General features: G+C 57.5%; 53 protein-coding genes (2 of these 53 cut by a window edge). 22 read left to right on the forward strand and 31 right to left on the reverse strand.

The window, feature by feature from the left end:
• The 3 genes in view from fliE to AC2FJB_RS15685 are tightly spaced (at most 12 nt apart) and all read right to left on the reverse strand, a layout consistent with a single transcriptional unit that may run on beyond the window.
• Nucleotides 1-40: the beginning of a flagellar hook-basal body complex protein FliE gene (fliE, locus tag AC2FJB_RS15675; RefSeq protein ID WP_117871007.1), read on the reverse strand. Its footprint begins 251 nt before the window's first position; 40 of the gene's 291 nt are visible here — the first part of the coding sequence; it begins with the start codon at nt 38-40; its stop codon lies off the left edge, out of view.
• Between the two features lie 12 nt (nt 41-52).
• Nucleotides 53-439, reverse strand: a complete 387-nt coding sequence (gene flgC, locus AC2FJB_RS15680; RefSeq protein ID WP_496719451.1) for a flagellar basal body rod protein FlgC — start codon at nt 437-439, stop codon at nt 53-55.
• Between the two features lie 11 nt (nt 440-450).
• Nucleotides 451-837 carry a FlgB family protein gene (locus tag AC2FJB_RS15685; RefSeq protein ID WP_117871011.1) on the reverse strand — a complete coding sequence of 129 codons (387 nt, stop codon included), beginning with the start codon at nt 835-837 and terminating at the stop codon, nt 451-453.
• Nucleotides 838-942: 105 nt separating this feature from the next.
• On the opposite strand from AC2FJB_RS15685, the gene AC2FJB_RS15690 reads away from it, so the two are divergent.
• From AC2FJB_RS15690 to AC2FJB_RS15715, 6 genes are all read left to right on the forward strand, one after another.
• Nucleotides 943-2,262, forward strand: coding sequence for a FliI/YscN family ATPase (locus tag AC2FJB_RS15690; RefSeq protein WP_496719490.1), 1,320 nt, complete (start codon nt 943-945; stop codon nt 2,260-2,262).
• Nucleotides 2,263-2,347: 85 nt separating this feature from the next.
• A complete protein-coding gene (locus AC2FJB_RS15695; protein ID WP_496719452.1) occupies nt 2,348-3,187 on the forward strand; it encodes a flagellar motor protein MotB in 840 nt (279 codons plus the stop codon).
• 91 nt (nt 3,188-3,278) lie between these two features.
• Entirely contained in the window at nt 3,279-4,574 is a 1,296-nt protein-coding gene (locus AC2FJB_RS15700) for a flagellar hook protein FlgE (protein ID WP_496719453.1), read from the forward strand.
• Between the two features lie 32 nt (nt 4,575-4,606).
• Entirely contained in the window at nt 4,607-6,058 is a 1,452-nt protein-coding gene (flgK, locus tag AC2FJB_RS15705; RefSeq protein ID WP_496719454.1) for a flagellar hook-associated protein FlgK, read from the forward strand.
• A gap of 2 nt (nt 6,059-6,060) precedes the next feature.
• On the forward strand, nt 6,061-7,068 hold the full coding sequence (locus tag AC2FJB_RS15710; protein ID WP_496719455.1) for a flagellin: 1,008 nt from the start codon (nt 6,061-6,063) through the stop codon (nt 7,066-7,068).
• Nucleotides 7,065-8,159 (forward strand): flagellar basal body P-ring protein FlgI, encoded by a 1,095-nt coding sequence (locus tag AC2FJB_RS15715; RefSeq protein ID WP_117871024.1) that lies wholly within the window; start codon nt 7,065-7,067, stop codon nt 8,157-8,159. Before AC2FJB_RS15710 ends, AC2FJB_RS15715 begins: the two co-directional genes overlap by 4 nt.
• A 54-nt stretch (nt 8,160-8,213) precedes the next feature.
• Here the strand turns inward: AC2FJB_RS15715 and AC2FJB_RS15720 are convergent, their stop codons facing one another.
• The 7 genes from AC2FJB_RS15720 to AC2FJB_RS15750 all read right to left on the reverse strand — a co-directional run bounded on the left by AC2FJB_RS15720 (nt 8,214) and on the right by AC2FJB_RS15750 (nt 15,359).
• The gene (locus AC2FJB_RS15720; RefSeq protein ID WP_117871026.1) at nt 8,214-8,858 is read right to left on the reverse strand and encodes a DUF1523 family protein; all 645 of its coding nucleotides are present in this window, start codon (nt 8,856-8,858) and stop codon (nt 8,214-8,216) included.
• Between the two features lie 10 nt (nt 8,859-8,868).
• Nucleotides 8,869-9,135 (reverse strand): hypothetical protein, encoded by a 267-nt coding sequence (locus AC2FJB_RS15725; protein WP_117871028.1) that lies wholly within the window; start codon nt 9,133-9,135, stop codon nt 8,869-8,871.
• A gap of 1 nt (nt 9,136) precedes the next feature.
• Entirely contained in the window at nt 9,137-10,474 is a 1,338-nt protein-coding gene (locus AC2FJB_RS15730; RefSeq protein ID WP_496719456.1) for a DUF6638 family protein, read from the reverse strand.
• The gene (locus AC2FJB_RS15735; protein ID WP_496719457.1) at nt 10,471-10,899 is read right to left on the reverse strand and encodes a hypothetical protein; all 429 of its coding nucleotides are present in this window, start codon (nt 10,897-10,899) and stop codon (nt 10,471-10,473) included. Before AC2FJB_RS15735 ends, AC2FJB_RS15730 begins: the two co-directional genes overlap by 4 nt.
• Nucleotides 10,899-12,830: an AAA family ATPase gene (locus AC2FJB_RS15740; protein ID WP_496719458.1), complete on the reverse strand. Its 1,932-nt coding sequence runs from the start codon at nt 12,828-12,830 to the stop codon at nt 10,899-10,901. Before AC2FJB_RS15740 ends, AC2FJB_RS15735 begins: the two co-directional genes overlap by 1 nt.
• A gap of 53 nt (nt 12,831-12,883) precedes the next feature.
• The gene (locus AC2FJB_RS15745; RefSeq protein WP_496719459.1) at nt 12,884-14,002 is read right to left on the reverse strand and encodes a hypothetical protein; all 1,119 of its coding nucleotides are present in this window, start codon (nt 14,000-14,002) and stop codon (nt 12,884-12,886) included.
• A 277-nt stretch (nt 14,003-14,279) separates the two neighbouring features.
• Nucleotides 14,280-15,359: a coiled-coil domain-containing protein gene (locus tag AC2FJB_RS15750; protein ID WP_117871040.1), complete on the reverse strand. Its 1,080-nt coding sequence runs from the start codon at nt 15,357-15,359 to the stop codon at nt 14,280-14,282.
• Nucleotides 15,360-15,643: 284 nt separating this feature from the next.
• On the opposite strand from AC2FJB_RS15750, the gene AC2FJB_RS15755 reads away from it, so the two are divergent.
• Entirely contained in the window at nt 15,644-17,119 is a 1,476-nt protein-coding gene (locus AC2FJB_RS15755; RefSeq protein ID WP_496719461.1) for an NAD-dependent succinate-semialdehyde dehydrogenase, read from the forward strand.
• A gap of 109 nt (nt 17,120-17,228) precedes the next feature.
• On the opposite strand, the gene AC2FJB_RS15760 is transcribed toward AC2FJB_RS15755, so the two are convergent.
• The 7 genes from AC2FJB_RS15760 to AC2FJB_RS15790 form a co-directional block, all read right to left on the reverse strand.
• Nucleotides 17,229-19,454: a HEAT repeat domain-containing protein gene (locus AC2FJB_RS15760; protein ID WP_496719462.1), complete on the reverse strand. Its 2,226-nt coding sequence runs from the start codon at nt 19,452-19,454 to the stop codon at nt 17,229-17,231.
• A gap of 144 nt (nt 19,455-19,598) precedes the next feature.
• A complete protein-coding gene (locus AC2FJB_RS15765; RefSeq protein ID WP_496719463.1) occupies nt 19,599-20,066 on the reverse strand; it encodes an Hsp20 family protein in 468 nt (155 codons plus the stop codon).
• Nucleotides 20,067-20,189: 123 nt separating this feature from the next.
• Complete coding sequence (locus AC2FJB_RS15770) at nt 20,190-21,005, reverse strand: trypsin-like serine peptidase (protein WP_496719464.1); 816 nt, start codon at nt 21,003-21,005, stop codon at nt 20,190-20,192.
• Complete coding sequence (locus AC2FJB_RS15775) at nt 21,002-21,793, reverse strand: trypsin-like serine peptidase (protein WP_496719465.1); 792 nt, start codon at nt 21,791-21,793, stop codon at nt 21,002-21,004. The genes AC2FJB_RS15770 and AC2FJB_RS15775 overlap by 4 nt, the downstream gene beginning before the upstream one ends.
• A gap of 119 nt (nt 21,794-21,912) precedes the next feature.
• Nucleotides 21,913-23,226, reverse strand: coding sequence for a glycolate oxidase subunit GlcF (gene glcF / locus AC2FJB_RS15780; RefSeq protein WP_496719466.1), 1,314 nt, complete (start codon nt 23,224-23,226; stop codon nt 21,913-21,915).
• 4 nt (nt 23,227-23,230) lie between these two features.
• Nucleotides 23,231-24,331 carry an FAD-binding protein gene (locus AC2FJB_RS15785; protein ID WP_496719467.1) on the reverse strand — a complete coding sequence of 367 codons (1,101 nt, stop codon included), beginning with the start codon at nt 24,329-24,331 and terminating at the stop codon, nt 23,231-23,233.
• 29 nt (nt 24,332-24,360) lie between these two features.
• The gene (locus tag AC2FJB_RS15790) at nt 24,361-25,803 is read right to left on the reverse strand and encodes an FAD-linked oxidase C-terminal domain-containing protein (protein ID WP_299900229.1); all 1,443 of its coding nucleotides are present in this window, start codon (nt 25,801-25,803) and stop codon (nt 24,361-24,363) included.
• 80 nt (nt 25,804-25,883) lie between these two features.
• Between AC2FJB_RS15790 and AC2FJB_RS15795 the strand changes: the two genes are divergently transcribed.
• Together AC2FJB_RS15795 and AC2FJB_RS15800 are read left to right on the forward strand one after the other, a co-directional pair.
• Nucleotides 25,884-26,594 carry a DUF599 domain-containing protein gene (locus AC2FJB_RS15795; RefSeq protein ID WP_496675245.1) on the forward strand — a complete coding sequence of 237 codons (711 nt, stop codon included), beginning with the start codon at nt 25,884-25,886 and terminating at the stop codon, nt 26,592-26,594.
• Nucleotides 26,595-26,629: 35 nt separating this feature from the next.
• A complete protein-coding gene (locus tag AC2FJB_RS15800) occupies nt 26,630-26,977 on the forward strand; it encodes a hypothetical protein (RefSeq protein ID WP_496719491.1) in 348 nt (115 codons plus the stop codon).
• A 3-nt stretch (nt 26,978-26,980) separates the two neighbouring features.
• On the opposite strand, the gene AC2FJB_RS15805 is transcribed toward AC2FJB_RS15800, so the two are convergent.
• The 4 genes from AC2FJB_RS15805 to AC2FJB_RS15820 form a co-directional block, all read right to left on the reverse strand.
• The gene (locus tag AC2FJB_RS15805; protein WP_496719468.1) at nt 26,981-27,466 is read right to left on the reverse strand and encodes a flavodoxin family protein; all 486 of its coding nucleotides are present in this window, start codon (nt 27,464-27,466) and stop codon (nt 26,981-26,983) included.
• A 1-nt stretch (nt 27,467) separates the two neighbouring features.
• Nucleotides 27,468-27,938, reverse strand: a complete 471-nt coding sequence (gene rlmH, locus AC2FJB_RS15810) for a 23S rRNA (pseudouridine(1915)-N(3))-methyltransferase RlmH (protein WP_117871058.1) — start codon at nt 27,936-27,938, stop codon at nt 27,468-27,470.
• Between the two features lie 44 nt (nt 27,939-27,982).
• Nucleotides 27,983-28,342 (reverse strand): ribosome silencing factor, encoded by a 360-nt coding sequence (gene rsfS / locus AC2FJB_RS15815; RefSeq protein ID WP_496719492.1) that lies wholly within the window; start codon nt 28,340-28,342, stop codon nt 27,983-27,985.
• A gap of 164 nt (nt 28,343-28,506) precedes the next feature.
• Complete coding sequence (locus tag AC2FJB_RS15820; RefSeq protein ID WP_496719469.1) at nt 28,507-29,859, reverse strand: mechanosensitive ion channel family protein; 1,353 nt, start codon at nt 29,857-29,859, stop codon at nt 28,507-28,509.
• 254 nt (nt 29,860-30,113) lie between these two features.
• On the opposite strand from AC2FJB_RS15820, the gene leuC reads away from it, so the two are divergent.
• From leuC to AC2FJB_RS15845, 5 genes are all read left to right on the forward strand, one after another.
• Nucleotides 30,114-31,517 carry a 3-isopropylmalate dehydratase large subunit gene (gene leuC, locus AC2FJB_RS15825; protein ID WP_496719470.1) on the forward strand — a complete coding sequence of 468 codons (1,404 nt, stop codon included), beginning with the start codon at nt 30,114-30,116 and terminating at the stop codon, nt 31,515-31,517.
• A gap of 37 nt (nt 31,518-31,554) precedes the next feature.
• The gene (locus AC2FJB_RS15830; protein WP_496675254.1) at nt 31,555-32,109 is read left to right on the forward strand and encodes an HdeD family acid-resistance protein; all 555 of its coding nucleotides are present in this window, start codon (nt 31,555-31,557) and stop codon (nt 32,107-32,109) included.
• Between the two features lie 42 nt (nt 32,110-32,151).
• Entirely contained in the window at nt 32,152-32,757 is a 606-nt protein-coding gene (leuD, locus tag AC2FJB_RS15835) for a 3-isopropylmalate dehydratase small subunit (RefSeq protein WP_117871067.1), read from the forward strand.
• Between the two features lie 332 nt (nt 32,758-33,089).
• Nucleotides 33,090-33,920: a hypothetical protein gene (locus tag AC2FJB_RS15840; protein WP_117871069.1), complete on the forward strand. Its 831-nt coding sequence runs from the start codon at nt 33,090-33,092 to the stop codon at nt 33,918-33,920.
• The gene (locus AC2FJB_RS15845) at nt 33,917-34,945 is read left to right on the forward strand and encodes an endonuclease/exonuclease/phosphatase family protein (protein ID WP_496719471.1); all 1,029 of its coding nucleotides are present in this window, start codon (nt 33,917-33,919) and stop codon (nt 34,943-34,945) included. Before AC2FJB_RS15840 ends, AC2FJB_RS15845 begins: the two co-directional genes overlap by 4 nt.
• Here AC2FJB_RS15845 and AC2FJB_RS15850 read toward each other — a convergent pair.
• Complete coding sequence (locus AC2FJB_RS15850) at nt 34,937-35,845, reverse strand: Rossmann-fold NAD(P)-binding domain-containing protein (RefSeq protein ID WP_496719472.1); 909 nt, start codon at nt 35,843-35,845, stop codon at nt 34,937-34,939. The genes AC2FJB_RS15845 and AC2FJB_RS15850 overlap by 9 nt on opposite strands.
• Before the next feature lie 84 nt (nt 35,846-35,929).
• Between AC2FJB_RS15850 and AC2FJB_RS15855 the strand changes: the two genes are divergently transcribed.
• Entirely contained in the window at nt 35,930-36,823 is an 894-nt protein-coding gene (locus tag AC2FJB_RS15855; protein ID WP_496719473.1) for a LysR family transcriptional regulator, read from the forward strand.
• Nucleotides 36,824-36,826: 3 nt separating this feature from the next.
• Here the strand turns inward: AC2FJB_RS15855 and AC2FJB_RS15860 are convergent, their stop codons facing one another.
• A complete protein-coding gene (locus tag AC2FJB_RS15860) occupies nt 36,827-37,354 on the reverse strand; it encodes a redoxin domain-containing protein (RefSeq protein ID WP_496675262.1) in 528 nt (175 codons plus the stop codon).
• Nucleotides 37,355-37,445: 91 nt separating this feature from the next.
• Between AC2FJB_RS15860 and leuB the strand changes: the two genes are divergently transcribed.
• The gene (gene leuB / locus AC2FJB_RS15865) at nt 37,446-38,549 is read left to right on the forward strand and encodes a 3-isopropylmalate dehydrogenase (RefSeq protein ID WP_117871079.1); all 1,104 of its coding nucleotides are present in this window, start codon (nt 37,446-37,448) and stop codon (nt 38,547-38,549) included.
• 74 nt (nt 38,550-38,623) lie between these two features.
• Here leuB and AC2FJB_RS15870 read toward each other — a convergent pair whose 3' ends face one another.
• The gene (locus AC2FJB_RS15870; RefSeq protein WP_496719474.1) at nt 38,624-40,798 is read right to left on the reverse strand and encodes a transglycosylase domain-containing protein; all 2,175 of its coding nucleotides are present in this window, start codon (nt 40,796-40,798) and stop codon (nt 38,624-38,626) included.
• A gap of 257 nt (nt 40,799-41,055) precedes the next feature.
• Between AC2FJB_RS15870 and AC2FJB_RS15875 the strand changes: the two genes are divergently transcribed.
• The 3 genes from AC2FJB_RS15875 (at nt 41,056) to AC2FJB_RS15885 (ending at nt 43,224) form a co-directional block, all read left to right on the forward strand.
• The gene (locus AC2FJB_RS15875) at nt 41,056-41,394 is read left to right on the forward strand and encodes a P-II family nitrogen regulator (protein ID WP_117871083.1); all 339 of its coding nucleotides are present in this window, start codon (nt 41,056-41,058) and stop codon (nt 41,392-41,394) included.
• A gap of 34 nt (nt 41,395-41,428) precedes the next feature.
• The gene (locus AC2FJB_RS15880) at nt 41,429-42,751 is read left to right on the forward strand and encodes an ammonium transporter (RefSeq protein ID WP_117871085.1); all 1,323 of its coding nucleotides are present in this window, start codon (nt 41,429-41,431) and stop codon (nt 42,749-42,751) included.
• Between the two features lie 104 nt (nt 42,752-42,855).
• Nucleotides 42,856-43,224: a hypothetical protein gene (locus AC2FJB_RS15885; protein ID WP_205511852.1), complete on the forward strand. Its 369-nt coding sequence runs from the start codon at nt 42,856-42,858 to the stop codon at nt 43,222-43,224.
• Nucleotides 43,225-43,246: 22 nt separating this feature from the next.
• On the opposite strand, the gene AC2FJB_RS15890 is transcribed toward AC2FJB_RS15885, so the two are convergent.
• The 4 genes from AC2FJB_RS15890 to AC2FJB_RS15905 all read right to left on the reverse strand — a co-directional run bounded on the left by AC2FJB_RS15890 (nt 43,247) and on the right by AC2FJB_RS15905 (nt 46,208).
• Nucleotides 43,247-44,431, reverse strand: a complete 1,185-nt coding sequence (locus AC2FJB_RS15890) for an amino acid aminotransferase (protein WP_496719475.1) — start codon at nt 44,429-44,431, stop codon at nt 43,247-43,249.
• The gene (gene sseA, locus AC2FJB_RS15895) at nt 44,431-45,285 is read right to left on the reverse strand and encodes a 3-mercaptopyruvate sulfurtransferase (protein ID WP_496719476.1); all 855 of its coding nucleotides are present in this window, start codon (nt 45,283-45,285) and stop codon (nt 44,431-44,433) included. Before sseA ends, AC2FJB_RS15890 begins: the two co-directional genes overlap by 1 nt.
• 93 nt (nt 45,286-45,378) lie before the next feature.
• Nucleotides 45,379-45,648, reverse strand: coding sequence for a CBU_0592 family membrane protein (locus tag AC2FJB_RS15900; protein ID WP_117871091.1), 270 nt, complete (start codon nt 45,646-45,648; stop codon nt 45,379-45,381).
• Nucleotides 45,645-46,208 (reverse strand): helix-turn-helix domain-containing protein, encoded by a 564-nt coding sequence (locus AC2FJB_RS15905; RefSeq protein WP_117871093.1) that lies wholly within the window; start codon nt 46,206-46,208, stop codon nt 45,645-45,647. The genes AC2FJB_RS15900 and AC2FJB_RS15905 overlap by 4 nt, the downstream gene beginning before the upstream one ends.
• Nucleotides 46,209-46,315: 107 nt before the next feature.
• Here AC2FJB_RS15905 and ilvD point away from each other — a divergent pair, with 107 nt between their 5' ends.
• Nucleotides 46,316-48,148, forward strand: coding sequence for a dihydroxy-acid dehydratase (ilvD, locus tag AC2FJB_RS15910; protein ID WP_496719477.1), 1,833 nt, complete (start codon nt 46,316-46,318; stop codon nt 48,146-48,148).
• Nucleotides 48,149-48,331: 183 nt separating this feature from the next.
• Here the strand turns inward: ilvD and AC2FJB_RS15915 are convergent, their stop codons facing one another.
• The gene (locus AC2FJB_RS15915) at nt 48,332-49,150 is read right to left on the reverse strand and encodes a sulfotransferase family protein (protein WP_496719478.1); all 819 of its coding nucleotides are present in this window, start codon (nt 49,148-49,150) and stop codon (nt 48,332-48,334) included.
• A gap of 143 nt (nt 49,151-49,293) precedes the next feature.
• Here AC2FJB_RS15915 and AC2FJB_RS15920 point away from each other — a divergent pair, with 143 nt between their 5' ends.
• Entirely contained in the window at nt 49,294-50,871 is a 1,578-nt protein-coding gene (locus tag AC2FJB_RS15920) for a DUF5928 domain-containing protein (protein ID WP_496719479.1), read from the forward strand.
• 391 nt (nt 50,872-51,262) lie between these two features.
• Nucleotides 51,263-54,787: a flavoprotein gene (locus tag AC2FJB_RS15925; protein WP_496719480.1), complete on the forward strand. Its 3,525-nt coding sequence runs from the start codon at nt 51,263-51,265 to the stop codon at nt 54,785-54,787.
• Here AC2FJB_RS15925 and AC2FJB_RS15930 read toward each other — a convergent pair.
• Nucleotides 54,784-55,947 carry a hypothetical protein gene (locus tag AC2FJB_RS15930; RefSeq protein ID WP_496685692.1) on the reverse strand — a complete coding sequence of 388 codons (1,164 nt, stop codon included), beginning with the start codon at nt 55,945-55,947 and terminating at the stop codon, nt 54,784-54,786. The genes AC2FJB_RS15925 and AC2FJB_RS15930 overlap by 4 nt on opposite strands.
• A 20-nt stretch (nt 55,948-55,967) precedes the next feature.
• Nucleotides 55,968-57,671, reverse strand: the 3' portion of a protein-coding gene (locus AC2FJB_RS15935) for an adenylate/guanylate cyclase domain-containing protein (protein WP_299900286.1). 1,572 nt of this gene lie beyond the right edge of the window; only the last 1,704 of its 3,276 coding nucleotides appear in the window; its start codon lies beyond the right edge, outside the window; its stop codon occupies nt 55,968-55,970.

Genomic DNA, 57,671 nt, shown 5'->3' on the forward strand with positions numbered 1-57,671 from the left:
CGGCATAATTCTGCGCGGCGGTTAAGGATCGGATGTCCATTCTGGCTGTCCTTTATTTTCTGAGCAATTCCATCAACGACGACGACATTTGCCGTGTTTGATCGAACATCTTGAGGTTGGCTTCATAACTCCGCTGCGCCTCGCGCGCGTCAGCGATTTCGATCATCAGATCGACATTCGATCCCTGATAGTGACCACTGGCATCTGCCATCGGGTGGCCGGGGTCGAAAATGCGTGTCAGGTCGCGTCGATCAAGCTTTACACGGCCGGCTTGCACCACGTTCTGACCATCTTTTTCGATGGTCTCAAACGGCACTGTCTTGCGTCGATACCCGGGCGTATCCGCATTCGATATGTTTTCGGACACGTGGCGCAGCCGGGCTGCCTGCGCACGCAGGGCGCTGGCGGATGCAGCCAATGAGTGGGAAAAATCGCTCATCCTCGGCCTCCTTATCCACGTCCCAGACTGGTGCGAAGGATGTTCATCGAGGATTTGTAGATCGCCAACGCGCGGTCGTGCTGTCGTTTTACCTCGACCGATTTCAGCATCTCTTCTTCAAGCGATACGCCGTTGCCATTTGGATCACCCGACGGAGCGGCCTGGTGCTCTGCCCAGGGCTGCGCACCCGTGCCGCCGTGCAGATGACCACGCCGCGTGGCCACCATGGTCACTTCGCGTCCTGAGGTTTCAAGTGCTTTATGGAAGGGCTCAATATCGCGCGGCTGGTAGCCCGGCGTATCCGCATTGGCCATGTTGCGCGCAATCACCGCCTGCCGTTGCCCGGCATGGGTTGCCATTGCGTACGCGGTCTTAAGGACGTTCAAGTCATAGAACATCGGGGCTTCTCCCTCGATCAATTTCAACCAAGGCTTAACCCCGATTCCTTTAGAAACCGTTTTCAGAACCCAATTGGAGAACCTAAGATGTCCGATCTCGACCCGATGCTTCTGAAACATGAATTCGATCGGATGACTTCGATCCGCCACGCGGGCCTGGTCAGCGGCGTCGCACAAGGGTTGATCGAGATCAATGGCCTCAACGAACATGCGCGAATCGGAGACTTGCTTACATTGCGGCGGCGCGCGGGGCCCGATCTGGCCGGTGAAGTGCTGCATGTTAGTGCAGACCATATCCATATGATACCGGGTGCCGCCCTGGATGGTGTCAGCCTCGGGGATCGCGTGTATCTCGATCCCTCGCCGGGATTCGCGCCCGCATTGCACTGGCTTGGGCGCGTCATTGATCCGTTTGGCAAACCGCTGGACGGAAAACCCCTGCTGAACGGGCCACAGGATCGCGATATCATGCAGGCACCCCCGCCTGCGGTGGCGCGCAAGCCATTGGGAAAGCGGATGGCCACCGGACTATCCGTTCTCAACACCATGCTGCCGATTGTGCGCGGTCAACGCGTTGGGCTGTTTGCGGGATCGGGTGTGGGGAAATCAACGTTGCTGTCGACGCTGGCGCGCTTCATGCAGGCTGACGTGGTTGTGGTGGCTCTCGTCGGCGAACGTGGGCGTGAAGTGAACGAGTTTGTTGCCCGCGCTATCGGTCCGGAAGCCATGAAGCGCACTATCGTAGTCGCCGCAACGTCCGACCAGTCTGCATTGGCGCGCAGACGGTGCGCGTGGTCGGCCATGTCAGCGGCAGAGTTTCTGCGGGATCTGGGGCTGAACGTTCTGTTTCTGGCCGATTCGGTAACCCGTTTCGCGGAAGCGCACCGTGAAATCGCCGTTGCCATGGGCGAATCTCCTTCGCTCCGAGGATATCCACCCTCTGTCACCCCGCTGATTGCCAATCTGTGTGAACGCGCAGGCCCCGGCACGCAGGAGCACGGTGATATCACCGCCGTGTTCAGCGTCCTGGTCGCGGGTTCCGACATGGATGAACCCATCGCCGACATTCTGCGCGGTGTATTGGACGGGCATATCGTGCTCAGCCGCGAGATTGCCGAACGCGGGCGCTTCCCGGCCATCGACCTCAGCAAATCCGTATCCCGCAGCCTTCCAGAGGCCGCGTCCGAGGCCGAGAACCAGATGATCAACGAAACCCGCAAACTTGTCGGCAGCTACGAACAATCCGAAGTCATGATAAAGGCCGGGCTGTATTCAGAAGGATCAGACCCGCTCTTGGATCAGGCCGTGCGCGTTCATGAGGAGTTGGACTCGTTTTTTAGCAAACCCGACTCCGAAGGGATTGAAAACAGCTTTAACCGCTTATCGCTGACTCTGCGCCGGGCTTCCGCCGGCCTGCCGCGTTAGCGAACTCTGAGCAGTTTTAAGTATTAAGGCCGCCTTAAGACCTGCACAGCTATTCAGATAGTCGGGTGATAAAAAGGTGGTGGAGATGGGTGCGCAAACCAATGCGGCGCCAATCATCATCAAGAAGAAGCGTGTATCGGGTGGCGATGGCCATCACGGTGGCGCGTGGAAAGTCGCTTATGCAGACTTTGTTACGGCCATGATGGCCTTCTTCATGTTGATGTGGCTGCTGAACGCAACAACGGAACAGCAACGAAAAGGGTTGGCAGATTATTTTGCGCCAACAATCCCGCTGAGCCCGGAATCCGGCGGCGGCGACGGAGCCTTTGGCGGCGACAGCATGTTGTCTGTAGACACGCTGTTGCGAGACGGTCAGGGTGCCACGACCAGGCACCCGACCGAATCGCATCAAGCCCGTGGTTCAATCGGAGTGAATGCCGAAGGCGGCGGCAAAGGAAACAACGAAGACTTCACTACGTTGGAGGCGCAACTGCTGGGGCGTACCGGTGAAAGCGAGGTCTCGGACAAACTGCTCAAGCATATCGTCACACGGGTCACCGATGAAGGTTTGGTGGTGGAACTGTTCGACACCGACGATCAGGCATTGTTCGAAACAGACTCTGACAAACCAACCAGCTTTCTGCGGGCCCTGGCCCTGATCATCGCCCGGGCCTCGGATCTTGTTGTCAATTCGATGGCTGTCGAAGGGCATGTCAGTGCGTCTCCGGTTGTGCAGGCGCGCAACACAGCCTGGAATCTGTCCACCGCCAGGGCACAAACATTGCGTCAGCTACTGCAGGACAAGGGCGTTGAGGCACAAAGGATGGATCGTGTTACGGGCCATGCAGACAGAGAATTGTTCTCCGACAATCCCATGGCTGCGCGAAACAACAGGATAGAAGTGATCTTCCTGCGCCAACCCTGAACTATAGAGCGCATTTTACATGTTAGCGCGCTGTTAAGGGGCTGTGCGTTACCTGTTGCACCAAAGACGGACGCAACAGAAGGGCGCACCCATGACCATTTCCTCTTCGCTCAATGCCGGTGTGGCGGCGCTGAAAGCCAATGCCAACAGGCTGGCGACGATATCCGACAACATCGCGAATTCTTCGACATTTGGGTACAAACGGGTCGAGACGGATTTTCATTCAATGGTCACGTCCGGTCAGGGTGGCAGCTATTCGGCAGGCGGCGTGCGGACGACAAGCCAGCGCATGGTTGATCAGCGCGGGCCTCTGGTCACAACCAGCAACTCAACTGATCTGGCAGTACGGGGGCGCGGCATGTTGCCTGTGCGCCCCAGCTCTCAGGTCGGGAATAAATCCAACGAGATGTTGCTGACAACAACAGGGTCATTCCGTACCAATGAAGAAGGATATTTGGTCACCGAATCTGGTCTTGATCTTCTGGGATGGCCCGCTGCACCAGATGGCACTATTCCACCGGTTTCGCGCGACACGCCTGCTGCGCTTGAACCCATTCAGCTGAGTGTCAACCAGTTATCGGGCGCGCCCACCACGCAAATGAACCTGCGTATGAACTTGCCGGCCACGGCGACAGATGCGGGTGCTCCGGGGGACGTTCAACCTTTGTCGGTTGAATATTTCGACAATCTCGGCAAATCCGAGAGCATCGATATTGAGCTGATCCCAACTGTTCCCGCATCCGGCAGCAGCAACGAATGGACCATGGTCTTGCGTGACTCGGCCTCGGGCAGCGCGATCATTGGGGAATACACGCTGACCTTCACCGACAACCGAACGGCTGGCGGCACCTTGGCTAGCGTCACACCTGTTTCTGGCGGTGCTTATGACCCAGCAACGGGCAGTGTCATGGTCAATGTTGCCGGCGGACCGGTTGAGGTCAATATTGGCCTGATTGGGGATGCAGATGGCATAACCCAATTGTCCGACACGTTTGCACCTGTTTCGATCACACGTGATGGTTCTGCCGTTGGTACAATGACCAGCGTTCAGGTCGATGAGAACGGATATGTCTACGCGTTGTACGACACCGGCGTCAGCCGCCGAATGTACCAGATTCCGCTGGCAGATGTCCCCAATCCCAACGGCCTGACCGCGTTGGACAGCCAGACCTACGCGCCATCCCGTGAAAGCGGCACATTCTTTCTTTGGAACGCAGGCGAAGGTCCTACCGGAAATCTCGTCTCGTTCGCGCGTGAAGAATCCACCACGGATGTGGCCACCGAGCTGACATCCTTGATCCAAACGCAACGCGCCTATTCTTCCAACGCCACATTGATCCAGACGGTGGACGAGATGCTGCAGGAAACGACAAACCTGAAGCGTTGATCAAGCTCTGACCTAAAGAAAGGAGCGGCCTCATGAACATGTCGACAGCACTGAATAATGCATTGGGCGGGCTGACTGCGGCCAGTCGCGGGGCCGCTGTGGTGTCCGGAAACATCGCGAATGCGCTGACCCCCGGTTATGCGCGTCGGTCTCTCGAACTTACGACAAGTTCAATACCCGGAAATGGCGCCCGCACCGTTGGCGTGGTCCGGCATCAGGATCCGGTTTTGACCGCCAACAGACGTTCGTCTGACGCCGAACTCACCTTTCGATCGGCCATTTCGGACTTTCACTCGCAGGTCGAACAACTGGTGGGTTCTCCTGCCGACGGCCCTTCGCTATCTACCCGTCTATCCTCGTTAGAAAACGCCTTTATCACGGCGGCCAGTCTGCCTGACTCTATCGAACGGCTGGATCAGGTTGCGCGTTCGGCCCGCGATCTGACCAATGAACTGAATGCAGCATCAGAGGGCGTGCACCAGGCGCGCTCGGACGCAGATCGAAAAATCGGCGCTCAGATCGACAGCCTGAATCAGACTCTGAAAGATATCGAAGACCTGAATGCCAAGCTTCCCGCCATACAGAACTCTGGCGGTGACATCGGTGCCCTGTTGGATCAGCGACACGTCCTGATCGATCAGGTCAATGCCCTGATCCCGGTCAATGTCGTACCTCGCGCCAATGATCAGGTGTCGCTGTACTCAGAAGGTGGGTTGATCCTACTGGAAGGCAAAGCCTCGGAATTCACGTTTTCTACGACCGGTGAAACAAAGCCCCACATGACAGTGGCAAATGGTCTGTTGTCCGGTCTGGAAATGAACGGCAACCCGGTACGGACAAGCGGAGACAACGCTCAAATCCGCGGCGGGGCGCTGATGGCGCAGTTCACCATCCGTGACGAATTATCGGTTGAGGCGCAGGTTCAGCTGGACACGGTTGCGCAAGACTTGATTGAGCGATTTGAAACGCCGGGTTTGGATAAGTCGGTTCTTGCGACAGATCCCGGTCTGTTTACCGATAACGGCAACCGCTTTGATCCAGCATCTGTTGTCGGACTTGCATCACGGATCTCACTCAATTCGACGGTCGACCCTGACAATGGCGGGGACAGTTGGAAACTGCGCGCGGGTCTGGGTGCCGCAACATTGGGTGACCCCGGGCAGGCCGCACAACTGCGCGCGTTCGGGGACATATTAACCGACGCGCGTCCGATACCCGGCGGGCTGTTCGGTACGGGAAACATGCGCGCTGCCGAGTTGACCGAGGCCCTGTTGTCGAAAGCAGGCGCATACGCCCATGCCGCAGATCAGCGCAAGACTTTTGCAAACAGCTTCCAGCAGCAAATGGCGCAGATCGAGGCCGCCCAGGGCGTGGATTCCGATCAGGAACTGCAACGGCTCATGCAGATCGAACAGACATATGCCGCAAACGCCCGTGTCATCTCGGTTGTTGACGAGCTTCTGGAAACTCTTCTGAGGTTGTGACCATGAACATCACTTCTATCGGCGATTTGGCGCGAGGAATGACCTTGCGAACCCGCGCAACAAATATCAAAACCCAGATCGAAACCCTCTCTTACGAGATGTCCACCGGGCAGGTAAAGGACATCTCGGGTCGGCTTGGCGGGGATTATTCAAAAATTCTGGATCTCGACCGCAGCCTCGCCAGACTCGACGCCTTTGGCATCGCAACGTCCGAAGCGGCCCTGTTCACCGATGCCATGCAACTGAGCCTAAAAACCTTCGGAGATTCGGTTGGAGACATGACCGCGTCTTTACTGGCTTACGGAACCGCCAATCAGCCCGTTAATCATGAACAAGCGTCACAACAGGCCAAAAATGAGCTGGACACGATGATCTCGGCGCTGAACACACGTGTGGGTGGACGCAGCCTGTTTTCCGGCACTGCCACTGATGTGTCGCCGCTGCCCTCTTCGGACGATCTTTTGGCAGCGCTGAAGCCGCAGGTAACCGGGTTTGTCACCGTCTCCGATATCCGGCTGGCGGCGGGCACCTGGTTCAACGACCCGGCAGGGTTTAACGCCATGTTTTATCAGGGGTCAAGCAACACCCTGTCTCCGATGCAGATATCGGAAAACGAAAGCGTCACGTTGCCGATCACGGCAACGGACCCGGCGTTCAAGGCCGCTCTCAGGGATGTTGCAGTAGCCGCACTGGCCACTGACAGCACATTGGCGCTTTCTCCCGATCAACGCACCACTTTGTTCACGCAGTTGGGTGTCGATCTGGCCAATGCACAGGATGCAACCGTGAAGCTCCGGGCAAAAGTCGGAGCGACCGAAGCCCGCATTGAAGAGGCCGCAACACGCAATTCCGCAGCCCGAACCAGTCTGGAATTCAGCCGGAACGAACTGATCGCGGCCGATCCTTATGAGACGGCAGCGAAACTACAAACGGTGCAATTTCAGTTGGAAAGCCTGTATTCCGTAACCGTTCGCAATGCGAATTTGTCTCTTGTAAATTTTCTGAGATGAGGGCGCTGATACTTCTCCTGATCCTCCTTCCCGGCATGGCCTGGGCAGGGGCAATCCGTCTCAAGGACCTCGTGGATTTTGATGGTGTCCGGGGCAACGATCTTGTGGGTTACGGTCTGGTTGTCGGTTTGAACGGAACCGGCGATGGGTTACGGAACGCGCCTTTCACCGAAGAAATCATGTCCAACATCCTGGAACGTCTTGGTGTTAACGTCACCGGTGAGGATTTCCGACCCAAAAACGTGGCGGCGGTATTGGTCACAGCCAGCCTGCCACCTTTTGCAAGGGTGGGTGGTCAAATCGATGTAACGGTTTCAGCCATAGGCGATTCCAACAGCCTGCTGGGCGGCACTCTGATCATGACCCCGCTGAACGCGGCCGACGGACAAATCTATGCGGTTGCACAGGGCACAATCCTTGCGGGCGGCGTTTCGGCTGAAGGAGAGGCAGCTTCAGTCGTGCGCGGGGTACCAACCTCGGGCGTTATTCCGTCCGGCGCAAGGGTCGAGCGTGAAATTGACTTCGACTTGTCAACCCTCACTCAAATGCGCCTTGCACTCAGAGAGCCCGATTTCACCACAGCCGCACGTATCGAAACCGCGATAAACACCGAGTTCAACAGAGCCGTGGCGATCATGCGGGATTCCGGCACGGTTGAGCTCAACGTCGCGGCGACGCAGGCAGTTTCAACAGCCCACGCCATAGGGCGCATTGAGAACATACTGGTTGAACCGGAATCAAAAGCGCGTGTTGTTGTCGATCAACGCTCTGGTACCATTGTCATGGGACAGGAGGTCCGTATTTCGCGTGTGGCAGTCTCTCAAGGCAATCTGACGCTGACGGTTCAGGAGGCACCGATTGCGGTTCAGCCCAACCCGTTTGCCAGAGGTGAAACTGTAGTCGTGCCACGTACAATCGCAGGGATCGAGGAAGAAGAAGGGACCGGCCTCGCCGAAATCCCCGAGGCCACCACGTTGTCCGAGGTTGTCGCCGGTCTGAACGCGCTTGGGGTCTCGCCTCAGGATATGATCGACATTCTGAAAACGATCAAGGCAGCAGGCGCGCTGCATGCGGAATTCATCGTCAGGTGAATGGCACAGCCAGTTGGATGGGAGCGCTGCTGGCACGCCCGCCAAAGCTGCGGTCTATTTCGATTTCCAGCTGTCCAGCCAGCGGCGAAACCTGTTGCGCCGCTCTTCAATGGCATCACCGGCTGCATATAGCCCGTCTTCCACGTTTTCGATCATCGGATCGATCCGAGCCTGCCGGAACCTGCGCCAACGCACCCATATCGCCCAGACCAACGCGGCAAAGATCGTCAGGAAGATGATATTGAACCAGGGAATGATCCGAACATCCGGCCCTTCTACATCTTCGATGAAAATGGCGTTGGGAAAGATCGACATAAATTCGTTTCGCCAACCATAATGGGTCACGACCACCCATTTCGGGTTTTCCTTGGTCGACTTAGCATCATTGGCCTCGGTATAGAGGTTCGCTGTGTCGAACTTGAAATACGGCGGCCAGCCCCAACCGGTATCCTCGTTTCGGTATACGATGGGTTTTCCGTTGGCCCGCACCGCCTGAATGAACTGCACATCCCGGTTGGACAGGCTGGTGGACTGATCCTCGGGTTCGGACCAGAAAATCCGAGTCCAATCGTTCAGATCCTGCCGTTCTTCATAGGTATTCACGATGCGCACAATGTCATGCTGCGGCAGCGAATACTGCAGGATCACGGCAATCGTACCCCAGAAAATGATAATGAACGCCCATTTCACATAGGCCATGCCTAAACCCTCACATGTAATTCACGATGTAGATCATCGCGCCAATCGCCACCCACGGCACGATATAGACACCCAGGATCAGTTTACGCCGAAACGAGTTGTCATACACATGCAATCCGCGTTCGACAAAGGCTTCTTTGTTGCCCGTCTTACCCTTTTCGTCCCACCAGGTTTCCAGTTTGCGACGGCGCATCCCGCGCGAGTAGAAAGACAGTGCGAAATAGGTAACCGTCTGGATCACCAACAAGATCAGCAAAAGGCGCAACAATCCGAACATATCAGCCTTTCCTCACCGAACCCCACGGACCGACCCGTGCGATTATGTCATCGCTGACCCGATCGTCGCCGTTCATATCCGGTTCATGCCCGAACAGCGCGGCACGGGCGCCTTGCTTGTCCACCTGATACTCGCGTGCAAGGAAATCGGCAACATAGGCTTTCTTGCTCTCGGGCCATCTGGAATACGTGCTGTAGAACAACTCCTTGTGGCAGATGAACATCTGGCGCGGGTCCAGCGGGGCCAGTTCGGCTAGCAACATGTTTACCAGATCACGGTTCGGCGTATTCGCGGCGCGTAACGTATAGAAATAGGCCGGATGGTCCGAAGTGATACGCGGCCACGGCCCCCCGTCACTCGCCCAGCGCAGCAGTTGCGCCAGACCGTGATAGGCATCAGGCAGGCGATCCGAGTGGTTTCGCGCCAGCCGCCGCATGTCGCTGCGGTCCGACCCGGTCAGGTCGACATCCGCATCCGCCGCTGCGTCAACGGTCAGGAAATCCATCTTCTGTTGCAGGATCGCGGCGGCATCCACGCCGCGCGCCTTGACGATCGGTTCGACCAGATCGTTGTAATCCAGAAACTTGGCGATTTGGTTTCGCTGTGACGGATCAAACGTGTACTTGATCGGCAGGTCGTCGGGCTTTTCACCCATGCAAATCGCGGCCGGGTGGTCCAGATCGGGAAACAGGTACAGCCCGCCGAAATGTGCCGTCCAAAAATTGCGCTGCTCAAAATCTGTGTGGCGCAGACGAACCGGGTTGCGGGTGACGTCTCCGGTTTCCTTGGCCGTTTCGATCATCTTGGCGATCAGCACATCGTCGAACCAGGCGTCCTCTTCGGTTTTGAACCGCTCGACCATGCCCGCCAGTTGCTGGGCCTTGCGCAGGGTGCCGCCTGCGGTGTCGGCCTCGATCTCGATCTTTTGCAGGTTGAACAGGTCGCGCGGCGTGGTGAGTTTGATGACGGAATTCACCAGCTCACCGGCCACCGCGTCTGTGGCGGTCAGGGCAAACAGCTGCGCCTCGTTCATCTCGATGAATTCGCGCAGAATATCGCGCGAGGTCGAGAATTTGACGTTCAGCAGAGGCGCGCGTTTCTGTTCGGTCGTCAGCAGGATGAACTGCCTGTTGACCCCGTTGGGGTTGAGATAGAGCTCATCCTCCAGCTCAATCCCCACCTCTGGCGAAAAGCCCGAGATATCGACATGGAAATCCGTCAGCGCCGTAGTCTTACCCGCCAGATGCTGCAGCGCGCGGTTATACCGCTCGACCAGAGCCGGGCTGGAGATGTGGACAAGGTTGCCGAACATCAGGCCTTTTTCGATGAGGCGAATCAACTTTTTCTGTTCCTTCGAATAGAGCCTGTTTTATTCAAATTAGCCATTTGCCTGCGTTGACGGCGTATGCGCTTTGCGGTTTCCCTTGCTTCTGTATCCATCGGAAAAAGATCGTGACGGGTATAATAGCCTAGACAACAGATTGACGCCGATATCATCGGGCCAATCACAAGAACCCATGGAAAGGCCAAGACTACAATCACAGTTCCTGTAAGAAGGAATATGGCTCCAGCGCCAAATCTACCAACTGATAGCAGTCCATAGACCTCAATAGCGACGCTAGGCACGAGCGCCATACCTACAAGCGGCGCACAAAGAAGCGCTACAATAAAAGGCACTCTTCCTTCAACTGCGAACCAACCTGTTAGAAAGCTGGCTATCGTGGCAATGGGAAAATAACCCACTTCTAAGAGCACATCGTCCACTACCCCTTCCCCTCCAAATACCGCCGCTTGGCCTCTTCCATCCGCCCCATCTCGCGGACCGCGTTCTCGATGGCGACCTCGTCGCTCTTGTCGGCATAGCGGAACTCGCTGTCGGCGTAGCGGTTGATCTCTTGTATCACCATCTCGACCGTGATCGGCTGTCGCAGATCCTCGATCATCGCTTTCTTGGTGTCGTAGTCGCGGAACAGGAACAGGTCGGGGTTTTCCATCCACTCGTCGGGCAGTTCGAAATCCATCGCGCGGACCTTGACCGCGTCTGTGATGTTCTTGATCGCGCGGCCGGTAAAGCGCTCATCCGCCTGTTGGATCGCCTTGAGGTAAGTGCCCAGCTTGGCGATGGTGTCCATCTGGCCGATATCGCCGGACACCCGGTCATAGACCTGCAGCAAAGCGTCCTCATGCGGGCGCGCATGGCTTTCAAAACTGGCGGCGACGGCCTTTTTGATCTCTTGCGCAGCATAGGCTTCGTGTTCGCCCAGCGGGATGTCGTGGTTGCGGCCCATCAGCAGGTGCAGGATGTCGATGTAATCCTCACGCGTTTGCGGCCCGTCCACCAGGAACCGCGCACCTGCCCGCTGGCGCAGGGCGTCGTCCACATTCTCGGGGTAGTTCGAGAACATGCCAAAGGTGCAATTGCCGCGCACGACGGTGTTGGCGCCCGCAAAGCTCTCCATCAGCACGGCGGTGATTTCCAGTTGCCCGGCTGACGACTGCCGGTCGCCGCGTTTGCCTGCCAGTTGGTCGATATCGTCGATGGTGCCGAAACCGATGACCGAGGGGTCGATGATCGTGTTGATAAAGGCCTTGGCGTTCTGGCCGGACTTGCCCTGATAGCTGTCGATGTTATCAGTGCTCAGGTTCTGATAGCGGAACGGGTAGCCCGCGTTCTGGCAATAGTCGTTGATCAGCCCCGCCATCATCTGGATCAGGGTGGTCTTGCCGGTACCCGGTTTGCCGTCGCCCATGAAGGTGAATATGAACCCGCCAAGCTCGGCAAACGGGTTCAGGCGGCGGTCGAAGTCATAGGCCATCACCATCTTGGCCAGCTTCATCGCCTGATATTTGGCGATATGGTTGCCGACCACCTCATTCGGTTTTTTGAACGTCATGGTCAGGGTGGTGGATTTGGCCTTGGAGGCCGGTTCAAACCCCCGGATCGTCAGATCATCAGCCTCGATATGCCAGGCGGCGTTCTGGAACGGGGCCAGATGGCCTGCGGACTGGGCGCGCAGAGCGGCCTTGTCCATCAGCTGTTCAGCATAGGCACTGGTGGCCGCGATCAGGTGCGCGTCGTCAGGCGCGTGTTTGGCCAGCGTCTGGTCCAGCTCCCACAACGCTCCGTGCAGGGCCAATTGACCATTGTCAGTCAAAACCTCTTCGATTTCGCCAACATCAACAGTGGTTTCGCCCAGATGCGAAGACATCAGATAGGCCAGCGCATTGCCAAACACATGCGAGGTGACCAGAGCCTCAGCCGTCAGCAACTCCGAAAACTCAGTCTTGCGCGCCGCAGGCAGGTCCCCGGCCAGATTTGCGCGTTTAAGGTCGGACAGCGGGGTTTGTTCCGCATAAGCCTCGGCCACGGCCAGAGCGATGGCAATGGCCCGGCGAATGGCCTGCTGTGTGGTGGCCTGTGGCGGCGAGACCAGCGCATCGCCATCATCCGACGCCTCAATCCGTTCGACCAGATGTACACCATCCGCGCGTGCCGTACGCCGCGTCACCAAACCCGGAGTCGTCGAGCGAAACCGCCGCCCGGTCGACACGCCCGGAGACCGTTCGACGGTGGCCGCAACGGGTTTGGCGATCCGCGGCGCGTGTTCAAAACCGTTCAGCAAGGCGGTCGCTGCCGGGTAATGCTTGCGAATATCGTCTTCGCGCAATTCCATCTGATCTGACGTCAAACTCATTTCAAAACCGCCCTTGCTTCATCTTTTCAAAAATACTCCCGCCGGAGGTCAAACTAATAGCGCAACACCTGCCCGCTCTTGCTGACTACGAATTTGCGCACATCACCAAATCCCGGCGGGTTGCGTTCAGCTAGCACCTGAAACGGGCGCTGGGGCAGAATGATTGATCGCTGAGTACGGGTCGCCCCGGTCTCGGCCCCCTGCCCGCCGAACGGGTCCAGTGCAAAAACCTCACGCTCGACGGTAGAAAACCACCCGGCGCGCTCTTCGATCACTTCTTCGCTTTGCAGCTCTTCAGTGGTCCAGGCCAGCGCCCAGTCTTCCCCCTGCGGAGATTGCGCGTCCTCCAGCACTTGCCGCAGGGGGCCGGACTGCTCGGTGTAGGCTGAGGAATACATCGGTCCCACATGAATGCGGCGCAAATGCTTGGGATGGAGGTCGTCGAAATCCTGATCGAACCCTTTGGCGATCGTCACCAGTTTCAAACCGCCCAGCGCTTGCGCCATCAGATGCGCCTGTACTTCGGGCCAGCGGCGTTGGTCCTTGGGCAGGGCGGTTTTGCCGCTGTCCTCCAACTGCATCAGGTAGATGACCGGAAGGTTGATCTGGCTGTCATAAACCGCCCAGTGGATCATGAACTTGCGCCGCTCGCCCTCATTTCCGATCCAGTGACATTCCGGATCATTGCGGGCCCAGAACAGCTGACCTTTCAGCAATTCCTCGTAATAGAGCCTTTGGGACAGAGCGAATTGCAGCTTGGTGGGGATTTCCTGATCGCCAATGATCGTTCGCACCATGTCGGTTTTCAGATCATCTTCCGAGGGCATATTCGCCAGATGCACTTGCGCCTGCTGCGCGTCATTGGCCATGGTCAGCAATTCGGCCGCCACCGGAAACCCACTGTCGCGCTTGTCCATTGCAAGACTGCCAAAGAACCGCCCGGTATCGCGCCCGACCAGCAGGTATTTCATGCTGAGCGCGCGGAAGGTGTAAAGCAGCCCCGAGAGGTAGCGCGACACGATCCGCACTTCTTGTTTCGAGATCGCGCCCTCCGCCTCCATCGTCGCGGCCACGCGCAGGAGGTGAACAGTGATCACCTCAAATTTGCGGAAATACCGTCGCGAGGCGAAAGTGTCGGTCAGGCCGACATGGTCTTGGGTGGGGTTAGTCATTATCCACGCGCTCTTTTCTTTGTCGGTGGCCGAATAACTTCTCATCAAGCTGTTCAAGCTTGATCAGACCGTTGGCGAACAAAACGCAGAGGCAGAATGTCGCCAAGAGAACACCCACTATCAGCACAAGTTTGATCACCAAGTGGTCTGGCGTCCAATCGGCTGTCAGAAGAAGCAAAGTCAGGAACCCGCCGAAGACAACAAAGAGAATCCCTATCCTGAACCTGTAGCGTATTCCTTTTGGCTTGCCTTTGGAATGGAACGTCACTGAAGCGCATCACCCCCCGTACAAATTCTTATCATGCTTCTCGACAATCGAAGCAAACCGGCGGGCAAAGCGTTCATCTGCCTTGGCCTTTTTCTCCAGCACGTCGCGGGCAAAGACCATGTGGTCCTCATGCGCCTCAAGCATGTCGGCCATCTTCTGGTTGGTCGCGGTGCCGATTGAGGCCATGGCGGTTTGCGCCTCTTGATCGGTCTGCACACCGATCTCGTTGATGCGGTGGGCCACGTCCTGCTGCTGTGCAGTTTTCAGCGATTTGGTCAGGGCGTCATACAGCACCACGCGCTGTTGCGTGTCTGTCTGCAGCTTGTTGATCAGCACCATCTGTGTCGCCGCCTGGTTTTGCAGTGAATCGACCCAGGTCTTGCCCTTTTCGATATAGCGTTCCAGCGTTTGCGATTTGGCCAGCTTGACCTGCTCTTCCTGAACCTTGGCGTTGTATTGTTTGTTCAGCTCGGCCAGTTCGGTTTCCAACTGCGTGCGCGCGGCGGCGTCCTGTTCGACGCTGATCTTGTTTTCCAGCGTAATAATCGCCGGGTCCATGCCCTGAATCTCAGCGCGTAAGGCTTCCAGCTCGGCCACGGTCGCCTCGCGATCGTCCAGCGTGCCGGTCAGGTTGTCCTCGACCTTGACGCGTTGTTCTTCCAGCACGGCCAACTGCCCTTCCAGTAGTTTGACGATCACGTCGGATTTGGCGATCAGGTCCTGCAGCTTGTCGTCGATATTGGCCGTGCGCATGCGTTCCTGCCGCATCGACTCGGATTTGCCTTTCGAGAAGATGCCGACAAAGGTCTCCCACCCGGATTTCGAGCGCATCTCGTCAAAATCCTTGGAAAAGGCGCTGGTGACGTCGTCCAGACCCATGATCAGCTCGGCGATATTGGCGTTCATCACCTCGGTATGGGCATGCACATCCTCGAGCGTGGCGTTTTCTATGTCGATATCGGCCTCGGCGGTGCCTATCTTGGCGCGGGCGGCTTCAATACGCGAGGTCAGCCCTTCGATCTGAGACTGGCTTTCGCGCACTTTGGTTTGCGTTTCCTGAATAAGCGCTTCGAATTGCTGGTTCGACATCTCTGCTGTCCTCTTTTTCTTTAATTACCCAATAAGATAGGGAATGTTACGATGATTTACATCCCCTGGGCCTCAAAATTCACCCAGACTTTGACAAACTCCTTTGCAAAAGGAAAGGCGAGACCGCCGAATGAAAGAAACAGATATCGAGTGACTTCATTAGATTAACTTGTTAAGTAAATTTTTGATCAAATCTGGATTGATTCCACATCCAGAGTGGCCATAGACAATTGAGACATCACCTGATTGGGTGCGCGCAACCCAATTCACGCCGGAGGCTTATCATGCTGGACGCAACGACCGATCTGAAGTCAATCCTGAAGAACCCCGAATTGCTTGTAACCAAAGCCTATATCGGCGGTCAGTGGGTAGACGGTGACAATGGCACGTTCAAAGTCACGAACCCCGCTCGGGGCGATGTGGTCGCCGAGGTGGCTGACGTCAGCCGTGCTCAGGTCGCCAGAGCAATCGCACAGGCCGAAGCCGCGCAGAAAGAATGGGCCAAACTGACCGGCAAGGAACGTGCAGCCATCCTGCGGCGCTGGTTCGATCTGATGATGGAAAACGCCGAGGATCTGGGCAAGATCCTGACCGCTGAACAGGGCAAACCGCTGGCAGAGGCCATCGGTGAGATCGGCTATGGCGCGTCCTTCATCGAGTTCTTCGGTGAAGAGGCCAAGCGCGTCTATGGCGAGACCATTCCCGGCCATCAGCGCGACAAGCGGATCATGGTGATGAAGCAGCCGATCGGCGTTGCGGCCTCGATCACGCCCTGGAACTTCCCCAACGCGATGATCACCCGCAAGGCAGGCCCGGCTTTGGCCGCCGGCTGCGCCTTTGTTGCGCGTCCGGCCACCGAAACGCCCCTGTCAGCGCTGGTACTGGCGATGCTGGCGGAACAGGCCGGCGTGCCCGCGGGTGTGTTCAACGTGGTGCCCTCATCAAGGGCCAGTGAAATCGGCAAGGAGTTCTGCGAAAACCCCGGCGTGCGCAAGCTGACCTTTACCGGTTCGACCGAAGTGGGCCGCATTCTGCTGCGCCAGGCGGCCGATCAGGTCATGAAATGTTCGATGGAACTGGGCGGTAATGCGCCGTTCATCGTGTTCGACGACGCCGATCTGGATGCAGCCGTCGAAGGCGCGATGCTGTGCAAGTTCCGCAACAATGGCCAGACCTGTGTCTGCGCGAACCGTATCTATGTGCAGGCCGGTGTCTATGACGCTTTCGCGGCCAAACTGAAGGCGGCAGTGGAAGCGCTGAAAATCGGCGACGGCTTGACCGAAGGCACCACCACCGGCCCGCTGATCAATGCCGACGCAGTCGCCAAAGTCGAGGAACATATCAAGGACGTAACCGACAAGGGCGGCGCGGTTCTGACTGGCGGCCTGCCCCATGATCTGGGCGGCACGTTCTTCCAGCCGACCATCGTGACCGGCGTGACTCAGGACATGCTGGTGGCGCAGGACGAAACCTTTGGCCCGCTGGCCCCGCTGTTCAAGTTCGAGGACGAAGACGACGTGATCGCCATGGCCAATGACACGATTTTTGGTCTGGCCTCGTATTTCTATGCCAAGGACCTGAGCCGCGTCTACAAGGTGGCCGAGGCGCTGGAATACGGCATAGTCGGCGTGAACACCGGCATCATCTCGACCGAGCTGGGCCCGTTCGGCGGCGTCAAGCAATCCGGCCTGGGCCGCGAAGGCAGCCATCACGGCATGGAAGACTATCTAGAAATGAAATACGTCTGCATGTCGGTCTGATCCAATACGGTCTCTGTCCCATTGCGGTGGGCAGAGACCCCACATCCGGAAACGAAATCGCGTCGTCTTTTGACTGTTTATGACGGTCGCCCAATTGACGCTGACACGGCTAGTCTGCGGATTTGTCGCGTATCTGTTCGATGGCACGGGTCGCGAACTTTCCCTGCAACGAGCCGTCCACCATCGCTTCCAGCGCGGGCAATGCAGACGACGCCGCGCTACCTATTTTCCCCAATGCAATAGCTGCCTCTTTGCGGACAAACACCGACGGGCTTTCAAGAAGCGCGATCAATTCCGGCACCGCTGGCTGTGCATCTGGACCAAACAGGGCCAGTGATTGGGCTGCCGCCCTCTGATCTTTTGCATCCCCCCGGGACAGATCTGCCCTGAGACTCGCTATGGTTTTTTCCGGAGGCAGCGCCGCCAGTCGAAGCCCATCGTTCAGCCGGGCGTTCAGATGCTGGTTTTCTCCGACCCAGCGGATGATGAAAAAGTAATTTTGAACAGCGTCCTGCATGACACCGGCGTGCTTGCCCTTTTGCCATCGGTCGATGATGGCCCTGCCCGCACGGCGATCACCATTCAGGGCCAGAACCGAAGCTGCAAATGGCATCAGCTCAGTGGCCTGCGGGTTTCGGTTCAACTCTTTCTCGATCACATCTGCCGCGCCCGTCAGGTCATCCAATGCGTAAAGAGCCGCCGCTTCAAACAGCGCGTAGTGGCTGGGATAGTTGGGATCCAGCCGGGTCGCGGCCTGCACAAAGGCCAGCCCTTCCTCTGGCTCACCCGCTGCTATCAACGCCCATCCCATCGTCAGATGAGCCTCGGGGTCGCTGGGTTGCAGCGCAATGGCTTTCGCTGCTTCTCGTCTGGCTTCTTCCGTCCCCCGGCCTACCTCTTCGGTACTGTCCCAATCCGGAAGATTGAGACTGACAATAGCCCGGATGACGTGCACCAGGGCGGTGTCCTGCTCCATCACATCCCGGTAATATCTGTAAAACAGGCCGATGTGCATTTGCGCGCCTGAACCTGCAAACCCGTTCCAGTGATGAAAGATGTGCGGTCGCAAATGCGTCAGGGCAAGCGTCGCCCAAGCACGCCCATAATCCGGGTCCAGTTCCACGGCCTTTTTAAAATGCGGAATTGCCGCAAGGTTGTCCTGTTCGTTGAACTGCGAATACAGCTCCCACCCGCGTTGGAAGGCTTCGCGTGCCGCAATGGTCTGGGTTTCCACGCTTTCGATGGCCTGCCGGCTTTGAGGGTCGAGCGGAAGATCCAGCTTCTGAGCAATTGCGAGAACAATGGTTTTCTGCACTTCAAAGATATCATCGATCGCACCATCGAGTCTTTCCGCCCAGATCAATCGCCCGTTCAAAGTGTCGGTCAGGCGAATATTGATCCGGAAATCTTCATCCGCACGTCGCACGCTGCCGTCAACGACGTAACGAACCCCCAGCTCTTCGGCAAAACGTGCGATGTCGATGTTGCTATCGCGGTATGCGAAGGATGAATTCCCGGCGATGACGAACAATCCGGATATTCGGGACAGGTCCGTGATCAAATCCTCAGAGATACCGTTGATCAGCATCTCCTTGGATGCGTCATCGGTGTAATTCGCAATCGGCAACACTGCGATGGAAGGTAGATCCGGCAAGGGGTAAACCATCTGCGCCTCTGAGGCGCGCAATTGGCCAGTCTTCCACGGTTTCGCCAGAAAAAGCCCAACGGCCGCCAACGTCACCAGTAGAGCCGCCAGTGGCAGCCACCGGGATTTCCTCTTCGTGCCGCGTTTTCGCGGCGAAGGCAAAACTTCTGCTTCTATGCGAAAAGCCTGAACCGGGTCTGTGATGTTCTTGACGTTCTGTGGCCCGATCGGAGCAAAACCGTAAGGCACTTTGTTGCGCGCATAATCGACGATGGATTGTGAAACAACGATGCCACCGGGATCTGCCAGAGCCTCGAGCCGCGCGGCAACGTTCACGCCGTCGCCAAGGATGTCACCCCCGTTTGAAACCACATCGCCGACATTCAGGCCGATTCGAAACGTGATGACGCTATCTTGATCGGTTCCCGCGTTTCTCTTTGCAAGGTCGGTCTGAATCTCCACGGCGGCGTGAACCGCATCGACGGCGCTGCGAAATTCGATCACAAAGCTGTCTCCAGCAGTGTTCGCGATGCGTCCTGAATGCCGGGCGATCGTTGGCTCTATGACTTCGCTGCGGATCAGCCGAAGCCTTGCGATGGTACCTTCTTCGTCCAGACCAACCAATCTTGAGTAGCCGGCGATGTCGGCTGCCAGGATAGCTGCTAGTCGACGTTTTGGTCGGCTCTCCATAATACCGAAGACTATCAGGCGGATAATTTGCTGGGAACCAGTTTTCGAGCACGCCAAAAACACAACGCCCCGCGTCTGGAGGAACGCGGGGCGTGTGATGCGGCAGCCCGGGAGGAGTGGACTGCCGCAGGATAGTCAGAAGCCTCAGTTCACGGCTTTGGCGTCCACCACATCCTTCTCGATGGCCTTGGCCGAGGTGATCTCGATCCGGCGCGGTTTCAGGGCCTCTGGAACCTCGCGCTTCAGTTCGATGTTCAGCATACCGTTTTCGTGGCTCGCACCGGTGACGCGGACATGGTCCGCCAAGGCAAACCGACGCTCGAACGCGCGGGTGGCGATGCCACGGTGCAGATAGGAGCGCTCTTTGTCTTCAGCGGCTTTTTTGCCTGCCACGACAAGTGAATTCTCTTTCACTTCTACGGCCAGGTCGTTTTCCGAAAATCCGGCGACGGCCACCGAAATTCGGTAGGTGTCGACATCGGTTTTTTCGATGTTGTAGGGTGGATAGCTGGGCTGGGCCCCATCGTTGGTCAGAACGCGATCCATCATGTCGGCGATCTGGTCAAAGCCAATGGTGGCGCGGTGCAGCGGTGCAAAATCAAACGTACGCATGTGTCATATCCTCATTCTTGAGCGATTTGCGATAAGTGCCCTCCGATCGGACGGGCGATTTCGGATACCGAACCCCGTTGTGGCGATCCGATATACATCACATGGGTAGCGATTTCGCCGTGTTCAACCCCCGCCGGAACTGATGAATTTCGCACCAGATCCTGACTTGCCGGAACCGACCTGCAACCGGCGGATCGACGCCTTGGGCTGAGGTGCGTCGCGCCGCATGATAGCCTTGAGTTCGGCGACTATCCCGTCAAGCTCCATGCCAAACCCCACCTTTCTGCGACCGTTCGTGCCTACCGCCGAAACCACAGACAGAATCTGCCAGCGGGAACCGTTTCTCGCCAGAATTGCAGACCCGGAAGACCCGAAAGTAATGTCGCAATCAAAGGTGATCAGACCCTGCCTGCGGTCGATGATACGGCACGACCGTTCTCGTGTGATCGCCTCGGACCGTCCCCGCCCGTACGAGGCGATGCTGATCTCATTGCCCGGAACACGGCCGCTGTGCAGCGCAAAGGGGTCGGCGACCGAGTACGGAATAGGCTCGTTCAGCCGCATCAGTGCCACATCCAACTGGACACCTTCGTGCGAAAGTGGGTTCTGCGAACCATAGCTGGGATGAACGACGATTTGCGTGACCTGTCGCTCGGCCAAAGCGTTGCCGTTGCTGAGGCCTGCACGAAACGTGATGTCTTCGGGCACGTAAGTCTTCCCGGTACGACGATCCACCGCACAATGAGCCGCGGTCAGCACCGTGTCCTGCGCGATCAACGTGCCGGTACAATACGAGGCGTCGCGGACATCCAGCCGTCCGATCGCCTCCCAACCATAAAGGTCATCCCGATCGGTTAGCCTGCGCTTGTTGGATTGCGCATGCAGCGCTGTTGCCAAGACGCTCAGGCCAAGTAACAGGCTCCAGAAGACTCTCATCATGGCCGAATGAACCTTGCGCCTATGTTCTTGTTCGTTCCCGATCCGGACGAGGAAAGCCCAAATCCTCGCCCCGCAGAAAGTTCGTCACGCAGCAATTGCAGCGAATGCTCAACCGCGGTTCCAATTGCAACACTCTGGCCGTCCATACTGGCCTTGGCCGCTACCACCGATACGATCTGAGGGCGCGCGCCCGCGAAGGAAAAAACCGGTGCCCCCGAGGACCCGAAATCAACATCGCAGGACATGATCATAACCCCGGCCTGCCGGTTCATGACCGAACAGACCTGTTGCAGAGACGGAGCTTCTGACCTGTCATGCGCATAAGACACAACGCCCACTTCAGCGCCGCGTTTGGGCTGATCGCCCGACTCAAATGGAATTACCGCGGTATTACGGATCGGTTGCCACAGCTCGATCAAAGCCACGTCCGCGCTTACCCGGTCGGCCGTAGAATCGACGCCATATTGGTAATCCGGATGGATCACAGCCTGGCGCGCGGTCCGATACGCCAACGCACGTCCCAAACGCCACCCGGCCAGAAACTCGATATCTGCGGGGTTGATCCGTTGTCCGGATCTTTTGTCAAACAGGCAATGCGCCGCTGTCAGTACAAGCGTCGGCGACACCAGCGTTCCGGTGCAAAACCCTGCGCCGGCGATATCCAACCGCCCGACAGCCATCCACTCGCGCCCGGAATCCGACGTATCCAGGCTTTCCAGTCCGGTGTCCTGCGCCGTGGCCGCCAACGGCAAGACACAGAGCACGATCGCCTTGATCCAGTTGCGCACGCGGTTCTCCGAGACTCACTTCGAGGCTTTTGTCCTACGTGCCGCGTTGGGCGAAAATAGGGCGGTCAGGCACCAAAGGAATTTCCGTGGAAAATGATGCCCGCTGGCATCAGCATGATTTACCGCAAGACGGGAACCGGGTTCCCTGTTCTGTGCAAGGCCGGTGGCTTTGGCCCGCCCGTCGCCCAGTCCAGCAACTCTACCGTATGAACGATCGGCAGTTGCGTACCAGAACCGATCTGCATCATGCACCCGATATTGCCGGCGGCAATGATATCAGGCTTTTTCGCCTCAAGTGTTCTGACTTTTCGCTGTTTCAACTGGCCCGATATTTCCGGCTGCATCAGGTTGTACGTTCCCGCGCTGCCGCAGCACAAATGGCTGTCGGTAGGTTCGACAACCGTGAAACCCGCGTGGTTCAGCAAATCTTTGGGGTAAGACTTGATCTTCTGCCCATGCTGCAACGAACAGGCGGCATGGTAGGCGACGGTCAGGTTTTGGTTTTCGCCCGTCGGCAGGTCCAGCTTGATCAGAAGTTCACTGATATCCATAGCGATTCCAGACACACGCGCCGCATCTTCGGCAAGCGGGTCATTGCGAAACATGTGCCCATAATCTTTCACGGTGGTGCCACAACCGGAGGTATTGATGACTATGGCGTCCAGTCCTTCACCGTCCATTTCCCGTTTCCAGGCTCTGATATTGGCGGTTGCCGCCATATGACTGTCTTGCACCTTGCCCATGTGATGGGTCAAAGCTCCGCAACACCCGGCACCGTCAGCGACCACAACTTCGCACCCCAATCGAGTCAGCAGGCGGATCGTGGCGTCATTGATATCGGTGTTCAGCGCCCTTTGCGCGCAGCCCGTCATCAGCGCCACCCGCATTTTTCGTTCACCGCCGGGCGCAAATCTCTGCGGATCATCGTTACGGCTGACAGGCGGGATATCCTTGGGCGCCATGTCTAACATCGCGCGCAGCCGGGCATCAGGCATCAGGAACCTGAAAGGACGGCCCAGCCTGGCCCCGATCAGGGCCCAACGGAATCGCATCGGATAGGGCAGGATCTGCGCCAAAACCCAGCGCAACACACGATCCGTCAGCGGGCGCTTGTAGTTGGCCTCGATATATTCACGCGCATGATCGACCAGATGCATATAATGCACGCCTGACGGGCAGGTGGTCATGCAGGCCAGACAGGACAGGCAGCGGTCGATGTGCCTGACCGTCTTTTCGTCGGGCACACGCCCGTTTTCCAGCATGTCTTTGATCAGGTAGATGCGCCCACGCGGACTGTCGAGCTCATCTCCCAGCACCTGATATGTAGGGCACGTGGCCGTGCAAAATCCGCAATGGACGCAGTTGCGCAGAATCTCGTTCGAGCGCTGGATTGCCGGGTCTTGCAATTGCTTTTCCGTAAATGTTGTCTGCATCGCCCTATCCCATCAGTCCCGGGTTGAACAAACCACGAGGATCAAATTTCGCACGCAAACCCTTTGTCAGAGCCGATACTGTTGTTGGTTCCGGTTGAAACCGCCCCAGCTTTGTGATCGTTGCGTGGTCAGAACGCACCAGCGTGGCATGACCAGAAAACTCACCAAGTCGGGCACGCACATCCGTGCCGGCCGGGACCCGCAGCCAAACAAGACCGCCGCCCCAATCAAACAGCGCTTGATCCGCTTCGACCCGCGCGGATGTTTCGGCCGCGTCACCAGGTTTGACAGACAGCCGCCAGATATCTCCGCCTTTCCCTTGGAACGGATGAACGTCGCGGATCCCGGTCCAAAGCGTGACGGCATCTCCTTCGTCTGTCACCTCTCCGAAACCTGACAGTACGGCGGTCAACCTACCGATCCGATATGCAACCGAATCCGCAAAGCCTTCGACCCTAAGCAAGGCTTTTCCGTCCTCAGGGTTATAGACGGCCCCGGTCACCTCAAAGGGTGACTTCAACGCAGCAGAAAGAACTTCCACCGCGCTTCCGACGTCCTGCACAGCGACGGACAAGGTCGCCACGCTTTCCGGCTTGGGCAACACCTTCAACGACACTTCGGTCAGAATGCCCAATGTCCCCCAAGACCCGGCCATCAATTTGACCAGGTCATAACCGGTAACGTTTTTCATCACCCGCCCGCCGTTCTTGACCACCTGTCCACGCCCGTCGACGAAACGCACGCCCAGCAGGAAATCCCGGCATGCACCGACCTGAATCCGCCGCGGGCCAGAGATATTGGCCGCCACAACACCGCCAATCGTTGGTTCACCCTGAGTTTCAAGCAAACTGCGGTGGTCCATCGGCTCAAACGCCAGCTGCTGACCTTCCGCCTCAAGAACGGCCTGGATCTCTGCCAATGGCGTTCCGGCCTTGGCCACAAGAGTAAGCGCCCCGGATTCGTAAAGCGAAATGCCACGCAGAGCCCCGGTTTCGATATTCGCTTCAGGACCGGAGATTGCGCGCGTACCGCCACCGACGATGCGAACAGGGTCTCTCAACCCGGCCACCATGTCGGCCAGTTCAGATTCTGTTTCTGGTTTCATGGCAAAATCCATTATTAGAGCCCGATATTTTAGACAATCCGTGCATCGCGGCGGGTTTCCGACACGTTCAGAGGGAACACCTTGGCAGGGTTCAGAAGCCAATCGGGATCAAAAACGTCCTTGACCGCCATCTGCGCCTCAAGATCGGCAGGGGCATATTGATGCGACATGAGATCCCTTTTCTCGATACCCACGCCATGCTCACCGGTCAGGCAACCGCCTTCGTCCACGCACAGTTTCAGAATTTCGGCCCCGAAGGCCTCGCATTTTTCCAGATCACCCGGTTTATTGGCATCGAAAAGGATCAACGGATGCATGTTCCCGTCACCTGCGTGAAAAACGTTCCCAACAGGCAGCTCAAATTCTTCACTCAACTCGCCGATGCGGCGCAGCACCGTTGGCAGGGCCGACACCGGGATCGTACCGTCAAGGCACATGTAATCGTTCAACTGCCCCATGGCGCCGAATGCAGATTTCCGACCAAGCCAGATTTTTGCGCTTTCTTCGGCTGACTGGCTTTCTCGCAGTTCGACCGGGTTGTGGCGTTTGGCGATCTCGATGATTTTCGACAGCTGATGGTCGATTTCGGCTTCCGACCCTTCCACTTCGACAATCAACAGCGCATGGCAGTCGGGGTATCCGGCGTGCGCAAAGTTCTCGCAGGCCTTTATGCACAGCGTGTCCATGAACTCGATCGCGACCGGCAGAATGCCCGATTTGATAATGTCCGAGACACACCGGCCCGCGACTTCATTATCGTCGAACCCCATCAGAACCGGCCGCGCGCCTTCGGGTTTGCGCAGAATGCGCAGCGTCGCTTCGGTCACCACGCCCAGCTGACCTTCCGAGCCGCAAATAACGCCCAACAGGTCCAGACCGGGCGCATCCAGATACGCACCGCCGATTTCAACGACATTGCCATCCATCATCACCATGGTCACGCCCAGAAGGTTGTTCGTTGTCACACCATATTTCAGGCAATGGGCACCACCTGAATTCATCGCGATATTGCCGGCAATGGCACAGGCCAGTTGCGAGGATGGATCAGGCGCATAGAAAAAGTCCTCTTCCTCGACCGCGCCGGTAACGCTCAGATTTGTGCGGCCAGTCTGCACCCTGATGAAACGGTTGTCATAATCTACCTCCAGCACCTCATTCATCCGCGCAACACCCAGAATGACGCAATCGGCAGTCGGCAACGCCCCACCGGCCAGCGACGTACCCGCACCGCGCGGTACGACCGGCACGCCTTCGTCATGGCAAATGCGCAAAACATCCGAGACTTCCTGCGTGCTTGACGGCAACACGGCTAGCATCGGAGGGCATTTGTACGCCGTCAGCGCATCACACTCATAGGCCCGGGTTTCAACCGGATCATGAATGATTGCATCTTTTGGCAGGACCTGCGCCAACCTGGCGACAACCTTACTTTTCCGGCTCAGAACATCCGCGCTTGGCTTTGGCATTTCCATGGCGTTTCTCCCTTTGGTAAAATAATATTACCAATTTACCGCACTGGCAAGTTCCGATCTCCGGTCGTACTGTCGCGCCCATGACCTGGATCGAACGTGCCGCCCTTTTTTCCCCTCTGGACTATTCCGCCATGGCAATATTGCTGGGTGCGTGGCTGTGGATCGGATGGAAGATCGAACATCCGTCGCCACGGAAACGGTCCGTCGCCCTTATGATGGATGGCTACCGCCGCGACTGGATGAACGAGATGGTGACGCGCCAGCCACGCATGTTCGACGCTCAGGTCGTGGCCGCCATGCGGCAAGGCAGCACCTTTTTCGCCTCAACCACGATGATTGCCATCGGGGGCGGTCTGGCCCTGTTGGGAAATACCGAGCGATTGGCCGGGGTGGCTACGGATCTTGCCATCGGCAGTGCACCGGCGATGGTCTGGGAAATCAAGATACTTGTCGTCGTCCTGCTGCTGGCCAATGCTTTCCTGAAATACGTCTGGGCACATCGTCTTTTTGGCTACTGCGCCGTTTTGATGGCCTCGGTCCCAAACGATCCCGAACACCCGCAAGCCTATCCTCGGGCCGGTCAGGCGGCCGAGATCTGCGTGACCGCCGCCCGAAGCTTCAACCGTGGTCTCCGTGCCACCTATTTCGCCCTTGCTTCGCTGGCGTGGTTTCTTGGGCCGATGGCATTGGTCTTAGGCACCGTGATTGCATTCGGTGTCCTGTATCGTCGCGAGTTTGCATCGCAGTCCCGCGCGATCCTTATGGCCCAAACCTCAAACACAGAGACGTGATCCCCATGCACCGCGTTAAACCGTACGTTCGATCCATGCGATATGTGATTCTCAGTGCCCTGCTGGCTGCGCCTGCCCTTGCGGACCCGCCGAAAATCGAACAGGTCCGCGCCAGTTCCAATGGTGATGCCTGGCGGTTTGACGTGACGATCCGGCATCCCGATACAGGCTGGGATCATTACGCCGACGGCTGGCGCGTTCTGGACATGGACGGGAATGAGTTGGGAATGCGTGTGCTGCACCATCCGCATGAGACCGAGCAGCCTTTTACACGCTCGCTTGGTGGCGTGGTCATTCCTGAAAACGTTTCTCAGGTGCAGATTCAGGCGCGGTGCAATGTGGATGGCTGGAATGAAGACACCACATTGATCAAATTGGACTAACCTTCAGAATATCCCCATGGCCAGGCCCGCACCCAGTGCGGAACCGATCTCGCGGCTCTGATTCAGTTGATCATTCGGGATGGTCTTTTCGGCCAAAATGGCCTCGGGCGTTTGGGCATGGGTGCAGATGATCAACGGAGGCTGAACCTCTTTCAATCGCCAGCCAGTGGCAATCCGGGCAATCTGGCGGGCGGCATTCTGTCCGTCTGATCCGGCGCAAATCATCTGCGCATATGGGCGGCCCTCGATCTTTCCCAGCACCGGGTAATAGCAGCGGTCAAAGAACTCCTTCATCAGGCCCGAGATCGCCGCCAGATTTTCTGGCGCGCAGAAGATGTAGCCGTCGGCGGACAGTACATCTTCAGGCCCGGCCTGATCCGCGGGAGCGAGTTTCGTGTCCGCCTCACCTCGCGCTGCTTCAGCAGCCGCTTCGGCCATCTGCCGGGCACCGCCTGTGCGCGAGTGGTAAACGATCAGAAGCTGCGCCATGTCAGACCCGGTGATAGGGACCGCCCGACAGAATGGTCGCGGCCCGATAAAGTTGCTCGGCCAACATCACACGGACCAGCATATGTGGCCAGACCATCGATCCGAACGAGATGGAAAAATCAGCCTCGGCCCGCAGATCAGGGTCTATTCCGTCTGCTCCGCCGATGATCAGCGCCAGATCCTGCCGCCCCGCATCACGCCAACCGCCCAGCTTTTTTGCGAAATCGGGCGAAGACATGACTAGCCCACGTTCATCTAACGTACAGATCACAGCGCCCTTGGGCAGTACCTTGCGCAGCAGCGCGGCTTCGGCACCCATGCCTGCGTTTTTCTTGTCTTCGACCTCGATCACCCGCGCAGGACCAAGGCCCAGGCCACGGCCGGTCCGGTCAAAGCGGGTCAGGTAATCGTCAAGCAGGGATTTCTCCGGTCCGGCGCGCAATCGCCCGACCGCAACTATGCTGATACGCATATCTCTCTCGCCTCCGGCCCCTCAATGCAGGCCGGGATGGCGCCTCAGTTTGCCGAGGCGCTGCCGCCCTGAGGCAGCCACATCTTTTCCAGCTGGTAGAATTCGCGCACTTCGGGGCGGAAGATATGGACGATCACATCGCCCGTATCGATCAGCACCCAGTCGCCGACATCCTTGCCTTCGACCTTGGAGGTGAAACCGAATTCCTGCTTGATGCGATCCGTCAGCTTTTCCGCCATGGCCGAGACCTGACGTGTTGAACGTCCGGATGCAATGACCATGTGATCCGCGACGGAAGACTTGCCTTGCAGGTTGATCTGCACGACGTCTTCGGCCTTGTCATCGGAAAGTGAGGAAAGGATACGCTCAAGCAGCTTGTCGCTGATTGACTGAGAGTGGGCCATCACGTTGGCCCGGTCATCGGCGGGCAAACCCGCCTGTGTATGTAGAGACAGGACATAGTCCTCCTTTGCTGCGCGCCGCAAAACCCCGGCGCCGGGGTACTAGTAAGGTAGCAAGGGGATTGCAACATTTCAATGAAAGCACATCCAGCCCCGCGCAAGGGTGATCACTCTTCGGCGATCTGTTGCAGGTTTGCGTTTTCGGGCAAAAGTCGAACCTCGCGCTGCGGGAAGGGGATCGAGATGCCTTCTTCTTTAAATGCATCCCATAACGCAAGGTAAACGTTACCCCTTATATTGGTCAGCCCTTTGGTGGGATCACTAATCCAGAACCGCAGGACGTAATCCACGCTGCTGTCACCAAAACCGGTAATATGGCAAACCGGTTCATGTTTTCCGCCACTCAGCACGCGGGTCACAGCCTTCACAGCCCGGATCGCCGTCGCACGCACTTTGTGAGGGTCATCCTCATAGCTGGTGCCGAAATCCAGATCCAACCGCACGAATTTGTCGGAATGCGACCAGTTGACCACCTGGTTGGTAATCAGGTCCTCGTTCGGGATCAGGTATTCCCGCCCATCCCGCGTGACAACCGAGACATAGCGTGCGCCCAGCGCGTTGATCCAACCGAACGTGTCACCAAGCGATATCACATCACCCGGCTTGATCGAGCGATCCATCAGGATGATGATCCCGGAAATCAGGTTTGACACTACTTTTTGCAGGCCGAACCCGATGCCCACACCTATTGCACCGGACAGCAGCGCTATGCCGGTCAGATCGAAGCCCAGCGTGCGGATCGCGGCCAGAAAAACCGCGCCGTACAGCAGCACCTGTATACCCTTGGCCAATAGCACCTGCATGGACGGGGTGATGTCATCATTGCTCTGCAATCCGCGCTCGGCCGCGCGGGTGCCGATACGCGCTAGCGTCAACAGGACGCCAATCAGCAGAACGGCCTTGAGAATACCCAGCACCGAAATGTGCAGGTCCCCAATGGAAATCGCGACACCATCAAGGAATTCGGCCACGTCATCCGTCAGATTCAACGCAACAAGCGTTGCATAGACCCACATTGCCCACTTGAATATCCGTCGCAGCGTCCGATTGCGGACAAGCCTCGCGACCAGTGCAATCGCCAGCCACGCGGTTGCCAGAGTGGCAATGACCCCAATGAGGTAACTGCGCGACGGCCAGGTGACATGCTGCATAACCTGATACAGGAACCAGGACAGCAGCACGAAATAGACCAGCGTCAGCCGCTGCATCATCTGCACCATGATGCGAAGCCGCCATTTGGGCCATCCGGTGCGGGCACGCGTCCAAGCGTCCCACCCCGGCTGTGTCAGAACTTTCAGAAGGAAAGCCAGCGCCCAAAGGAAAAGGATGATGATCAACTGATACTGCCGCCAGCCCGGCGTAACCACCAACTCGATCAGGTCTTGAAATTCCGAAGAGAACCCCGCGACCATGTTGTTGTAAAGGCCAGACAGCGAGTCGGGGATCAGGTCTTGGTTCATACACGCCTCCTGCGCCGCAGCTTGGACAGCAACGCCGGGCGTTGCAAGCCTGACACCGGTTTTGAACCTTGATTGCAGCGAAGGCGCAGTATATCTGGACAGCATGAGACTCAATGTGGCCCAAGAACAGAATTTGGAAGATCGTGCCCGCTTGCGCGAACGGTTCTTTGGGGCTGCCCGCACGGTCCTGGCACGCCTACCCGTCGCCTGAGCCAACTCGCCAGCCATTTCTCATTACATACGGGAGAGGACCGATGTCCCCCAAAACACTCTATGACAAGATCTGGGATGCCCATGTCGCGCACGAAGCCGATGATGGAACCTGCCTGCTTTATATCGACCGCCATCTGGTGCACGAAGTCACCAGCCCGCAAGCCTTTGAAGGGCTTCGCATGGCGGGTCGTCCAGTACGCGCGCCGGAAAAGACCATCGCCGTGCCGGACCACAACGTTCCGACCACAGCGGATCGGGTGAACGGGATCGAAAACCCCGAATCACGCATTCAGGTCGAAGCGCTGGACAAGAACGCCAAGGATTTCGGCATTCACTATTACCCGGTGAATGACGTTCGTCAGGGCATCGTGCACATCGTCGGCCCCGAACAGGGCTGGACCCTGCCTGGCATGACCGTTGTTTGTGGCGACAGCCACACCGCCACCCACGGCGCGTTTGGTGCTTTGGCCCACGGCATCGGCACGTCCGAGGTTGAACATGTTCTGGCCACGCAAACCCTGATCCAGAAGAAATCCAAGAACATGAAGGTGGAAATCACCGGCAAGCTGCAGCCGGGTGTGACCGCCAAGGATATAACTCTGGCCGTGATTGGTGAAACCGGCACTGCTGGCGGCACCGGCTATGTCATCGAATATTGCGGCGAAGCCATCCGCAACCTGTCGATGGAAGGCCGCATGACCGTCTGCAACATGGCCATCGAAGGCGGCGCACGCGCGGGCCTGATCGCACCGGATGAAACCACGTTCGAATATGTCAAAGGCCGTCCGCATGCCCCCAAGGGCGCGCAGTGGGAGGCCGCTCTGAACTGGTGGAAAACGCTCTATACCGATGAAGACGCGCATTTCGACAAGGTCATCACCCTGCGCGGCGAAGACATCGCGCCTGTCGTCACCTGGGGCACCAGCCCCGAGGATGTGCTGCCCATCACAGCAACCGTGCCGCAACCCGAGGATTTCGAAGGCGGCAAGGTCGAGGCGGCCCGCCGGTCAATCGAATACATGGGTCTGAAAGCCGGTCAAAAACTCAGCGACGTGGAAATCGACACGGTGTTCATCGGTTCCTGCACCAATGGCCGGATCGAAGACCTGCGTGCCGCGGCAAAGATCCTCAAAGGCAAGAAGATCAAGGACGGCATGCGCGCCATGGTCGTGCCAGGATCAGGCCTGGTCCGTGCTCAGGCCGAAGAAGAAGGCCTGGCCGACATCTTCAAAGAGGCCGGCTTCGAATGGCGTCTGGCAGGATGTTCGATGTGTCTGGCGATGAACCCGGACCAGTTGCAACCGGGTGAACGCTGTGCCGCCACTTCGAACCGCAACTTCGAGGGCCGTCAGGGTCGCGGCGGGCGCACACATCTGCTGAGCCCGGCGATGGCTGCCGCAGCGGCAATCACGGGACGGCTGACAGACGTCCGTGAATTGATGTAAGCTGCCCTCATATCTAGATATTTGAGGGACTGAAAACATGAGTGACTGGATTAAATGGCTCCTGCTGGGGTTTCTATCGATAGCGTTTGGCGTCTTTGCGCTGGGCAATGCGATTGCGGCTTCGCTTGCCGTAACGGTCGTGACCGGCGCGCTACTGCTGATTGCGGGCGCGATGCAGGTGGTCGGCGGTTTCACCGTCGAAGGCACAGGCAACAAGATTCTGTCACTTATCATGGGTGTAGTCATGCTGTTCCTGGGCTGGTCCTTTCTGGATCACCCGTTACAGGGAACGCTGACGCTGGCGACCGTGATGCTAATCCTGTTCATGGCAGGCGGCATTGCACGGGTCATTCTGTCGTTCCAGATGAAAGGAACACAGTTTTTCTGGCCCACGATGATCTCGGGCATATTGTCGATCATCCTCGCAGGTATCATCTGGTCTTATGCAAGCAGCGAACCCGCCGCTTTGCTGAGCCTTCTGGGTATCCTGCTGGGCATCGAGATGCTGTTTAACGGGTTCGGATTGGTGTTCATGGCGCTCTTCTTAAAAAGTGCACCCAAGGGCGAAACAACAGAAGCGAAAGAAGCTTAATCGCAGGACACGGGCGCGGCCCTCTCCTGCAGGAGTGTAGACATGGAAAAATTTGAAAAAGTCCACGGGGTGGCCGCCCCGATGCCATTGATCAACATCGACACCGATATGATCATTCCCAAAGTGCATCTGAAAACCATCAAACGGTCCGGCCTCGGCGTCGTGCTGTTTGATGAAATGCGCTATCATGATGACGGGCAGGAGAATGAAGAGTTCGTCCTGAACATGCCCGCCTATCGTGAGGCCGAGATTCTGGTCGCCGGCGACAATTTCGGCTGCGGCTCGTCTCGAGAACACGCGCCTTGGGCAATCAGGGATTTCGGCATCAAGGTCGTGATCTCAACCAGCTTCGCCGACATCTTCTTCAACAACTGCTTCAAGAACGGCATCCTGCCGATCGTGGTCGAAGAAGAACATCACGCGATCCTGATGGAAGACGCACATAAGGGTGAGAACGCCCGCATAACCGTGCACCTTGAAGATCAGCAGATCACCACTTCGGACGGGGTTGTGATCGAATTCGACATCGACCCGCACCGCAAGCACTGCCTGCTGAACGGGCTGGACGATATTGGTCTGACCATGGAGAAAGATCACCACATCGACAAATTCGAAGATCACGCAAGTCAGGCCCGCCCCTGGGTGTGATTCCCAAACCGATTCTTCGGACACTCAACCTAACGGGGTCGCCAAGGCGGCCCCGCTCTCATTCTTGGGGTTGATTTTTGGGAAACCACTACATCTTGGTCTCACATTGAGATACACGTCGGATTTGCGTCGAAAATGATGCAATCCCGCACCAGTTGCGCCATCATTTTGCCCGAAATCACGTGTTTTCTGCACCCTGTCTTGAGCGAAATGCCGCTTATCGTCCATGTTGGCGCTAAAGAGGCATCCGTCAAAAACTCGAGACGATGGGCACAAGTTGGAATGTAAGTCGGCGAAGATCGACTTATCCGGTTTGAAAAAGGGTTCGGATAGTGATTGCGCGCACAACAGGGGCGGCGATACGTGGAATACTTGTGGCACTGATGGTGCTGACACCCGCGTTGTACCTGCCTGTATCATCGACGAACGGGACCGAGATCCTGGTCTTCCTCGCGATTCTCGCGTTCATCCTGACGTTCGCCGAGTACAATTCTGCCTTTCCCAGCTTTATTGAATTTCGCGATGCTCCACCGGTGAACCGCCTGCGGTTTGTCGGGTTGATGTCGATGGTCACCTTTCTGACGCTGGTTTGCAAAAACGCCTATGAACCGACTGAACTGACCACGTTTGCCTACGCTGTGGGTCTGGCCGTCGCGAATGTCGCGGACTTCCCCTACTCCCCGGTTCGACTGATCGTGCTGATGCTGCCCGTTGATGCCGGCCAGCCGTTGATCGAACTGGTTCGGATCGCAGCCAGCGTAGCCTACGTGGCCGCCTTGGTCACCGTCGCCAGCTTTGCCTATGCGGTCAAGGTGCGTGGCTGGCCCACTGGCAATGGCGCCTTCAACGTGTGGACCAATCTACCGCTGTTTGACCCCACCAAGGGCGGCGATGTTGTTACCCGCCTGCAACGTGACGGACGCCTGAATATCTGTATTGGTGTTCTGCTCCCCTTCGTCATCCCCGCTGTCATCAAGCTCATGAGCAGCGTTGTCGCCCCGATCTCGCTGAGCAATCCGCAGACGCTGATCTGGACCATGAGCGCCTGGGCCTTCCTGCCCGCCAGCATGATCATGCGCGGCATGGCAACGCTTCGCATCGCAGGTCTGATCGTGGAAAAGCGCCGCGCCTATTCGACAAGCGAGACAACGCAAGCCGCATGATCCGTGCCCTTGCTTTGCTGCTGCTGCCTTTCTCGGCACAGGCAGAGGTTTATCGCATCGCCACCTACAACACTGAACTCAGCAGAAATGGACCCGGTCTTCTGCTGCGCGACATCCAGAGGGACGATGCGCAGGTTCGCGCCGTCGTCGATGTCATTACAGCGGCACGACCTGACACAATTGCCCTGCAGGGCATCGACTGGGATCTGGACGGCGCAACCCTAAGCGCCCTGTCCGAGAAACTGCGCGATGCGGGTCTGGATTTCCCCTATCACTTTTCCGCTCGACCAAATGCAGGGTTGGAAACACCGCTGGATCTGGACGGCGATGGCCAAACGCAAGGTCCCGGCGACGCGCAGGGCTGGGGGAAGTTCACGGGCCACGGAGGAGTGGCGGTGTTGTCCCGTTTCGAAATCCTGACCGATCACGTTCAGGACTACTCCGGTCTTCTGTGGAAAGACCTGCCTGGGGCCACTTTACCAAGCAAAAACGGCCTTCCCTTCCCATCTGAAGCGGCGCACGAGGTTCAGCGCCTGTCCTCAACTGTGCATTGGGTGCTTCCGATCAAAACCCCGCATGGGCGCCTCAGCCTGATGACCTTTCACGCTACCCCACCCGTTTTTGACGGCCCCGAAGATCGCAATGGTCTGCGCAACAGGGATGAAATTCGCTTTTGGTCGGTTTTGCTGAACGGCGGTCTAGGGCCAGTTCCCAGAGGCCCGTTCGTGATCGCCGGAGACGCCAATCTCGACCCGACCCGCGGAGAAGGCCACAAGCTTGCCATTCGCACCCTTTTGACCAGTTCCCATGTGCAAGATCTGGTGCCGGCAGACCCGTTGGGTTCATCAGCTACAGTCGATTGGAAAGCCACCGGAGAAATGCGCGTTGATTACGTGTTGCCGTCCAGCGATCTGCAAATCTCAGAAACTGGTGTTGTTTGGCCCGAGGAAGGCGACGGGTTAAACGACAGCGCCCAACGCGCCAGCAGGCATCGATTGGTCTGGGTTGACATAATCCTACCCTAAAACCTCGCCCATATTCCCAGCTTTTGTCGATGATGCGGCACATTGGGGCGGAATTGCCGAACGCAAGGCATCCTCCAAGTTCGATTTGGGAAACGAGCCCAGCAATTCTCTCATATAGCCGCCATCCAGTTGATGTGGCACGTGCCAGAGGTATCGCATCTCAATCAAGCAGGGGGCCATACGCCAGAAAGGGCGCGCCACCTGCAAAGGCCACCATTTCATGCGCTGTACAGAAACCGTCCGACCCGTAACCTGCGAGAGGGTTTGTGCGATCTGAACCCCGGTCAAAGTAAGCCCGTCGAATGGAACATCGCAGAAACGGGGGAGGTCTTCGCGAATCTCAGCCAGTGCGACGGCAGCGCGGGCCAGGTCAGGCAGAAAAGCCCAAGCGTGCGGCGCCTCCGGATCACCGGGATAAACGAACTGACTACGCGAAAGGCGCTTGATCATGACCTGATCGAACCAGTTCCCGGACGCATTGGTGTCAATGAAGTCCCCGGCACGCAACAGGATGGTGCGCACCGTCGACGCGCGATAGGCCTCTTCCATGTCGATCCGGATCCGGCCCAGAGGATTGGTGGCCTGATGCGGGGTCCCGCCCGACCATGGGCCCGGCGTATCCTCGCCAAATACGTAGACATTCCCCGGCACAATCACGGTCGCCCCCGTATCTGACGCCGCATCTATCACCCGCTTGGTCAGTACAGGCACATCGCGCGCCCAATCGGGATAGGGCGGGTTCCATCCGTTCACGATGACATCCACGCTGCGCGCTGCCTGTGACAGCGTACCAGACCTGCGGTCAAACTCTGTCACATCCCAGCCCGCGTGCCTGAATGCCAGTGCTGCATTGCGTCCAAAGCGCCCCGATGTGCCCAGTACCAGTGCTGTTTGTGCCATGTCTGCCTCCTGTCTGAGGTCAATCTACCCATTCACGTCGCGCAGGGAATTGCCGTAAATCGCAGAATGTGTATTCATTTCTGAATGGACAAAGCACTGACACATGCAGATTGGTCTCTGATCCAATGCTTTCTGGCCGTGGCCGAGACGGGATCGCTGTCTGCCGCCGCACGACATCTCAATCGCAGCCAACCCACTTTGGGGCGGCAGGTCCAAAACCTCGAGGACGAGTTGGCTGTCTCCCTTTTCGATCGCCACGCCCGCGGTCTGAAGCTCAGCGAAGCGGGGTCACAGCTTTTGCCGATGGCCCAGCAGATGCACAGCGCCATGACCGCGTTCAGTCTTGCCGCTGCGGGGCAATCGCAACAGCTTGAAGGCTCGGTGCGTATCACCGCATCGGTCTTTGCCTCGCATCACCTGCTGCCACCGATACTGGCGTCCATCCGCAAGCAGGAACCCACGATTCAGCTTGAACTGGTGGCCACCGACACCACCGAGAATCTGCTCTATCGCGAGGCGGATATCGCCGTGCGTATGTATCGCCCTGCGCAGGTGGATCTCATTTCCCGCTATCTCGGGGATGTGCCGCTGTGTTTTTGTGCCGCCAAGTCCTATCTGGACCGGAAGGGGCGCCCCAAGACGCCGGAAGAACTGTTTACGCATGACCTCGTGGGATTTGACGCGAACCAGGAGATCATCAAGGCCATGCGGGAAAAGGGGTGGCCAGCCAGCCGGGACAGCTTTGCCACCCGCTGTGACCTGCAAAGCGCCTATTGGGAACTGATCCGGGCGGGCTGTGGCATAGGTTTCAGTCAGGTACAGGTTGCCGAAGCCGACCCCGACGTGGAAATTCTGCCGCTGGATGTGGACATCCCGATTCTACCCGTGTGGCTGGCCGCACCTCAGGCCATGCGCCAGACCCCGCGCATCCGCAGGGTCTGGGACTTGTTGGCTGAAGGGCTCAAAGCCGCTCTTTGAGCGTCAAAGCAGGCCAGTATAAGTTCCACGCGCTGGATAGTTGTTGCCCAGTGTGAATTTCAAGCCACCTGAAATATCCGACATCGACGGGCGACCGAAAGGCGTGGTCTGTTGCCACGCGTAGTACAGCGTCCGGTCGGGTGCGATGTAGAAATGTCCGGGCTCTGCGAACAGGTCCGGTTCGGCGCTGCCTTCGCGCTTGATCGAGATGTTCAGTCCCCAATCGTCCCGCGCTGCAGACAGCGGCAGGCTGTGACCCACACGCAGGCGCGACGCTCCGGCTTTTTCGGCGGTTTCCGCCGCGCGCTCGGCTGTATCGGTGGTGATCATGATGACCTCGACGCCCAGCGCCGCGAAGTCATCCAGCGCCGCTTCGACCTCGGCCATCTGCCTGATGCAGATCGGGCAATGCAGCCCGCGATATTGAATCACCAGCGTCCCGTTTTCGCCCTTGTCCGCGTCAAGATCGAAGCTGCCATGGGCAACAGTTTCGATTTTCAGCGCAGGAACCGGATTTCCAGGTGTCAGCATGTGATTTCCTTCTGTTTTGGCAGGTTCGTCTCATTGACCCGATGCAACGCAGACGCTAGGCCCTGTGCAACAAAACGCAAGGAGACCCTTCATGTCCAACCCTTCGCTCCTTATCCTGCCCGGAGACGGAATTGGCCCGGAAGTCATGGCCGAAGTGCGCAGAATCATCGATTGGTTCGGCACCAATCGCGGTCTTCAATTTGACGTGAGCGAGGACCTGGTCGGCGGTGCGGCCTATGACGCCCACGGCAAGCCTCTGTCCGATGAGACGATGGCCAAGGCGCAGGAGGTTGACGCGGTTCTGCTGGGCGCTGTCGGCGGTCCGAAATACGACGATCTGGATTTCAGCCTGAAGCCCGAGCGCGGGTTGCTGCGCCTGCGCAAGGAAATGGACCTGTATTCGAACCTGCGCCCGGCCCAGTGCTTTGACGCGCTGGCTGACTTCTCTTCGCTGAAAAAAGACATCGTTGCCGGTCTCGATATCATGATCGTGCGCGAACTGACCTCGGGTGTTTATTTCGGGGAACCGCGCGGCATCTTCGAAGAAGGCAATGAACGCGTTGGCATCAACACCCAGCGCTACACCGAATCCGAGATCGAACGGGTTGCGCGCTCCGCCTTCGAACTGGCGATGCGCCGGAACAAAAAACTGTGCTCGATGGAAAAAGCCAACGTGATGGAATCGGGCATCCTGTGGCGCGAAGTCGTCAACCGCGTTGCCGCTGATTACCCCGAGGTCGAACTGAGCCATATGTACGCTGACAACGGTGCCATGCAGCTGGTGCGCGCACCCAAGCAGTTTGACGTGATCCTGACCGACAACCTGTTCGGCGACATCCTGTCCGACTGCGCCGCGATGCTGACCGGGTCTCTGGGTATGCTGCCGTCGGCGTCGCTGGGCGCTCCGATGGCCAATGGACGCCCCAAGGCGATGTACGAGCCCGTACACGGGTCTGCCCCCGATATCGCAGGTCAGGGCAAAGCCAACCCGATCGCCTGTATCCTCAGCTTTGCGATGGCTCTGCGTTACAGCTTTGATCACGGCGAAGAAGCAGATCGTCTGGAAGCAGCGATCGAAAAAGTTCTGGCCGACGGTGTGCGCACCGGCGACCTGCTGGCGGATGAGGGCGTTCAGCCCGTGTCGACCACCGAAATGGGCGACGCGATCCTCGCAGCTTTGGACGCAAGCGTCTAAGTCACGAATAAAGAATGACAAAAGGCGGTGCCCGGTGCACCGCCTTTTTCTTGTTTCGGCTTTTCGAGTTTGCTTTAGTTGCCGCCAAAAATGTTCTTCAGCAGGTTATTGATGTCATCGGCAAAACCTCCGCGCTTGCGGCGGGGCTGCGGCTGGGCGACCTGAACGGGTGGTTCCGGCGCCATCATCGGCAAGGGTGTGGGTGTCATCCCCTCGGTCACGCGTAGCATGGTTTCCTTCCAGATCTCGGCAGGCAACCCGCCCCCGGTTACGCCGGACAAGGGCGTGTTGTCATCATACCCCATCCAGACGCCAGTTACGTAATCCGCCGTGAACCCGATGAACCACGCATCGCGTGCGGCCTGGGTCGTTCCGGTCTTGCCCGCCACCTGCCAGCCGGGCAATTTGGCCCGCCCGCCGGTCCCTTCAGAGACCACACGTTCCATCATCCAGGTCAGCTGTTTGGCGGCCGTTTCATTGATGACTCTCTCACCAATACCGGTCGTCGTGACCATGACGGGTGTTTCGTCGCCCAACAGCTTCAGTTCGGTCAGCCCATAAGGTTCAACCTGTGACCCGCCATTCAGGATGCCTGCATATGCGCCGGTCATCTCGATCAACGTGCTTTCAGATGCACCAAGCGCCAGCGCAGGCCCCTGTGCAAGATCGCTGGCAATCCCAAAGCCGCTGGCGATCGTCCGAACATTGTCCAGCCCGGAAATCTCAGCCACTTTCACCGCCGGTATGTTCAGCGAGTTTTTCAGCGCATCCGCCAAGGTCACCCGACCATAATACTTATTGGTATAGTTTTTGGGACACCACTGGCCTGACCCCGGAATATCGACGCAATAGGGTTCATCCATCACCGTATCCAGTGGCGAATAGCCAAGTTCCAGCGCGGTGGCATAGACGAACGGCTTGAACGACGATCCCGTCTGACGCAACGCCTGTGTCGCCCGGTTGAACGCGCCAGACACGCGTGTCTTGCGCCCACCAACCATGGCACGTACCGCACCGTCTGCCGACATCACGACAATGGCGGCCTGCGCCTTTGAGCCTTCACGGACTTTTTCCTGAAAGATGAACTTCAGCGCTTCTTCCGCAGAAGTCTGGATGCGCTGATCCAAGGTCGTACGGATCACCACATCTTCGGTCGTGTTTCGGGTAAAGAACTCGGGCCCGCTGGCCATGACCCAATCCGCAAAGTACCCCCCGGCCCGCGCAGCCGCCGCCTCGGACAGTTGGGCAGGTCGCGCTCGTGCTTCGCTGGCCTGCGCGGCGATCAGATAGCCCTGATCCTCCATCAGACCGATCACAAGGCGGGCCCGGTCCTGAGACCGTTGCAGGTTGTTCGTCGGCGCATAGCGCGTGGGTGCAACCAGCAGGCCGGCCAGCATCGCTGCCTCAGCTGGAGACACTTCAGCTGCGGACTTTCCAAAGTATCGCTGGCTTGCGGCCTCGAACCCGCGCGCGCCTGCACCAAGGAACGCCCGGTTCAGGTAAATCGTCAGAACCTCATCCTTGGAGTATTTCACCTCCATGGCAATTGCGTAAATGGCCTCCTTGGCCTTGCGCCACAGTGAACCCTGACGGCAATCGGCTTCATAGGCAGCCTCTGATTCCCATTCAGCCGGATCATAAGGCTCGCCCAGACACAGCAGTTTGGCCGTTTGCTGCGTAATGGTGGACCCGCCATGCCCGGACAACGGGCCGCGCCCTTCGCTCAGGTTGATGCGTACGGCGCTCGCGACGCCACGCGGGCTTACGCCGAAATGGCGATAGAAGCGTTTGTCCTCGGTCGCAATGACGGCGTTTTTCAGATGCGGGGACACCGTATCAGCCGTGATCACCCCGCCAAACTGGTCACCGCGCCACGCGAACACTTTGCCGTCCCGGTCCAGCAGCGTGACCGACCCCCGCGCGCGCCCGTCCAACAAGGCGTCCAGGTCCGGCAAAGAGGTATAGACGACGCCCACTGCCAAAGCGATCAAAATGGCCACAACTGCGCCAACCCGCCAGGTCAGACCCCAGACCATACGCCAGACCCAGCGGAAAAAGCGACGCAGGATCCCACCGCCCTTGCCGCCCGATCTCTTGCGCGTCTTCTTGCGCGCGGTTTTGCGCGTGGTTGTCTTGCGGGCCGTCGCCTTCTTGCCCGCCGGGCGCTTGGACGCCGACGGTTTACGGCCCTTTGACGGGTACCTTCTATCCGCAACCAATTTCGGCTTGCGTCGCTTGGACTCAGTCATGCTCAAACTCTGCCCGGTTTTTCTTTTGCGCCACCATACCCCGCTGACCTGAGTATGTAGAGGTCCGATTTTCCGAAAATTCCCCTCACAACACTGCCCGATATTTAATCAGCTCTCCAAGTTTGTGCAAAAAATGTGCAACTTTTCGCCATTTTACGGCCCACTGGTGCCCAATAGCCGTTTCTTCCCACGCTCAGTCGCGCATTTTCTGCAGGTGCAAACAAACCGGTTCCGCCGGAGAACCAGAGGGGAAAGACGTGAAACTGATCATTGCGACAATCAAGCCGTTCAAGCTGGAGGAGGTGCGCGAGGCACTGACCGAGGCCGGCGTGCGCGGCATGATGGTAACCGAGATCAAGGGCTTCGGCTCGCAATCCGGTCACACCGAAATCTATCGGGGGGCCGAATATGCTGTGAATTTCGTACCCAAGATCAAGCTCGAGATCGTGGTGCCCGCGACAATGGCCGACCAGATCGTCGAGACCATCACCAAAACAGCCAAAACCGGCAAAATCGGTGACGGCAAGATTTTCGTCCTCGATGTCGAGCAGGCGCTGCGCGTGCGGACCGGGGAAACCAACGAGGACGCGCTGTAAAGCGCGCCCACTCACACTCATTCGAGGAAGACACATGAACCTGATGAAATCTCTCATCCCTGCCGCCGCGATTGTCGCGCTGCCGCAGATGGGCCTTGCGCAAGAGGCCGCAGGCGAGGCCGCACAGCACACGCAATACATCCTGACCTCACTGCTGTTTCTGGTCGGCGGTTTTCTCGTATTCTGGATGGCCGCGGGCTTTGCCATGCTCGAGGCCGGTCTGGTGCGTTCGAAAAACGTGGCCATGCAGCTGGTCAAGAACATTGGCCTGTTTTCCTTTGCGGCCATCATGTACTGGCTGGTGGGCTTCAACCTGATGTACCCCGGTGATGGCTGGACCATCACAGGCATTCTGGGCGCGTTCTCGCCAACGTCGCTCGAGCCGGTTGGTTTGGCCGACACCGAAACCGCGCTGGATTATGCTTCCGTCGGTTCAGACTTCTTTTTCCAACTGATGTTCTGCGCCACCACCGCGTCCATCGTATCGGGCACCATGGCCGAGCGCGTCAAACTGTGGCCCTTCTTCTTCTTCGTGATCGTCCTGACAGGCATCATCTACCCGATCGAAGCGTCCTGGCAGTGGGGTGGCGGCTGGTTGTCCGAGATGGGCTTCAGCGATTTCGCCGGCTCGACCCTGGTGCACGCCGCAGGTGGCTTCGCGGCTCTGGCCGGTGCCATCGTACTTGGCCCGCGCATCGGCAAGTACAACAAGGACGGCAAGGTTGTTCCGATCCCCGGTTCGAACCTGGCGCTGGCAACCTTGGGGACGTTCATCCTGTGGTTGGGTTGGTTCGGTTTCAACGGCGGCTCGCAGCTGGCAATGGGAACCATCGGTGACATGGCCGATATCAGCCGTATCTTCGCAAACACCAACATGGCCGCTGCCGCCGGTGCCGTCGCCGCCTTGATCCTGACGCAGGTGATGTACGGCAAGGTTGACCTGACCATGGTTCTGAACGGCGCGCTGGCCGGTCTGGTGTCAATCACCGCTGAACCCTTAGCGCCGTCGCTGTTTCAGGCGCTGATCATTGGTGCAATCGGTGGTGTGATCGTTGTCCTGACCGTTCCGATGCTGGACCGCATGAAGATCGACGACGTGGTCGGTGCGATTCCGGTTCACCTGATCGCAGGCTTCTGGGGTACCTTCATCGTGGCATGGACCAACGGTGACGCGTCCTTCGTGACCCAGATCATTGGCTTCGCTGCCATTGGGATCTTCGTCTTCGTCGTCAGCTTCATCCTGTTCTCGGTCCTCAAGGCAACAGTCGGCCTGCGGGTCGGTGAGGAAGAAGAGATCAACGGGCTCGACATGGGTGAGTTGGGGATGGAAGCGTATCCCGAGTTCTCGAAAGGTTGAGATCGTTGAATAATAAAAGCGGCCCTAGCCCTGTGCTGGGGCCGTTTTTTGTGCGGCAGTCGTTTTTGGGTTAGAATCTGCGTGTCAAAATAGGGGGGAGTGCAATGCCGAACGCACCGCACACACTTGTTGGCACAAGCCTGAAATGGACTGGGGTCCACCACTCCGGACATGGCGATTTCGAAGACTTATCGACACACACGGTCAGTTACGAAACCGAAAACACCTGCTATGTCACCGCGAACGGCATGCTGGTAGGCGAGGCGGATTACACATATCGCCGCCTTGATGAACAGGTCGGCATATGTATCTACCACCCGCGAGAGTATCAGGGCAGAACTGATGTCGTGCTAAACGCCATATTCGACTTTCGCGCGATGAAAGATCGGGCCGTGATAACCGCAGGTGGAAACCCATTCGCCGTGGCGGACGGGGATATGCAGTTCGTCAAAACTCCGCCACGCCCGGGCTGAACCGGACGTGACGGTTGTCCGGTCAAACCCCGACGTCGACAATCGCCTTGGCCAGGATCGGCACGGTGGTCGCGTTCAGACCGGCGATGTTCAGGCGGCTGTCGCCGACCATATAGATGCCGTGATCGACACGCAGTTTCTCGACCATTTCCTGTGCCGCCCCCAAGCGTGAGAACATGCCACGGTGCTGGGCGATGAAACCAAAGCGGTCCGAGCCGCTCAGACGCTGCAGCTCGTCGGCCAATTGCTGACGCAAATCCAGCATGGACAGGCGAACCTCTTCTAACTCGGTGGCCCAGTCTGCGCGCAACGCTTCATCCATCAGAATGGTCGTCACAACACGTGCGCCGTGGTCAGGTGGAAACGAATAGTTTTGGCGGTTCAGGAATGACAGCGTCCCTTGGTTCAATGCGGTCTGCCCGGCATCGGCGCTGATGGCCATCAGCAAACCAGTGCGTTCGCGGTACACGCCGAAATTCTTCGAACACGACGCCGCTATGAGGCATTCCTTGACCGAAGATGCGACCAGACGTGTTGCTTGCGCATCCTCTTCCAGACCGTCGCCGAAGCCCTGATAGGCGATGTCGATCATCGCTACGAGGCCAAGTGCGTTGATCAGGTTCACGACTTCCTGCCATTGAACGATGTTGAGGTTGGCACCGGTCGGGTTGTGGCAGCAACCGTGCAGCAGAACCACGTCACCCGCCTTGGCGGTCTTCAGGTCTTCGATCATGCCGTCGAAATCGACGCCACGTGTGTCACCATCGAAATAGCGGTATTGAACCGTCTCGATCCCCAGATAGTTCAGGATCGACAGGTGGTTCGGCCATGTCGGGTTCGACACAAACACGCGGGCTGACGGGTTGGCCATGCGGATCATCTCGAACGCCTGACGGCAGGCGCCGGTGCCGCCCGGTGTCGCCACAGCTGCGATATTGCCGCGCTTAACCGACGTGCCGAGGATTAACCCGATCATCACATCCGCATAGGCCGGGTCGCCGGCCAGCCCGGTATAAGCCTTGGTGTCCTGCTCTTCCCAGATGCGCCGCTCGGCCGCTTTGACGGCGCGCATGACCGGGGTAATGCCCTCTGCGTTTTTATAAACGCCAACACCCAGGTCGATCTTCTGATCGCGCGGGTCTTCGCGGTACATCTGCATCAGCGCCAGGATCTTGTCGGCAGGCTGCGGTTTCAGGTTCTCGAACATCAGGTCTCTCCGGTTGCGACGGGCAGGGTCGGGAAGGCACCCCATTCAGCCCATGAGCCGTCATAAAGCGAGTGGTCTTTCTTACCCATGCGCTCCAGCGCAAGGCTCAGGATCGCGGCAGTCACGCCAGACCCGCACGAGGTGATCGCCGGTTTCGACAGATCGACGCCCGCAGCCTCGAATATGGCGCGGCACTCTTCCGGCGACTTCATGGTGCCATTGGCGTTCAGCAACTGGCCAAAGGGGACATTGCGTGAGCCCGGAATATGGCCCGAACGCAGACCCTCGCGCGGCTCGGCTTCGGCCCCGGCAAACCGGCTGGCAGAGCGGGCGTCGATAATCTCATGATCACCAAGCTTGGCGGCGGCGGACACTTGCGTGACGTCCCGGACAAGCTGGTTTTGTACCCGAACGGTCATGTGACGATCACGGATGACCGGCGGCAGATCTTCAACCTCGCGCCCTTCCGCCTGCCATTTGGGGAACCCACCATCCAGAACCGCGATGTTTTCCTGCCCCATCAGACGGAACAGCCACCAGACGCGTGCAGCCGACATCAGCCCAGCGCCATCATAAACCACGACCTGATGACCATCGCCCACACCCATCGCCCGCAGGCGCGACATGAATTTCTCGACCGGAGGCGCCATGTGCGGCAAGTCGGAACGGTGATCTGATATCTCATCAATATCAAAGAACCTCGCACCGGGGATGTGGCCTGCATCATATTCGGCCTTTGCATCACGATTTTGTGCGGGCAAGTACCACGACCCGTCCAGAATCCGCAGATCCGGATCCTTCATATGCGCGGCCAGCCATTCGGTAGATACGAGGTTTTTTGGATCGTCCTGCATCAAAGCCTCCCCAAAGCGAGCTTGGAATTTCCCTATACCCGGCAGCTTGGGGGTTCAAGACTGGATAGCGCTAGCGCCTGTTAACCGCTGGATTTATCGCACCCGGCGCAGGCGGACGTGCTGAATGATACCGATGATACTGATCACGATCCAGAATCCCTCGATCAGCATCGAGGCCAGATTGAAATTCTGCAGCAGGGAATAGACGATCAGGACGGATCCCAGCAGGTTGATCACCGGAAAAGCCAGATCATCCGAATTCATCATTCGCATCTGCGTCGCGAAATACGCGGCCACCACGATCAGTGCTCCGAACGAGCCGATGGCGTCCACGATGGTCAGGCTGTCGAAAAATGCGGTCATGTAGGGTCCCTGCCGTTTTCAGGAAACTCTGTGTCTTGGGCGTAATGATGCATGTTCAGAAATGCAGCGCCGTGCACACCGGCACGGTATCCGTGCGGCACATCTGCCGCAAACCGCAGACCCTGCCCTGCCTGCAAGGAAACCCATTCCCCATCACGCAGAATTTCCAAAGTGCCGCTAAGGACAAACACTTCCTCGGTCACCCCGGCAGCATGCGCGGGCGACTCGTGACTCTGGTTTGGATTAAGACTCACGTGAAAGGTTTCGGCCCCCAATGCAGGATCGAAGGGGAAGACGATCTTGACCTCGATACTGCCGGGGAAAGTCACGGTTTGAAAGACCGATGGGTCGCCCTGAATTGTGTCGATCAACGCGCTCAAGGGCACCTGGAACCCTTTGGCGATCTTCCAGAGCGTGGCAATCGTCGGGCTGGATTCGCCCCGTTCGATCTGACCCAGCATGGCTTTGCTGACACCGGTCATTTCCGCCACCTTGGACAGGCTCAGCCCTGATGCCGCGCGTACATCCCGTAACTTCAGCGTAATGTCGTCCATTGCCATCGTGTCGTCTTTCGAATCCTCTTGTGCGTTATAGCGCACATGTGATACGTGCGCTATAACGTACGAACCTCAAGACATGCAACCCGAGGCAATAGGGAAACAGCATTATGCCATTGTACCGATCCAGAACCTCAACCCATGGCCGCAACATGGCCGGCGCACGCGGCCTTTGGCGTGCCACAGGCATGGGTGACGATGATTTTGGCAAACCGATCATTGCCATCGTCAACTCGTTCACCCAGTTCGTGCCCGGTCATGTTCACCTGAAGGATCTGGGCCAGATGGTTGCGCGCGAGGTTGAAGCCGCTGGTGGTGTTGCAAAAGAGTTCAACACGATCGCGGTTGATGACGGCATCGCAATGGGCCATGACGGCATGCTGTATTCGCTTCCTTCCCGCGAAGTCATTGCGGACTCGGTCGAATACATGGTCAACGCGCATTGCGCGGATGCGATGGTCTGCATTTCGAATTGCGACAAGATCACCCCCGGTATGCTGATGGCTGCTATGCGCCTGAACATCCCGGCCATTTTTGTCTCGGGCGGGCCCATGGAGGCCGGCAAGATCGATATCGCTGATCTGGATGCCAAAAAAATCGACCTCGTCGATGCGATGGTGGCCGCGGCAGACGACAAGTTCACGGACGAACAGGTTCAGCACATCGAAGAGAATGCCTGTCCGACCTGCGGGTCCTGTTCGGGCATGTTCACCGCGAACTCGATGAACTGCCTGGCCGAAGCGCTGGGTCTGGCCCTGCCGGGTAACGGCTCGACACTTGCTACACATGCCGACCGCAAAGAGCTTTTCCTGGAGGCAGGCCGCCGGATCGTTGAGATCACCAAGCGCCATTACGATCTGGACGAAAAGGGTTTCTTGCCGCGCGAGATCGCCACCTTTGACGCGTTCGAAAACGCCATGAGCCTCGACATCGCCATGGGAGGGTCGACCAACACGGTTCTGCATCTGCTGGCGATCGCGCATGAGGGTGAGGTTGATTTCACCATGACCGACATGGACCGCCTGAGCCGCCGTGTTCCCTGCCTTTGCAAAGTCGCGCCCAACACCGAAAACGTGCACATGGAAGACGTCCACCGCGCCGGTGGTATCTTCTCGATTCTCGGAGAGCTCAGCCGCGCAGGCCTGCTGCACGAAGAATGCAGCACGGTACATTCGACGACGATGGGCGAGGCAATTGCCAACTGGGACATCAAGGTCGCAAATAACCCTAAGGCACAAGAACTGTTCAAAGCCGCCCCTGGTGGTGTGCGTACCACACAAGCGTTCAGCCAGTCCAACCGGTACAAGGAACTGGACACCGACCGCGAAGGTGGCGTGATCCGTTCGAAAGAACACGCGTTCAGTCAGGATGGCGGTCTGGCCGTTCTGTTCGGTAATATTGCCCGCGACGGCTGTATCGTGAAAACTGCTGGCGTAGACGCAAATATCCTGAAATTTACTGGCTCGGCTTACGTGTGCGAAAGCCAGGATCAGGCAGTCAACGACATTCTCACCGGCAAGGTGAAAGAAGGCGACGTGGTGGTGATCCGCTATGAAGGCCCGCGCGGCGGCCCGGGGATGCAGGAAATGCTGTATCCGACGTCATATCTGAAATCTAAAGGACTGGGTAAAGCCTGCGCCCTGCTGACCGATGGTCGTTTCTCGGGCGGCACATCCGGTCTGTCGATCGGACATGTATCACCCGAGGCGGCCGAAGGCGGTGAGATTGGTCTGGTGCAGAACGGTGACACGATCGAGATCGACATCCCCAACCGCACCATTCATCTGGCGGTTTCGGATGAAGAGCTGGCAGAGCGTCGCAAGGAACAGGACTCAAAGGGTTGGGAGCCTGCCGCGCCGCGCAAACGCAAGGTGTCCACTGCGCTCAAGGCCTACGCCAAGCTGACGACCAGCGCGGCGAAAGGGGCAGTACGTCAAGTCTGAACATCTGCGGGACCGGTTTGCTGTCTCAGCAGACCGGTAAAATCGGCCACCCACAGGAACTCCCGCTCCCAAATCGCACCATCAGCTTCGCTGAGGCTGCATTTGGCTTTGGGCGCGGCGCCGGGCCCAACCAGAGGAGATGTTTCGCAAGAAATATCGACGATGGGCGGGAGCACCCTACCGTCAGTCGCCCAACTTGGCGTGAATTTCGTTCAGATCAATTTCGCCGATCGGCATCTTGTTGGCCGGGTTTTCGAAGTCGTATTTGAACAGCTCGAAATCCTGCTTGTAGATCTCATAGACCAGATGCATCGACAGATCGTCGAAGTAATCCTCGACCGGATGCGCACGTTTTGGTCCGTGGCCTTCTGATTCATTGAACCGTGGGATCTCGGACAATGTAACCGAGTGCTTCAGCTCGACATTGTCCAGAACATACTGCATCCCGTCGTTGAACGCTTCGGTCCAGAAAATCCGGTCATAATGACCGCCGTTCACGATGAAAGTAGACACGTGGCCTGACATCGCAGACCAGTGAATGTCCGGGTCCATCGGACGCCGCCACCGGATCGTATCGCGCGCAAACAACAGAAACCGGCGGAAGCTGGCGATCTGGTCAAACTCTCCTTTGCCGTCGTCACCGCCCACTTCGATTCCATAGTTGTAGATCAGCGTCGGAACCAGATTGCCGCGGTATCGCTTACCGTTGCGCTGAATGCCGCAGATCTTGTCAAAGAATGAGCTTAGGATGCGGGTATAAGGATTGCGCACGCAAGTAAAAGAATACGACGCGTGATTGCGCACATTGTTCGATATCAGGCCCTGACTCTGATCAAACGCCCATTTATGCATGCCGTCCTTGGCGTCATGGATATCACCATCGAAAAACTGACCATGGTCCGAATAATACATGATCTGACCAATGGTCGAGCAGGCACATTTGGGCACCACACGGTACACCATGCTCTCGCTCTCGGTCATCCAGGTACCGGGAAACCCCATCTGCTGCGCCTCCTTCGCTGGCCTGGTCTCGATCCGATACACCAGCTTTTGGTAACAAAGAACCAAAATTATTCTGTTTATTCAATCGTTCATCCTCAGTATCACGGTTGAAATCAGGCAGAAACGGATATTGCGTTATCTCTATGGCAAAAGTCGCCTATATATTGCTGTGTCACAAGGACCCCGAGGCCATCATTTCTCAGGCCGAACAACTGACTGCAGCTGGCGATTGCATGGCCATCCATTTTGACGCCAGCGCCAGCACCAAAGCATATGAACGCATTCGGTCCGCGCTGGATCAGAACCCCAATGTGACCTTTGCGAAAAAGCGCGTCAAATGCGGCTGGGGCGAATGGTCTCTGGTACGGGCCACGCTGAACGCCCTGCAAGCCGCCGTCGAAACCTTCCCCCGCGCCACTCATTTCTACATGCTGTCCGGTGACTGCATGGCGATCAAAACGGCAGAATACACGCACCGTTTTCTGGATGAGCACGACAAGGATTTCATTGAAAGCCACGACTTTTTTGCCAGCAACTGGATCAAGACCGGCATGAAGGAAGACAGGCTGATCTATCGCCACTACTTCAACGAGCGTACGCAGTCCAAGCTGTTTTATGCGGCCTATGAAATGCAAAAGCGCCTTGGTCTGACACGGGACATCCCCCAAGACATTCAGATGATGATCGGCAGCCAATGGTGGTGCCTGCGTCGCAGAACAGTCGAAATGATTCTGGATTTCCTGCGTCAGCGCCGGGATGTGATACGGTTTTTCTCGACCACGTGGATACCTGATGAAACCTTCTTTCAGACCCTGGTGCGCCACCTGATCCCGAAAGGGGAGATTGAAAACCGAACGCTGACATTCCTGATGTTCTCGGACTATGGAATGCCGGTCACGTTCTACAACGACCATTATGACATGTTGCTGGGCCAGGACTATCTGTTCGCGCGCAAGATCAGCGCAGAGGCACTTGAGCTGAAAGACCGTCTCGGCTCGCTGTATGCGAGCGAGGGTGTTGATTTCCCTGTCTCGAACGAGGGGCGCAATCTGTATGCGTTTCTTACCGGTCGAGGGCGCATCGGCCGCCGGTTCGGACAACGCTTTTGGGAGGCTGGAAGTACGCTCGGCCCTGAACGAGAACTGTTTGTGATCGTCTGCAAGAAGTGGCATGTCGCCAAACGTCTTGTCGACCAGATCGCGTCGGAAACGGACATCCCCTGTGTTGAATACCTGTTCAACGAAGAACATACTTTGCTGCCGGAATTGGGCGGGATCGAATCCACCCTGGCCAAGCGTTCCCGTCACCGGCGCGCCGTTCTGGGCCTGTTGTTCGACAGTTTCGGGTCAAATCAGCTGTCGCTGTGCCTAGACCCAGCCAATCTGGACGCACTTGAGGATTTTTGCAGCGACCAGGCCAAAACCCATGTGCTTGAGATCGAATGCGAATACTCGGACGAATATCTGATCGGCCACGCGCGTCGCGTCGGGCTTGCCGGAGACAACAGTCCAACGGAAACCGTTGCATCTCTGCTGCCGACTCTTCGCAACGATCTGAGTTACGAATCCGAACAGATCCGTGCCGCTCGGCTGGGCAATTACCTGCGCCTGCGGGAAACGGCACCGCGCGCCGACAATGAAGCGGTTATTGCCAAGTTTCTTGGGGTCGACGAAAAAACAGCCCAGGCCATTATGCGGTTGGACTACCTTTTCCTCGACTAAACCAAAAAAAGCCATTCATTGATTGCTGCCTGCGAGCAGGCACCGTTGGCCCGTGCATTCCATATCTCGGATGGCAAATGTTCCGCCACGCAAGGCACCCTCAGCCCCTGTAACTGCACTCGTGATTTTTATTCAAAAATCAGATACTGTGCAGCCAATTGGGCCATTTTGTTCAAACTTTTTCCGTCAGCAATACGGCCCTTGCCAGGAAAAGCACGGAAAGCAGACAGGTCTTTTATTCTGAATGGCCGGTATCTGAGCTTCGAAGAACCAGAAAAACTGGCTGATCGAAGATTGAAGTATTGAAACGCAACTCCGGGGGGAAACAGTTGTGCCCATAGATCAAATTTCAAAATCAAGATCATACATCCCAAATGACGCAGACTGGAAGGTGATATATGATGTCCTTCCGGGGAACCCAGCCGTAATCAACCCGCATTTCGAGTGCATCGAGGTGACCGGAAACACGGTTCTGCCAGCGAACGGCATGTATATCGTGCTGCGCGGCGTGGTTCAGTTGCGCCAGAACGGAAATCCATTGGCCAGTGCGGATGTCGGCGATTACTTCTATGAAGAACACCTGCAGATCTCGGATATCCCCGTCAGCCTGGAAGCGCTTGCGCTGGACGGAACCCGGCTGGCGTACCTGTCCAGCAAAAACTGGCTTCAGATACCAGAAAGCATCCGGCAACCCTGTTTTGCAACGATGTTTGGTGATCTGGTCAGCGTTCAGTTGCATAATTTTCAACAGCCAATCAATTGTTGCAGTGTCACCGCGGCCGCCCTCAGCATGTCGGCGCTGGGGTTCAGCTGCGAAGTGAATGACATCTTCCGCGAATGCGCATTGCCTTCGTCATTTGTCGTGAACGATGGAATCTCGCTGGGCGAGCTTTTTGACGTCGCCTGCACTTACATCCACACACAAGGGCTTCGCGAGAGGGTTCAGGTTCAGGCCTATTTCATGGACGCAGACACAACCAGTGTGCCGCTGTTGCTTGAGGCGATCGACGAATCCAACCGCCTGGGCGGTGACAACGACATTCTGGTGGCGAATTTCCAGGTCGGTGTCGCCCATGGCAAAGACAATATGCCCGGCGGCCACTTTGCCGTCATCGCCAAGTGCAACCCAAGCACGGGGCTGGTGCATATGATGGATGTGCATCCTGAAAAATACGGCAAGCTTTGGGTAACAACCGTGGAGCGGTTGTGGCAAGCCATGTCAGATCGAGACGGAACCTCGATGCGGTCCCGCGGCCTATTGCGGTTTTCGGCAAGGGCAGCGGTCAAGACGCATCTGAAGACGTTCAAGCAGCGGTGCAATTACGTCGACAGCACGCGTTACCTGGCAAAAGATCCCAAGAAACGCCGCAACCTGTTCCGCCGGGCCACGCCCAATATGAACTCATTGGGTGTGTTGGCGGAAAGCCTCGCCATTCACGGCGACAACAGAGTGGACGAGGACGAGCTGCTGCGGGCGACAGAGGCATCGTTTACGGATGCCGTCAGCCGGGTCGCCACTGCCGAAGACATGCATGACATGGCGCAAAAATACCTTAGCCAGTCCGAGAACGTGCATCTGAGCAGTTCGTTTCAAAGCTTTGAAACCCGTAACGATACATCGATCCAAACCCCGCAAGACTGGTTCAAGGCACTCTTGAAAAGCCTGAACACCAACAAAGATCGTCACCTGATGATCAATATCGATTTCAATCGCGTCACCGGGATCGAAGCGATCCGCCCGCCGGACAACGTGTACCGGGAAACCGCCCTGCTGGAAGAGTTCTGGTGTCTTTGCATTGCTTATGACGAGGACCAGGACGTTGTCACCATAGTCGACATGAGCCCTGCGACATCGCAGGTCTGGCAGGCACCGCGCGGCAACATCTTCCGCGGGTTGCGCGATCTGGAAGACCCCGCATTGGTGATGATCGAAGAGATCGACCCGCCCGAAGACCCAAGCGATGTTGCCAGTATCATCAAGCACAATAAGATGGTTCTGTTCTACGAAGATGAGGACCCCTGGTCCTACATGCTGCGCAGCGTTCTTTCGAATATCGGGGCAACAACCGTCAAGCAGATCGATGTGGGTGGACGCGATCCCAATATGATCAGGATGCGGCGGCAATTGGTGACACTCGGCGAAAGACCAGATCCGCCATATTTGTTTTTCAAAGGCGGGTGCATCAGCAAAAGCGATGAGCTGGAAGACATTGTGGACATGATCAGGGCCGGTGAATTGCAGGCTAAGATGCGCACGGAAGGGTTGCCTGTATCAGAGCTGAATGAGACCCCTAGCCTTGAAAAGAACCCGTTCGGCTATCCCAAAGGAGTTATGAATCAGGTCAACGCCGGCAAGCGAAACGTATTGTTGTGCGCCTGCGGGTCGTCGGCGGCAGACAAAATCCCGGAACTCGTCGAACGCATCGTCGATGCAGGGCATAACGTGAAACTGATCCCCTCCGTCTCGGCCGAGAAGTTCTTTCGCGATTTCGGGGCCGAGCGGATCGACGCCAAGATCACCCATCATGACTATTATCGCGACGATGATGAGTGGAATTTCCGCTACTTGAAATTTGACATGCCGGTGCGGGCATCGCATCTGGCGCTGTGCGACTGGGCCGATTGCGTCATCGTGGCGCCCATCACCTGCAACACGATGGGCAAAGTGGCCAACGGTATTGCCGACAACCTTCTGACCTCGGTCTTTGTGGCGTGGCAGTATCAGAAGAAACCGGTGATCCTTTGCCCCGCCTGCAACACGAACATGTGGAACAACATCACCACGCAGAACAATGTCGACAAGCTGAAAACGCTGGGTGTCGACTTCATCGGGCCGCGCGAAGGTCGCCTGTCAAACGGCCGGATGGGTATCGGCATGATGGCAACTCCGGACCAGGTCATGGAAGCTTTGGCGGACGCCTTCGAGGAGTTGGACGATCAAAAATATCGCGTCTGCAAATGGGCGCGCGAAGCTGCCGCCGCCGATGACATCAACGAATGGAAACGCGTGTTCCGCGCCATCGACGAAGAGATCGTCGGCGTCAACATCGTGGACGAAGCCCATGGCGATTCCCTGCTGCACTATGCAGCCGGTGGTGAAGGTGAGCTGAACGAAAGCGGCCATGATCTGGGCAAGCCGGATTATGAAGCTGCTCAGGACCTGATCGATCGTGATATCGACGTCAACATTGTCAACGATCACGGGTTCACGGCATTGCATGTGGCGGTGATGAACAAGGCGCCGAAGATGGTCGAGATTCTGCTGGGTGCTGATGACATGGATGCGACCTCGTGCATCGAATTCGTTCAGGGCATGCAGATCGAACCCGAAATCCGAACCATGCTGGACGCTTGGGCGCAAGATCACAACCTGAAGATGGCAGACCCTGAACAGGGGCGTGACGAAAGCTTCGTGGCCGTCAAAGAACCCTCTTACCTGTATTTCACCTATGGGTCCCTGAAGCAGGGGTTCCCCAATCATGACGCACACAGCAAAGTTCTGAACGACTTCGTGGGAATGGCGCGCACCCGGCAACCGATGCCCCTGATCATCCCGAAGGAACCATTCTGCGACAATCCCAACTGTGGGTATCTGCATCGCATGGCAACGCTTGTGGATCAGCAGGGGATGGGCAAGCAAGTGGGTGGAGAAGTCTACCGTGTCACCGAATCCGGCCTCAGCGAACTGGACAGGCTGGAGGGGTATCACGGCCCCGGCTCACCCCAGAATGTCTATGTCCGCAAGAAGATCAACGTCGTCGTCGAGGGTGTAATGAAACCTGCCTACGCCTATGTGATCGCGGATCCCGAAAAATACCTGAAAAGCTGGCGCGAGGGCACATCTGAAGTGGTAAGCGACTACACGCTGGATATGGCGCAGGGCGAACCCAAACCCGGGTTTGAACCCGTGGTCTAGCATTCTTGCGTGCTGATCGGTGGCGGTTCGGAACTGTTCTTGATGCTGAGATTATAGGCCGTGATCGCCACCATGCACAGCAACACGAAAGGCCAGAAACTGGCCTTTGGAATCAGGTTGTCCCGATAGTGGATGATCCGCAGCGACGGCACCGCCTCTGAGGCGAAAAGGTAGGTATTGATCGAAACCGCCAGCAGCAAGAAATACATAAGGAAAAAGAACGACTCCATGTAGATCACAGGTGAGCCTGCAAATCCTTCGCGCAGCTGCACATGGGCCAGCAGGATCACGAAGAACAGAACCGAACAGGTGCCGATCACGCTGGACGTGCTGAAGTCATGTCGCTCCACCAGACCCTCGCGGCGCGTGACGGTCATGACCGCACCGAACAGCAGCATCACCACAACAAGCAATGGAATCATGTGAACGATGAACGCGTTTGCGAAATTGCGCTTGATAACGAAGTTGTAATGCAACTCGGGTGCGTTGGTTTGGTATGCGTTCTGTCGTATGCCCAGCGTCGTATCCAGATTTGACAGCTTGTAATCGAAATAGGTGTTTTCACGCTCCCACGTGCCCATCACGATCCGGTTGTCGATCCCAAAGATGTCATCCGGTCCGGTCGCCGGATAAGCCTCAAAGTCGGGCACCAGCGCGACATTGACCTCAAAAGAGGCCGGCCAGAACCGTACCCAAACCGTTTTGTGATCGAAGGGGTAACTGGTGTAGTCGAAGCTCTGGCGCAGAGTTTGTTCGAAATACCAACCAATCAAAACGCCGTCGGGTTGCGGCAACCGATAGGCCTGTTCGATAAGGCCGTTTGCCGTATCGACCGCTTCGGGCAGAAGAAACCCAGCCTCACCTTCGGCAGGAATGATCGCATCATGTTCACCTGCTTTGTAGTGCTGCCAGATATAGCCGGTAAGCTGTATATCGCTGGCGCCAAGAAAGCTGAATGACTTTATGAAAATCCCCGTTCTCAAACGGTAGTCCGGTGCAACGTCCAGCTTGCACAGATATGCATCTACCGCAGCCTGATCAGGCAGTTGTGTCGGGTCTCCTTCGAAATGGTTCAGTTCGATCCAAAGCTTGAGCAACAAAGCGGCCAACCCAAAGGTCAGCAAACCCGAGATAAGCCACACCTTTCTTTCGACGCTCATTCAGCCACCTGCCTTGCCGCCTATTCCGCCAGAAAGTCCGCTCGGCCCAGCAACGATTGCGTGATGCCCATCGCCGCAAACTGCTCATTCAGATCGGCAAATCCGCTATGCTGTGACGGTGGGATATTCTGCTTCCCGCTCTCGGCCAATAGTCGTGCTTGACGAATGGACAGGTCAACCATTGGCAAAGGCTCATTCTTGGTGAACGCGGCAAGCCCATCCGCATATTCAATTGCGGCATCCCAATCACCGCGCGCGAGCATGACAACGCTGGCATCGGGGTAAAAGTGCAAATGGCTGTGGCCGACACATCCCTCGGCGATTATCTCAGAGCCCAGCTTCAAAAGGCGTGTTTGCTCATCCGGGTCCGTTTCGGCCATCGCCAGGGCAGAAAGGGCCTTGGGTCCAACAAAACTCCGGCCATGTTCAAGCGCAATTTCGACTGCTCGCAGACCAGTTTCACGTGCGCGCCCCGCTTGACCGGCATACACTTGCGTTCTGGCCAGGTGTTCCAACGCCTGCGCTTCAAGGCGTTTTGCCCCCACGCGCTCTGCGATTTCGGCAGAGACACCAAAGGCTTCAAGCGCACGGTCGAGACTGCCCAGAAAGGTCTCGGCCACACCAAGGCATGTTTGCGCGACGCATTCCGGAACGAAGGCAAAATACGTCTGCGAGATTTCAATCGCCTCGTTGGCATCTGCTCTGCCCTGCCCGACATCCCCCGTATAGCTGCGCGCAACACTGAGATTGTGCAGGTTGGCCGCAAGGTCTCGAACCAGCCCTTTTTCACGCGCCCGTTCAACGGCTTGGGTGTAGAATCCTGTCGCCGTCTTCATCGTGGCATTCATGAAATTGGCGTCGCCAAATCCACTTAGCGCGCCGACTTCCAGACGAGCAGACTCGAGCTTGCGAGCCAGCGAAAGGGCGCGTTCATTGGCCTTCAGCGCTTCGGTGTTCCGACCCAGCGGGAAGTAAACGTTACCGCGCACGTAGTTTATCTGAGCCACATCTTCTTCAGACCCGCAGCGCTCTGCCGCTGCCTCAGCAATGTCGAGCGCTTCCAGCGCGTCCTGATAAAGGCTTGCTTGCCGCGCCGCCTGCGCCAACCCGGTATGCGCCCTCGCGACTTGTTCATCGGTTTCCGCCAAACTGGCCGCGTCCTTGAACTCCTCCAAGGCTTCGTTTGACAACCCCTGCAACCGATGCGTTTCACCCCGCGCGCACAGCAGATCAAATCGGACACCCGCCGGGGACGGCAATTCCAAAGCACGCTCGATCAATGGGCTGGCGTCGTCGAACCGGAAGGCTTGGATCAATTTATCCGCAGCCTCCAGATAGGCTTGCGCTGCGTTATTGGCTCCGGCCCGGTCCAGATGTTGGGCGCGCAAGGTGGCATCTCGATCCTCAAACCACTGAGCCGCCTGTCGATGCAGACGGGCCCGTTCGGATTTGACCAAAGTGGCATAGGACCCGTCCCGGATCAGCGCGTGGGCAAACATGAGATCAGGTCCGGCCTCTCGGATCAACGCCGACCGGATCAGGTTACTTGTGTCCAGATGTCCTTCGCCCAGAATGAAATTCAGAACTTCGGGCGAGAACCTTTGACCCAGAACCGATGCGGCCTGAAGGGCGGTTCGACTAGTGCGATCCAATGCATCCAATCGCGACTGGACGATACCCTGAATACTTCCGGGCACACTTTCCTGCTTGAGTACGTCTGTGTT

The sequence above is a fragment of the Ruegeria sp. CDSC085 genome (assembly GCF_059610465.1).

Bases quoted from the DNA above. Each gene is read 5' to 3' on its own strand.
- flgC (WP_496719451.1), bottom strand. From the start codon at position 439: ATGAGCGATTTTTCCCACTCATTGGCTGCATCCGCCAGCGCCCTGCGT.
- AC2FJB_RS15685 (WP_117871011.1), bottom strand. From the start codon at position 837: ATGTTCTATGACTTGAACGTCCTTAAGACCGCGTACGCAATGGCAACC.
- AC2FJB_RS15690 (WP_496719490.1), top strand. From the start codon at position 943: ATGCTTCTGAAACATGAATTCGATCGGATGACTTCGATCCGCCACGCG.
- AC2FJB_RS15695 (WP_496719452.1), top strand. From the start codon at position 2,348: ATGGGTGCGCAAACCAATGCGGCGCCAATCATCATCAAGAAGAAGCGT.
- AC2FJB_RS15700 (WP_496719453.1), top strand. From the start codon at position 3,279: ATGACCATTTCCTCTTCGCTCAATGCCGGTGTGGCGGCGCTGAAAGCC.
- flgK (WP_496719454.1), top strand. From the start codon at position 4,607: ATGAACATGTCGACAGCACTGAATAATGCATTGGGCGGGCTGACTGCG.
- AC2FJB_RS15710 (WP_496719455.1), top strand. From the start codon at position 6,061: ATGAACATCACTTCTATCGGCGATTTGGCGCGAGGAATGACCTTGCGA.
- AC2FJB_RS15715 (WP_117871024.1), top strand. From the start codon at position 7,065: ATGAGGGCGCTGATACTTCTCCTGATCCTCCTTCCCGGCATGGCCTGG.
- AC2FJB_RS15720 (WP_117871026.1), bottom strand. From the start codon at position 8,858: ATGGCCTATGTGAAATGGGCGTTCATTATCATTTTCTGGGGTACGATT.
- AC2FJB_RS15725 (WP_117871028.1), bottom strand. From the start codon at position 9,135: ATGTTCGGATTGTTGCGCCTTTTGCTGATCTTGTTGGTGATCCAGACG.
- AC2FJB_RS15740 (WP_496719458.1), bottom strand. From the start codon at position 12,830: ATGAGTTTGACGTCAGATCAGATGGAATTGCGCGAAGACGATATTCGC.
- AC2FJB_RS15745 (WP_496719459.1), bottom strand. From the start codon at position 14,002: ATGACTAACCCCACCCAAGACCATGTCGGCCTGACCGACACTTTCGCC.
- AC2FJB_RS15750 (WP_117871040.1), bottom strand. From the start codon at position 15,359: ATGTCGAACCAGCAATTCGAAGCGCTTATTCAGGAAACGCAAACCAAA.
- AC2FJB_RS15755 (WP_496719461.1), top strand. From the start codon at position 15,644: ATGCTGGACGCAACGACCGATCTGAAGTCAATCCTGAAGAACCCCGAA.
- AC2FJB_RS15760 (WP_496719462.1), bottom strand. From the start codon at position 19,454: ATGGAGAGCCGACCAAAACGTCGACTAGCAGCTATCCTGGCAGCCGAC.
- AC2FJB_RS15765 (WP_496719463.1), bottom strand. From the start codon at position 20,066: ATGCGTACGTTTGATTTTGCACCGCTGCACCGCGCCACCATTGGCTTT.
- AC2FJB_RS15770 (WP_496719464.1), bottom strand. From the start codon at position 21,005: ATGATGAGAGTCTTCTGGAGCCTGTTACTTGGCCTGAGCGTCTTGGCA.
- glcF (WP_496719466.1), bottom strand. From the start codon at position 23,226: ATGCAGACAACATTTACGGAAAAGCAATTGCAAGACCCGGCAATCCAG.
- AC2FJB_RS15785 (WP_496719467.1), bottom strand. From the start codon at position 24,331: ATGAAACCAGAAACAGAATCTGAACTGGCCGACATGGTGGCCGGGTTG.
- AC2FJB_RS15790 (WP_299900229.1), bottom strand. From the start codon at position 25,803: ATGGAAATGCCAAAGCCAAGCGCGGATGTTCTGAGCCGGAAAAGTAAG.
- AC2FJB_RS15795 (WP_496675245.1), top strand. From the start codon at position 25,884: ATGACCTGGATCGAACGTGCCGCCCTTTTTTCCCCTCTGGACTATTCC.
- AC2FJB_RS15800 (WP_496719491.1), top strand. From the start codon at position 26,630: ATGCGATATGTGATTCTCAGTGCCCTGCTGGCTGCGCCTGCCCTTGCG.
- AC2FJB_RS15805 (WP_496719468.1), bottom strand. From the start codon at position 27,466: ATGGCGCAGCTTCTGATCGTTTACCACTCGCGCACAGGCGGTGCCCGG.
- rlmH (WP_117871058.1), bottom strand. From the start codon at position 27,938: ATGCGTATCAGCATAGTTGCGGTCGGGCGATTGCGCGCCGGACCGGAG.
- rsfS (WP_496719492.1), bottom strand. From the start codon at position 28,342: ATGGCCCACTCTCAGTCAATCAGCGACAAGCTGCTTGAGCGTATCCTT.
- AC2FJB_RS15820 (WP_496719469.1), bottom strand. From the start codon at position 29,859: ATGAACCAAGACCTGATCCCCGACTCGCTGTCTGGCCTTTACAACAAC.
- leuC (WP_496719470.1), top strand. From the start codon at position 30,114: ATGTCCCCCAAAACACTCTATGACAAGATCTGGGATGCCCATGTCGCG.
- AC2FJB_RS15830 (WP_496675254.1), top strand. From the start codon at position 31,555: ATGAGTGACTGGATTAAATGGCTCCTGCTGGGGTTTCTATCGATAGCG.
- leuD (WP_117871067.1), top strand. From the start codon at position 32,152: ATGGAAAAATTTGAAAAAGTCCACGGGGTGGCCGCCCCGATGCCATTG.
- AC2FJB_RS15845 (WP_496719471.1), top strand. From the start codon at position 33,917: ATGATCCGTGCCCTTGCTTTGCTGCTGCTGCCTTTCTCGGCACAGGCA.
- AC2FJB_RS15850 (WP_496719472.1), bottom strand. From the start codon at position 35,845: ATGGCACAAACAGCACTGGTACTGGGCACATCGGGGCGCTTTGGACGC.
- AC2FJB_RS15855 (WP_496719473.1), top strand. From the start codon at position 35,930: ATGGACAAAGCACTGACACATGCAGATTGGTCTCTGATCCAATGCTTT.
- AC2FJB_RS15860 (WP_496675262.1), bottom strand. From the start codon at position 37,354: ATGCTGACACCTGGAAATCCGGTTCCTGCGCTGAAAATCGAAACTGTT.
- leuB (WP_117871079.1), top strand. From the start codon at position 37,446: ATGTCCAACCCTTCGCTCCTTATCCTGCCCGGAGACGGAATTGGCCCG.
- AC2FJB_RS15870 (WP_496719474.1), bottom strand. From the start codon at position 40,798: ATGACTGAGTCCAAGCGACGCAAGCCGAAATTGGTTGCGGATAGAAGG.
- AC2FJB_RS15880 (WP_117871085.1), top strand. From the start codon at position 41,429: ATGAACCTGATGAAATCTCTCATCCCTGCCGCCGCGATTGTCGCGCTG.
- AC2FJB_RS15885 (WP_205511852.1), top strand. From the start codon at position 42,856: ATGCCGAACGCACCGCACACACTTGTTGGCACAAGCCTGAAATGGACT.
- AC2FJB_RS15890 (WP_496719475.1), bottom strand. From the start codon at position 44,431: ATGTTCGAGAACCTGAAACCGCAGCCTGCCGACAAGATCCTGGCGCTG.
- sseA (WP_496719476.1), bottom strand. From the start codon at position 45,285: ATGCAGGACGATCCAAAAAACCTCGTATCTACCGAATGGCTGGCCGCG.
- AC2FJB_RS15900 (WP_117871091.1), bottom strand. From the start codon at position 45,648: ATGACCGCATTTTTCGACAGCCTGACCATCGTGGACGCCATCGGCTCG.
- AC2FJB_RS15905 (WP_117871093.1), bottom strand. From the start codon at position 46,208: ATGGCAATGGACGACATTACGCTGAAGTTACGGGATGTACGCGCGGCA.
- ilvD (WP_496719477.1), top strand. From the start codon at position 46,316: ATGCCATTGTACCGATCCAGAACCTCAACCCATGGCCGCAACATGGCC.
- AC2FJB_RS15915 (WP_496719478.1), bottom strand. From the start codon at position 49,150: ATGGGGTTTCCCGGTACCTGGATGACCGAGAGCGAGAGCATGGTGTAC.
- AC2FJB_RS15920 (WP_496719479.1), top strand. From the start codon at position 49,294: ATGGCAAAAGTCGCCTATATATTGCTGTGTCACAAGGACCCCGAGGCC.
- AC2FJB_RS15930 (WP_496685692.1), bottom strand. From the start codon at position 55,947: ATGAGCGTCGAAAGAAAGGTGTGGCTTATCTCGGGTTTGCTGACCTTT.